This is a genomic window from Isoptericola cucumis (assembly GCF_014635665.1).
GTDB lineage: Bacteria > Actinomycetota > Actinomycetes > Actinomycetales > Cellulomonadaceae > Isoptericola > Isoptericola cucumis.
Genome location: NZ_BMDG01000001.1, coordinates 341,055 through 397,667, shown reverse-complemented (window position 1 = coordinate 397,667; position 56,613 = coordinate 341,055). Strand labels below are relative to the sequence as shown.

The window sequence follows — 56,613 nt, the reverse complement described above, 5'->3', positions numbered from 1 at the left end:
GTGCCGCCGGTGCCGGCCGGGGCCTCGCCCGCGGCGACGGCGGGCTTCTGCTCGACGTACGCCGCGACGCCGTCGAGCAGCCGCTCCAGGCCCCACTCGACGTCGTCGATCTGGTTGAGGCCCTCGTCGGTCGGCACGTAGGAGCCCCGTTCCACCAGCGGGCGCAGGTACGGGAACCGCACCTCGTCCACGAGGTGGCGCAGCGTGTCGCCGAACTCCGGTCCGAGGACGCCGTCGTCGCCCCCCGCGTCGGCGACCGCCTTGTCCAGGTCGCGGCCGAGGTGGGCGGCGTTCCGTGAGTACCCGCTGGTGAGGAGGATCGTGGCGATCTTCTCGTCGTCGGCCAGGGGCGTGGAGCGCAGCGCGCGCAGGCCCTTGTCCAGCGCCAGCAGGTTGCTGGGCGTCATCGGTGCACCGGTCACCGGGACGTCGATGATCCACGAGTGCTGCCGGTAGATCGCGAGGGTGAAGAGCGCCCACTCCCGCAGCTCGGCGCGCCAGTCGGCAGGTTCGTGGGCCGGCGGGAACTCGACGTCGAGCGCGAGCTCCTGCATGAGCAGCAGCAGGTCGTCCTTGCTCGTGACGTACCGGTAGAGCGACATGGTCGTGAAGCCGAGACTCTTCGCGACCCGGGCCATCGACACCCCGGCGAGGCCCTCGGCGTCGGCGATCTCGACCGCGGCCTCGACGATCCGCTCGATGCTGAGCTCGCGCCGGGGGACGCGCTCGGGGCGTTCGGCGACGCCCCAGGCGAGCGCGAGCTGGGGCGGGAGCTCCGGCAGGTCCGTCTCCGGGGTGTCCGTCATGGGCTCATCATCCCCGAAACCGCGCGCGAACCCGCCCGACGGGTCGAGCCGGTCGGGACCCGGCTGCGGTCCCGACCGGCTCGACCGGCGGCAGCGGGCTCAGCGTGCGGTCCGCCGGCGGTAGAGGATGCCGCCGACGACGACGCTCACCACCAGGAAGCCGACGAGCCACGCGCACGCGGTGACGATCGTCGAGGCGTCCGGCGCGCCCATCAGCAGCCCGCGCACGGACTCGATGATCGGGGTGAAGGGCTGGTGCTGGGCGAAGCCGTGCAGCCACTCGGGCATGGTGTCCACGGGCACGAAGCCGGAGCTCAGGTAGGGCACGAAGAGGAAGATCATGCTCACCGACATCGAGGCCTCGACGCTGAGGACGAGGCCGAACACCACGCAGATCCAGGTGAAGGTCACCACGGCGAGCACCGCGAAGCCGGCGAAGCCCAGCCAGTCGCCGAGGTCGGCGCCGGGCCGGAACCCGTACGCGAGCGCTACGAGGACCACCACGGCCGCAGACGCGAGGTTGCGCACGACGCTCGCGATGACGTGACCCCACAGGGCCGACAGGGAGAAGATCGGCAACGTCTTGAACCGGTCGATCGTGCCGGTGGTCATGTCCTGCGCGACCCCGATAGCGGCCGTCGCCGAGTTCATGCCCAGGCACATGATGAGGACCCCGGGCACGACGTAGTCGATGTACTCGCCCCCGGTGCCGCCGGAGATGGCGCCGCCGAAGACGACGACGAACGCCGACATGATGAGCACGGGAAGCGCGAACGCGGTGATGAGGCCGTCGACCGAGCGCAGGGAGCGGCGTGCCTCGCGGCGGGTCATGGTGGCCACGTCGCGCAGCGGGGCGCGCACGGCCCGCGTGCGGGTGGTGGCGGGAGCGGTGCGGGCTCCCGGGGCGAGGGTGGTGGTCATCGCAGGGCCTCCTCGGCGGAACGGTCGGCGGTCGTGGTGTCGGCGGTCGTGGTGTCGGTGCTCGTGGTGGACGGCGCGGGACGTCCGCCGGTGAGCGCGAGGAAGACGTCGTCGAGCGTCGGCTTGACGACACTCACGCCCGCGACGGCGAGGCCGCGGGACTCCGCCCGGTCGAGCACGTCGCGGATCGCGCGCACGGGTGCGGCGCTGGGGAACGTCAGGGCGAGCGCCTTCTCGTCCAGCTCTGCGTCCTCGATCCCGGCGACGCCGAGTCCGCGCGCGGCCGCGACGCTGGCCGCGTCGTCGAAGGAGACCCGGACGTGGTCGCCGGCGACGAGCGACTTGAGCTCGGCCGCGGTGCCGCGGGCGGCGATCTGCCCGTCGGCGAGCACGGCGATCGTGTCGGCGAGGCGGTCGGCCTCCTCGAGGTACTGGGTGGTGAGGAGGATCGTGGTGCCGTCGGCCGCCAGCGAGCGCACCACGTCCCACAGCTGGGAGCGCGACGCCGGGTCGAGGCCGGTGGTCGGCTCGTCGAGCATGAGCACCTGCGGGTCGGCGACGAGGCTGATGGCGAGGTCGAGCCGCCGCCGCATCCCGCCGGAGTAGGTACCGACGCGGCGGCGGGCGGCGCCCGTGAGGTCGAAGCGCTCGAGCAGCTCGTGCGCGCGGCGCCGCACGGTGCGCTTCGGCAGGTGCGCGAGGTCGGCCATCATGACGAGGTTCTCCTCGCCGGTCTGGAACTCGTCGACCGAGGCGTACTGGCCGGTGAGCGCGATGCTGCGCCGGACGGCCGCGGGCTGCCGGACGACGTCGGCCCCGGCGATGGTGGCGGTGCCCCCGTCCGGGTGGATCAGCGTGGTCAGGATGTTGACGGTGGTGGTCTTGCCGGCGCCGTTCGGGCCGAGCAGCGCGAAGATCTCGCCGCGGCGGACGGTGAGGTCGACGCCGCGCAGCACGGCGGTGCGCCCGTAGGACTTGCGCAGCCCTTGCACGGCGATCATCGGGTCGTTCATGGCCGGTCCCCTCGACGGTGGAGTGTGTATGGCGTACACGAGTGTATGGCATACACCGCGTGTTGGCTATACACATGACGTGCGGCGTACGCGGACGGTGCGCCGTGGCTCTCCGGGCAGCGCCGCCGTGGTGCGGTGTTTGCGTACCCTGGTGCCCGTGACGACCACCGACCCCGCCTTCGGCCCCACGCCCCGCGAGCAGCTGCGGGACCTCATCACCGAGCTCGCCGTCGTGCACGGCAAGGTGACGCTCTCCTCCGGCAAGGAGGCCGACTACTACGTCGACCTGCGCCGCATCACGCTGCACCACCGCGCCGCGCCGCTCGTCGGCCACGTGCTGCTCGACCACCTCGAGGAGGTCGGCCTCGGCACCGCGGAGGTCGACGCCGTGGGCGGCCTCACGCTCGGGGCGGACCCCATCGCGGACGCCTTGCTGCACGCCGCGGCGTCGCGCGGGCAGGACCTCGACGCGTTCGTCGTCCGCAAGGCCGCGAAGATGCACGGCATGCAGCGCCAGATCGAGGGCCCGGACGTCGCGGGCCGCAAGGTCGTCGTCCTCGAGGACACCACGACCACCGGCGGCTCCCCGATCACGGCCATCGAGGCCCTGCGGGACGCGGGCGCCGAGGTGCTCGGCTGCGCCACCATCGTCGACCGTGCCACCGGCGCCGGCGCGAAGATCGAGGCGCTCGGCGTGCCGTACCACTACCTGTACGACCTGGCGGACCTGGGCCTCGCGTGAGCCGCCAGGCCGCGAGGCGGCCCGGCCTCGGGATCCTGGCGGTCCCGACGGCGGTGGTCGTCGTCGTGGCGCTGCTCGCCGGGCTCGGCGTCGTCGACGTGTGGGTGGCCCTGGCGCTGGTGCCCGTGGCCGCCGTCGTCGCGGGGCTGGGGTACGTGCGGGGGCTGCGCCGCTTCCACCAGCAGCGCGCCGAGGACGTGGAACGGCTCGTCGCCACGGGCCGGTGGACGTCGTTCGGGGGCCAGGGCGAGCCCGACGTGCCGGGCGGCGTGCTGTCGTTCCCGAAGGGGGAGCCGCTGGCGAGCACGGTCGGCCACACGTTCGGCGGGCCCGTGCTGCGCACGCGGGTCGACGGGCGCGAGGTCTGGACGCTCGAGCTGGGGGTGCAGTACCGCTCCGGCGGCACGTACTCCGAGACGGGCGCCCAGGTGTCAGGCCCGACCACCCCCGCGGAGCCGTACCACCTGGTCCTCACGCACCTCGACGGGGACCTCGGCCGGGTCGAGGTCAAGGCGTCCGGGGTGGGCGACGCCGTGCGGTCCGACGTCGAGGTCGGGGTCCCCGAGTTCGACAGGGCGTTCACCGTGCGCACCCAGAGCGAGCGCACCGCGAAGGAGTGGCTCGCCGACGGGGGCGGCGCCGACCTCGCCCGGCAGGGCGCCGACGCCCTGCACGGCGGCCGCCTGCGGCTCGACGGCAGCACGCTGATCTGGTGGCGCAAGGGCCACCAGGACCTCGATCTCCTGGACGACGTCGCCCGCCTCGTCGCCCGCGCCGGCGCCTTCCTGCCGCGCTGACCCGCAGCCGGGGCCTGTCGTCAGCCGCGCCGGCGGCCCGGTGCGGGCGCGGTGGCCTGCGGCCGCTGATCGTCAGACACGGTCGATGAGGTCGGCGACGGAGTCGACGACGTGCGTCGGGCGGAACGGATACGTGTCGACCTCGTGGGCCGACGTCGAGCCGGTCATCACGAGGAACGTCTCCAGGCCCGCCTCGATGCCCGCCACGACGTCGGTGTCCATCCGGTCGCCGATCATGGCGGTGGTCTCGGAGTGGGCCTCGATCCGGTTGAGCGCGGACCGGAACATCATCGGGTTCGGCTTGCCCACGTAGTAGGGCGAGCGGCCGGTCGCCGCCTGGATCATCGCCGCGACGGCGCCCGTGGCCGGCAGCGGGCCCTCGGCGGACGGCCCGGTGGTGTCGGGGTTGGTGGCGATGAACCGCGCCCCGCCGCGCACCAGGCGCACCGCCTTGGTGATGGCCTCGAAGGAGTAGGTGCGGGTCTCGCCGAGCACCACGTAGTCCGGGTCGGACTCGGTGAGGGTGTACCCCGCCTCGTAGAGGGCGGTGGTCAGCCCGGCCTCGCCGATCGCGTACGCGGAGCCGTTGGGGATCTGGTCGGTGAGGAACTGCGCCGTGGCGAGCGCCGACGTCCAGATGGCCGACTCCGGCACCTCGATGCCCGACGTCGCGAGCCGGGCGCGCAGGTCGCGCGGCGTGAAGATCGAGTTGTTGGTGAGGACGAGGAAGGGGCGGTCCGCCTCGCGCAGCGCGCGCACGAACTCCGGCGCCCCGGGGATGGCCTGCCCCTCGTGCACCAGCACGCCGTCCATGTCGGTCAGCCAGGAATCGATCCGTCGTTCGGTCACGCGGCCACCCTAGTGTGCCGAACGGCGCCGCGCGTGGGTGAGGATGGGCGGATGAGGTCGACGGTCGTGGCGGCGCGGTGAGCCCGCAGGAGGTGGCCCAGGAGCCCGCCCGAGAGGTGGGCGTCGGGCCGTGGCCGGGCGGTCCCGACGCCTGGCCGCGCACGCCCGGCGGCGACGTCGACCCCCGGTACGACCCCGAGCTCCTGGAGCACGGCGACCGGCGCAACGTCGTCGACCGGTACCGCTACTGGACGGTGGCGGCGGTCGTCGCCGACCTCGACGCACGGCGTCCCGCCGACCGGCGGCTGCACGTCGCCATCGAGAACTGGGCGCACGACCTCAACATCGGGTCGGTCGTGCGCACCGCGAACGCGTTCAACGCCGCCGGCGTGCACGTCGTCGGCCGGCGCCGCTGGAACCGGCGCGGAGCCATGGTCACCGACCGGTACCTGCACACCCACCACCACCCCGACGCTTCCGCGCTGGTGGCGTGGGCGGCGGCCGAGGGCCTGCCGGTCGTGGGCGTCGACAACGTCCCCGGCTCGGTCCCGCTCGAGGGCTACGCGCTGCCCGCGCGCTGCGTCCTGCTCTTCGGGCAGGAGTCCGCCGGGCTGACGGCCGAGGCGCAGGCCGTGTGCGCCGACGTCGTGCACATCGCCCAGCACGGCTCGACGCGCTCCCTCAACGCGGGCGCGGCCGCGGCGATCGCCATGCACTCCTGGGCCTCGTCGTGGCTCGTTCCGTCTCACCGTACCGACGGCATGTGACGTCCATGACCCGTACGTGAGAAAATCCGGATGCATGCGGGTCGCACGGCGCCCGTCGCGACGAAGCATCCCGCTGCATCCTCGTACGCCCCTTCCTTTGGAGTACCGCAGATGCCTATCGCAACCCCCGAGGTCTACGCCGAGATGATCGACCGGGCGAAGGCCGGCAAGTTCGCCTACCCCGCCGTCAACATCACGTCGTCGCAGACCGTGACCGCCGCGCTCCAGGGCTTCGCCGAGGCCGAGTCGGACGGCATCATCCAGGTCTCCGTGGGCGGTGGCGAGTACGCCTCGGGCTCCACGATCAAGGACCGCGTCGCCGGCTCGCTGGCCCTGGCCGCCTACGCCACCGAGGTCGCCAGGAACTACTCGGTGAACATCGCGATCCACACCGACCACTGCGTCAAGAAGAACCTCGACTCCTGGGTCCGCCCGCTGCTGGCCCTCGAGGCCGAGCAGGTCAAGGCCGGCAAGAACCCGACGTTCCAGTCGCACATGTTCGACGGCTCGGACATCCCGCTGGACGAGAACCTCGTCATCGCCGAGGAGCTCCTGGGGCTCTCGCAGGCCGCGCGCACCATCCTCGAGGTCGAGATCGGCGTCGTGGGCGGCGAGGAGGACGGCCACGAGGCCGCCATCAACGACAAGCTCTACACCACGGCCGAGGACGGCCTCGCCACGGTCAAGGCCCTCGGCGCCGGCGAGAAGGGCCGGTACCTGACCGCCCTCACCTTCGGCAACGTGCACGGCGTGTACAAGCCGGGCGCGGTCAAGCTGCGCCCGTCGATCCTCGCCGACATCCAGAAGGCCGTCGGCGACGAGATCGGCAAGGCGAACCCGTTCGACCTCGTGTTCCACGGCGGCTCGGGCTCCACGGCCGAGGAGATCGCCGAGGCGGTCGACAACGGCGTCATCAAGATGAACATCGACACCGACACGCAGTACGCGTTCACGCGCCCGGTCGTCGAGCACATGTTCAAGAACTACGACGGTGTGCTGAAGATCGACGGCGAGGTCGGCAACAAGAAGGCCTACGACCCGCGCGCCTGGGGCAAGCTGGCCGAGGCCGGCATGGCCACCCGCATCGTCGAGGCCGCTCAGCAGCTGCGCTCGGCCGGCCAGAAGATGTGACACCGCCGCCGGGGTAGCTCCTACCTCGCCGGTGCAGGACGCGAGGGGCGGGCCGCAGTCGATGCGGCCCGCCCCTCGTGCGTCTCGCTCACCGTCTCGGTGAGCTCGTCTATCGGGGCGTGGTGGGGCGCCCGGGGACCGACGAGCCCTCGGCGTCCAGGTCGAAGCCCGGGTCCTCGTCGACGATGTCGAGGAGCTCGCCGATGCGGGTGACCTCCAGCAGGAACCGCACCGTGGGCGGTGCGCGGAGCACCCGGACACGGTGCGGGCTGCGTGACGCGAGCCGGGCGAGGAACGCCACGCCCGACGAGTCCATGAACGTCACGTGGTGCGCGTCGATCTCGACCGGGAGCCCGGAGTCCTCCGCGTCGGCGATGGCCTCGCTCAGCTCCCCACCGATGTCCGCGTCGATCTCCCCGGACAGGACCACCCGCGAGCGGGAGGCGCCGACGAGGACGTGGACGCTCGCCGGGTCGCCGAGCTCGGGTGCGGGATCGTCCGGCGCGTCCGTGGGCAGCAGATCGCGCGGTGTCGTGTTCGATCCGTCGTGCACGGTGCTCCTTCCACGCGCGGGTGGCGCTTGCTCAAGTCTCGGCGGACACCAATCTACGGTTGAATGACCAGCAAGAACACCAACCAGGACGGGAAACTACGACGGCGGAGGCAATATGACCGAAATTCCCGGTCCTGTGCCCCCTGTCTCCGACCATATGCTCGGCGCGGCGCTCTCCGACGCCATCTTGCCCGTGTTCGTCACCGGAACGTGGGACGAGGGCATGCCGGTGCTGTGGGTCAACGCGGAGTTCACCCGGACCACGGGCATCCACGTGGACGAGCTGAAGGCGCGCGGGACCCACCCGCTGCTCTCCCTCGTCGGCGCCGACCCCGACCGCGAGCCCGGCCAGACGGCCCTCCGTGAGGGGCGTCCCACCGAGCGGATGATCCAGGGGCTCCGGCCGGACGGCGCCATCGGCTGGTGGCACGTGACCATGTCGCCGATCCCGGAGGACGACGGGGTCGTGCGGCACTGGCTCGGCGCGGCGACCGACGTGTCGTCCTACGTCGAGCGGCACGCGGCGCAGCTCGCCTCGCTCGAGGTGGAGCGGCGCGAGCGCGCCGACCTCGACCTCGTCGCGCAGACCACCGAGCTGCTCGGCGACCTCGAGTACCCGTACGCCCTGCGCGACATCGCCGACCTGCTGCGCGCCCTCGTGCCCTGGGCCGGCTTCTACCTCAACGACGACGGCCTCGTGTTCGCGGACGGCGTCGACGTCGCGTCGCCGCCGAGCGGCCGCGGGCGCCGGCACGCCCGGTACGTGCCGGAGACGCCGGTGCTCGCGCGCGTCGGCGGGCCGCCGCCCGTCGAGCCCGACGTCCACGGCCAGAACCCCGCGCCGTCGGTCGACCAGGTGCAGGACCTGCTGGACGGGGTGACCGACGGGCCGGTGCTGCTCGAGCTGGACGGTCACTACCCGGCGCACTCCGCGTCCGGCTGGCTGCGTCGTGACCTGGTGCGCCGCGTCGTCGAGGAGACCGGGGCGGTGCCGCGCTCCGTGGTGGTGCACGCGGTGGCCGGGCGTCGCCGCGTGCTCGGCCTGCTGGTGAGCTGGCACGGGGCGGGCCTCCACCTCGACGGCACCCCGGCCAGCGGCGCGGGCGCGACGCCCAGCGAGCCGCAGCACGTGTTCACCGTGGTCGAGGTGGTGGCGCGCCGCGCCGGGACCGCGATCGACAACGCCCGGCTCTACGCCCGCGAGCACCGGCTCGCCGAGGCGCTGCAGCGGGCGATGCTGCCCGAGCAGGCCGAGGTCCCCGGGCTCGACGTGTGGACCTACTACGCGCCCAACGCCGAGCACGCCCAGGTCGGCGGCGACTGGTACGACGTGCTGCAGATCTCCGACGGCACGGTCGGCCTGGTCGTCGGGGACGTGGTCGGGCACGACGTCGAGGCCGCGGCGGCGATGGGGCAGCTGCGCTCGGTGGTGCGCTCCTACGCGTTCGAGCTGGCCACGCCGGGCGTCGTCGTCGACCGGGTGGACCAGCTCGTCACCGGGATGCGCATCCCGCGCTCGGCCTCGATGGTGTACGCCACGCTGCAGCAGGGGCCCGACGGCGAGTCCTGGGACATCCGGTACACCCGGGCGGGCCACCTGCCGCCGCTGCTCCTGCGCGGCGGCCAGGTCACGCAGCTCGCCGGTGCCGGCGGGTCGCTCATCGGCTTCGGCTCCCGCCCGCGCGAGACCGCGCGGGCCGAGCTGCGCCGCGGCGACGTCCTGCTCTTCTACACCGACGGGCTCATCGAACGGCGGGACCGATCGCTGAAGGTGGGGCTCGACGCCCTCGTCGAGACGTCCGGCCGGATCACCGCGCGCGACGCGGCGGGGGTGGGGGAGGAGCTGCTGTCGCGCCTCGCCGACGCGCCGGAGGACGACGTGGCGCTGGTCGTGGTGCGGATGCCCGACCCCGTCGCGGACGGCGAGGTGCAGCCCCTCAGCCCGCGCTCGCGCCGCTGGCTGCTGCCCAGCGAGCCGCCGTCCATCGGGCGGGCCCGGCACGCGGTGCTGCGCACCTGCCAGGCGTGGGGCCTGCCGGAGTCCGCGGCGGCCGAGCTCGTCGTGTCGGAGCTGGTCGCCAACGGCGTCCTGCACGGGTGGGGCAACATCGCGCTGCGGCTGTTCGACACCGGTGACGGGCTGCGCATCGAGGTCGAGGACTCCAACCCGGCACCGCCCGTCACGACCGACGGGCACCCGAACCGGCTCGGCGGGTTCGGCATGCAGATCGTCGAGCGCCTGGCGGACTGGGGCTGGCGGCCCGCCGGGTCGGGCAAGCTCGTGTGGGCCAAGCTGCGCCCGACGGACTGACCTGCCCGGCGCTGCACCCCTTCGAGAACGTCCTCGTGGACGTCTCCCGGCGTCGTTTCGTCCGTCAGGACGTTCTCGAAGGGGTCATTCGACGAGGCGGGCGACCTCGTCGGGCGACGTCCCCGAGTCGCGCAGGAACTGTGCGCAGCGCTCCGCCTCGTCGTCCTCGCCGACGAGGCCGGCGGCGAGGGACAGCGCGAGCAGCGCGCGCAGGAAGCCCTGGTTGGGTCCGTGGTCCGCGGGGATCGGGCCCTTGCCGCGCCAGCCGGCGCGCCGCAGCGCGTCGAGCCCGCGGTGGTACCCGGTCCGGGCGTACGCGTACGCGGTGACGGCGCGGGCCGTGCCGGGGTCGTCGCCGCTGCCGTCCGGGCCGGCGAGCGTCTGCTCCGCGAGCACCGCCCAGGCGAGCGTCGACGCCGGGTGGTCGGCGGCGAGCCGCGCGGGGTCCTCGCCGGTGTCCAGGCCCTCGCGGACCTGCGGGTGGTCGTCGGGCAGTCGGGTGGGCGGCGGTCCGGCGAGCAGGTCGTCGATCGGCTGAGGGCTCATGGCCCCATTGTGGCCCGGGGGCTTCGGCCGCCGCTCGCGGCCGGGCGCGGGTACGCTCGGCACATGATCGAGATCGCGACGTCATCGACGACGACGACGCTCGTGATCGCCGGTGACCTCGACCTCGCCGAGCGGGACCAGTTCCCGGAGATCGCCGCGCGCGTGGTGGGCCTGCGACGGCAGCTGCTCGTCATCGACATGTGCCGGGTCACCTTCATGGACTCGACAGGCGCGGCGTTCCTCATCTCGCTCGCGGACTCCGGGAAACGGCGGGGCGGCGCGACCGTGCTGCGAGGGGCCGACGAACGCGACCTGTTCGTGCTGGAGGTCTGCGGGGCGCTCGACCTGTTCCGCATCGACCGCGACCACCGCTGCGAGTCGGCGGCACCGCCCACGGGCACGACGTCCAGCCCGTTGCCGCAGCGCCCGGTCTGACGTCCCCGCGCGGCCCGCGCCGCCAGCAGGTCACGGGCAGGTAAACTCGGGCGCGGCCCGGCCGCCGGCCCGATCGGGGGCCGCTTCGCGCGCGGCGGGCCTCGTCGACCAAGGAGAGTGGGGATCCCATGCCAGCGGTGGTGCTCGTCGGTGCCCAGTGGGGCGATGAGGGCAAGGGGAAGGCGACCGACCTCCTCGGGTCTCGCGTCGACTACGTCGTGAAGTTCAACGGCGGCAACAACGCGGGGCACACCGTCGTGATCGGCGACGAGAAGTACGCGCTGCACCTGCTGCCGTCGGGCATCCTGTCGCCGGGCGTCGTGCCCGTCATCGGCAACGGCGTCGTCGTCGACATCGACGTCCTCTTCGAGGAGCTCGACGCGCTGAACTCCCGGGGCGTCGACACGTCCCGGCTGCTCGTCTCCTCGCAGGCGCACGTCATCGCCGGCTACCACCGCACGCTCGACAAGGTCACGGAGCGGTTCCTCGGCAAGCGGCGCATCGGCACGACCGGGCGCGGCATCGGCCCCGCCTACGCCGACAAGATCAACCGCGTCGGCCTGCGGGTCGCGGACCTGTTCGACCCGAAGATCCTGGCGGAGAAGGTCGAGGGCTCCCTCGACCAGAAGAACCACCTGCTGGTGAAGGTCTACAACCGCCGCGCCGTCGACGTCGCCGAGACGGTCGACGAGCTGCTCGCGCACGCCGAGCGCCTCAAGCCCATGGTCGCGAACACCCCGCTGGTGCTCGACCAGGCCCTCGACGCCGGCAAGACGGTCCTCTTCGAGGCCGGCCAGGCGACCATGCTCGACGTCGACCACGGCACGTACCCGTTCGTGACGTCGTCGAGCGCGACCGCCGGCGGGGCCGTCACGGGCTCCGGCATCGGGCCCACGCGCATCGACTCCGTCATCGGGGTCATCAAGGCCTACACGACCCGCGTCGGCGAGGGCCCGTTCCCCACCGAGCTGTTCGACGAGTGGGGCGAGTACCTGCTCAAGTCCGGCGGCGAGTACGGCGTCACGACCGGGCGGGCGCGCCGTTGCGGCTGGTACGACTCCGTCATCGCCCGCTACGCGGCGCGCATCAACGGCCTCACGGACATGGTCGTGACCAAGCTCGACGTGCTCACGGGCATGGAGAAGGTGCCGGTGTGCGTCGCCTACGACGTGGACGGCACCCGCTACGACGAGATGCCGGACGACCAGACCGCGTTCCACCACGCCAAGCCCATCTACGAGGAGCTGCCCGGCTGGTGGGAGGACATCTCCGGGGCCCGCACGATCGAGGACCTGCCGAAGAACGCGCAGGCCTACCTCGCGCGGCTGGAGGAGCTGTCCGGGTGCCGGATCTCCGCCGTGGGCGTGGGCCCGCGCCGCGACGAGATCATCCCGGTGCACGACCTCATCCACGGCCGCGCGTGAGCGCCGGGCGCCGGGCGGCGGAGGTCGCCCGCGCGCTGGCGCCCACGGGTGTGCTGCGCGCCGTCGTCAACCTGGGCAACCCGGTGCTCGCGCAGGGCACCCCTGACGCGCCCTCGGGCGTCACCGTGGACCTGGCGCGCGAGCTCGCGGGGCGGCTGGGGGTCGACGTCGGGCTGACCTGCGTCGACGCGGCCCGGCACTCGTTCGCGGCGGTCGCCGACGGGAGCGTCGACCTCGGGTTCCTGGCCGTCGAGCCGGCGCGCGCGACGCAGGTCGCGTTCACGGAGCCGTACGCGCTCATCGAGGGCGTGTTCGCCGTGCCGGCCGGCTCGCCGCTGCGGCGCGCGGACGACGTCGACCGCGCGGGCGTGCGCGTCGGCGTCAAGGAGGGGTCGGCCTACGACCTGTTCCTCACCCGCACGCTGACCCGCGCCGAGGTGGTCCGTGGCGCCGACGGCACGACGGTCTTCGAGTCCGAGGGCCTCGAGGTCGCCGCGGGCATCCGGCAGCCCGTGGCCCGGTGGGCCGCCGGGCGCGGCGACGTGCGCGTGCTGGAACCGCGGTTCACGGAGATCCGGCAGGCGGTCGCGACCGGCCGCGACCGCGACCCGGCCGCCGTCGCCTGGCTGGCGGCCGTCGTCGAGGAGCTCAAGGCCGACGGGTTCGTGGCCGCCGCGCTGGCACGCTCGGGCCAGGACGCCACCGTCCCCTCGTCGCGCTGACCGGCCGCCGCCGGCCCGCGTCCTCGGCGGTTAGCATGGCTGCCCGTGAAGATCCTCGTCGTCGGGACCGGTGCCCGTGAGCACGCCATCGTCCACGCCCTCGCGTCCGAGGAGCCGGCGCCCGAGCTGCACGCCGCGCCCGGGAACCCCGGCATGGCGGTCCAGGCGACGCTGCACCCCGTCGACGCGGAGGACGGCCGCGCCGTGGCCGCGCTCGCCCGGCGGCTCGGCGTGGACCTCGTCGTCGTGGGGCCGGAGGCGCCGCTCGTCGCCGGCGTCGCGGACGCCGTGCGCGAGGCCGGCGTCCCGTGCTTCGGACCGTCGGCCGAGGCCGCGCGGCTCGAGGGGTCCAAGGCGTTCGCCAAGGACGTGATGGCCGCCGCCACGGTGCCGACCGCGATGGCGCACGTGTGCACGACGGTCGACCAGGTGGCCGACGCGCTCGACGCCTTCGGCCCGCCGTACGTCGTCAAGGACGACGGCCTCGCCGCGGGCAAGGGCGTCGTCGTGACGCCGGACCGCGAGGCCGCGCTCGAGCACGCCCGGGGCGCGCTCGAGTTGCGCGGCGACGACGGCCGCGTGGTCGTGGAGGAGTACCTCGACGGCCCGGAGGTGTCGCTGTTCTGCCTGAGCGACGGCGCCACGGTGGTGCCGATGGTGCCGGCGCAGGACTTCAAGCGCGTCGGCGACGACGACGCCGGCCCGAACACCGGAGGCATGGGCGCCTACACGCCGCTGGACTGGGCGCCGTCGGGGCTGGTGACGGAGGTCGTCGACCGCATCGCGCAGCCCACGGTCGCCGAGATGGCCCGCCGCGGCACGCCGTTCTCCGGGGTGCTGTACGTCGGGCTGGCGCTCACCAGCCGCGGCACGCGGGTGGTGGAGTTCAACGCCCGCTTCGGCGACCCGGAGATCCAGGCTGTCCTGGCGCGGCTGCGCACGCCGCTGTCCGGCGTGCTGCTCGCGGCCGCCACGGGCCGGCTCGACGGGATCGAGCCGCTGCACTGGTCGGACGAGTCCGTGGTGAACGTCGTCGTCGCCTCGCAGGGCTACCCCGAGTCGCCGCGCAAGGGCGACGTGATCGCGGGGATCGCCGACGCCGAGGCCACCGACGGCGTGCACGTGCTGCACGCGGGCACGGCGGCGGGAGACGACGGCACGCTGGTGTCCGCCGGCGGGCGCGTGCTGTCCGTCGTCGGGCGGGGGGCGGACCTCGCGGCGGCCCGCGCGGCGTCGTACGCCGGCGTCGCGAAGATCGCGCTTGCCGGGTCGCACCACCGCAGCGACATCGCGCTCAAGGCCGAGCGCGGCGAGGTCACCGTCCCCTGAGGACTTCGGCAACGCCTGTAGCAAAGAGGGACTTGCGCGCCTGTTCAGAACAGGGACTAGCACCTGTGCAGAACAGGGACTAGCACCTGTGCAGAATCGGGATTAGGCTCAGTGTCCGGTGGCAGTCGCCAACGGAGAGGGACGACGATGCCCGGTGCGTACCTGGAGCGCTATATCGATGCCTACCTGGACGAGGTCTTCGACGAGCTCCCGGCGGTGATGCTCACCGGACCCCGTGGCTGCGGAAAGTCGACGAGCGCGCTCCGGCGCGCAAATTCAGTCGTCCGCCTCGACGAACCGGAGCAGGCTGCGGCCTTCGCCGGGCAGCCGGACGCGTTCCTCGAACGGCTGCCGGAACCGATCCTCCTGGACGAGTGGCAGGAGGTCCCGGAGTCGATGGCGGCCGTCAAGCGCTCGGTCGACGCAGGAAAAGGGGACGGGCGTTTCCTCATCACGGGCAGCGTCCGTGCGCGTCGGTCCGGAGAGTCGTGGCCGGGTACGGGCCGGGTGACGCCGATCACTCTGTACGGGCTCGCGATGGGCGAGAAGGAGCGCTCCGACAGCGCGCTCTCGTTCATCGACCGGATCTTCTCCTCGGAGACCGAAGAAGCGGGGGAGATGCCCGGTGCTCCGACGATCTTCGACTACGCAGCCTGGGCCGCGGAGGGGGGATTTCCGGAAGCAGTCCGACGATCACCCCGTGCTCGCGAGGAATGGTTCGACGGATACATCGAACAGCTCGTCGGGCGGGACGTCCTCAGCCTGGCCGAGGTCCGGGCACCGCGCCGCATGATCGACCTCTTGCGTGCCATCGCCTTGAACACCGCAGGTCTGCCGACATTGCAGACGCTGACGTCCGCAGCCGGCGCCGACGCAAAGACCGTTCGGGTGCACCTCGATCTGCTTGAGGACCTAGGGATCGTCGAGCGACTGCCCGCGTGGCACTCGAACCGTCTCAGCAGGCTGGTCAAGGGCCCCAAATATCACGTCGTCGACACCGGACTCGCCATGTGGCTGTCAGGGATCGACGGAGAGGGCGTCGTCCGCAGCGCTGACCTCCTGGGGCGTGTCCTCGATTCGTTCGTGGCGGCTCAGCTGCGCCCGTTGTTCCGGCTGAGCAGGACTCGGACGGTGGCGCACCACCTTCGCGACAGCTCGGGGCGGCACGAGGTCGACCTGCTGTTGGAGTCCCGGCGTGGTGACGTCGTGGGGATCGAGATCAAGGCCGGCGGCGGGCCGAGCGCGCGCGATGCCCGCCATCTGGCCTGGTTGCGCGACGAGCTCGGCGATGCGTTCCGACGGGGGATCGTGTTCCATACGGGAAGGCTCGTCTACCCGCTCGGCGACCGGATCTGGGCGATGCCGATCGCCTCGATCTGGCGGTGAGAGACTGGGCGCCGTGACGGAGACGCGAGAACCCCAGTCCGACGCCTTCGCGGGCGGCCCGCTCGACCTGCCGGGCTGGCGCCACGTCTACTCCGGCAAGGTCCGCGACCTGTACGAGCCCGACCTGCCGGTCCTCGGCGGGGCGCACCCGCTGGGGGACGTCGTGCTCGTGGTGGCGTCCGACCGCATCTCCGCGTTCGACCACGTCCTGGACCCGGGGATCCCCGACAAGGGCGTGGTGCTCACCCAGCTCAGCCTGTGGTGGTTCGACCAGCTCGCCGACGTCGTGGACAACCACGTGGTGTCGACCGAGGCGAGCGCGGAGCCGGGCGACGGCCTGGTGCCCGACGTCGTCGCCGGGCGCGCGATGATCTGCCGCCGGCTGGAGATGTTCCCCGTCGAGTGCGTGGCACGCGGGTACCTCACGGGCTCCGGCCTGGCGGAGTACCGCACGAACGGGCAGGTCACGGGCATCCCGCTGCCCGCGGGCCTGGTGGACGGGTCCCGGCTGCCCGAGCCGATCTTCACCCCCGCCACCAAGGCCGAGGTGGGCGAGCACGACGAGAACGTGACGTTCGCCGAGGTCGCGCGCCAGGTCGGGGGCGAGGCCGCCGCCCGCCTGCGCGACCTGACCCTCGCCGTCTACGCCCGCGCGGAGGAGATCGCCCGCGAGCGCGGCGTGATCCTCGCGGACACGAAGCTGGAGTTCGGGGTGGACCCGGCGACGGGCGCCACGGTGCTCGGCGACGAGGTGCTCACCCCCGACTCGTCGCGCTTCTGGCCGGCCGACCGGTGGGAGCCGGGCCGCTCGCAGCCGAGCTTCGACAAGCAGGACGTGCGCGACTGGCTGACGTCCCCGGGCTCCGGGTGGGACCGGTCGTCGGACACGCCCCCGCCGGCGCTGCCCGACGACGTCGTGCGCCGCACCCAGGACCGCTACCTCGAGGCGTACGAGCGCCTCACCGGTACCGCCCTGACCTGATCCCGCTCTGACCTGAACCCGCTCTGACCTGGGCCCGCCGCGCCTACTCCGGGGTGCCGGTGCCCAGCACCGCGCCGTCGGCGTCGAGCGCCTCGAGGGCGACGTACCCCGCGTCCTCGGGCACCGGGGACACGGCCGTCTCGAACCCGGACCGGGGGACGGTCGCGACCTCCTTCGCCGAGCCCGCGTCGGTGCCGGCGACCAACCGCCAGCTCGCGACGTCGGTCGCGCCGTTCCAGCTCACGTACGCCGTGTCGCCGTCGACCACGACGGCCGGCGGGTCGGACGGCGCCGCGTGCCAGTCGAACCGGTAGGCCCGGTAGGTCTCGCCGCCCAGCAGCGGGAACTCGCGGACGAGCTCGCCGTCGCCGGTGTACTCGCTGGTCCACCGGGCGTCGCCCCAGCCGACGACGACGTTCCCGTTGTCGAGCACCTGCAGGTTCCCCTGGCTCCCGGCGAGCCGGTCAGGGTCGCTGGGCAGCCACTCCTGGACCACCGACGCGGTCATGGCCTCCGTGTCGACGTCCAGGCGCAGGCCGCGCGAGTGCGTGCCGACCGGGGGGTTGCCCTGGTTGTCGAACACCGTGACGGTGCCGTCGTCGTGCCACTGCGCGTCGTGCTGCCAGGCGAACTGGGCTCCGGCCCCGGGCTCGTCGTCGTCCCCCGAGCCCTCCATCGCGAAGTCCGAGGCCTTCCCGCCGAGCGTCCAGCGGACCTCGCCGCTGGAGCGGTCGACGACGTACAGCGCGTGGTGCTGCCGGCTCGAGATCAGCAGGTCGCCGTCGGGGGTGAGGGTCGCGGAGTTCACGTGGAAGAAGTCGAACGGGTTCTCCCTCGTCCCCGCCGGGGCCTCGTCCTGGCCGTCGCCGCTCTCCGCGCTGCCCTCGCCGCCGCCCTCCCCGTCCGCGGGCTCGAGAGTGCCGTACGTGTCGGCGAGGTCGACGTGGTCCAGGGCTGACCAGGTGTGCACCACCCTGCCCGTGGCGATGTCGACCTCCTGCACGACGCCGTCGAACACATAACCGTCCGCGTCGCCGCCGACGGCTGTCAGGTCGTGCTGCACGACCGGGTAGGACAGGAGCAGCATCGTGCCCTCGGGCGTGATCGTGGAGTCGTGCAGGTCGGCCCGGTGCGGCTCGAGGTCCCCGCCCGTCGTGACGGTCGCGATCTCCTCGTACGCGGTGTCGAGGAGGTGGATGTCGCCCGTCCCGTGCCCCACGAAGTCGGAGTCGCCGGCGTAGTAGGTCAGGACCGGCTCGCCCCGGTACTCCTGCACGCGGAAGTCGTACGTCGGCCGCTCGGCCGGGTCGATCCACACCGGCTCGCCCGTGGCGTCCACGATCAGGCCGCCCAGGTGGGGCTCGGCCTCCTTCTTGGGCGCGAGGACGTAGAGGTGGTCCGAGTCGTCGGCCGTGGCAGCAGGACCATCGGTGACGGGCAGCGGCGGCGCCGTCATGTCGACGGTGCGGAACACCCGGGGGGCCGGCTCCGGCGCGTCCTGCTCGGTCGCGTCCTCGGCGCAGGCCGCGAGCGGGAGCAGGAGGGCCCCGGCGGCCGCCGCAGCCGCGGCCCGGCGCCGTCGCGGTGAGCGCGGGCCGCGGGAGCGGTGCAGGGTCATGGCTCGAGCCTGCCGTGCCGGAGCGTGGGTGCGCCACCCGGACGCCCGGACCCGCGCCTCAGGGACGACGAGGCGGCTCGGTCGGGCGGACCCGGGGCGCCGGGTAGACTCGACGCGGAATCCCGCCGCCGTGCTCCCGCTCGTCACGCGCGCCTCGTCCCGTCAGGCGCCGTGTGCCGGGATCCCGGAGCGGCGGCCGCCCCGACCGCCCGGTCAACGATTCGAGGAGCACCTGTGGGACGCGTCGTCGTCGAGGTCATGCCCAAGCCCGAGATCCTGGACCCCCAGGGCAAGGCCGTCGTCGGGGCCCTGCCCCGCCTCGGCTTCACCCAGTTCACGGGGGCGCGTCAGGGCAAGCGGTTCGAGCTGGAGGTCGACGGCGAGGTGACGCCGGAGGTGCTCGCCGCGGCGCAGCAGGCCGCCGAGACGCTGCTGTCGAACCCGATCATCGAGGACGTCGTGCGCGTCGCGGACGCGGCCACCGACGCCGCCGGGACGATCACCGCCGAGGGCGTCGCCTGATGACCGGCGAGACCCTCGCCTCGGCCCGGATCGGCGTCGTCACCTTCCCCGGCACGCTCGACGACCGCGACGCCGCACGGGCCGTGCGCCTCGCCGGCGGTGAGCCGGTGTCGCTGTGGCACGCGGACGCCGACCTGCGCGGCGTGGACGCGGTGGTGCTGCCCGGCGGCTTCTCCTACGGCGACTACCTGCGCGCCGGCGCGATCTCGCGGTTCGCCCCGGCGATGGACTCCGTCGTCGACGCCGCCAAGGGCGGCATGCCGGTGCTCGGCATCTGCAACGGCTTCCAGGTCCTCACGGAGGCCCACCTGCTGCCCGGGTCGATGGTGAAGAACGACCACCTGCGCTTCGTCTGCCGCGAGCAGGTGCTCACGGTGGAGAACACGTCGACCGCGTGGACCAACCAGTACGCGCCCGGCCAGCAGATCACCATCCCGCTGAAGAACCAGGACGGGCAGTTCGTGGCCGACGAGCGCACCCTCGACGAGCTCGAGGGCGACGGGCGTGTCGTGTTCCGCTACACCGGCTGGAACCCGAACGGCTCGCGCCGCGACATCGCCGGCATCACGAACGAGCGCGGCAACGTGGTGGGCCTCATGCCGCACCCCGAGCACGCCGTCGAGCAGGGCTTCGGGCCCGCGGGCGAGACCGGACCCCGCGCGGGGACGGACGGGCTGACGTTCTTCACGTCCGTGCTGGCCTCCCTCGTGCGTGCGTGAGGCGCCGCCGATGAGCACGCTCACGCACGTGCCGCAGGGCACCACCGGTGACGGCCCGGTCGTCACGATCGACGCCGTCGCCTGGGACGACCCCGTGGCCGTCGCGCTGCGGGCGGAGGCGGTCGCCGACCTCGGCCGCCGATACGGCGGGGACGAGGACGCCAAGGAGGTCATCGACCCCGCGAGCGTCGTCGTCACCCTGCTGGTCCGGGTGGACGGCGCCCCGGCCGGCTGCGGCAGCGTGCGCGACGTGTCGGGCACCGACGACCTGCGCGGCCGCGGCACCCTGCACCCTGCCGCCACCGGCGAGGTCAAGCGCGTCTACGTCGACCCGGCGTTCCGCGGCCGCGGGCTCGCGCGACAGCTCATGGCCGAGCTGGAGCGGTCCGTGCGTCGCGTCGGCTTCCGGCGGCTCGTGCTCGAGACCGGGACGGCGCAGCCCGAGGCGATCGGCCTCTACACCGCCCTCGGGTTCGAGCCGATCGAGCCGTACGGCAAGTTCGCCGGGGAGCCCGAGCAGCGCTCCTACGGCAAGCGTCTCTGACGACGGGACGGGGGCTCAGCCGGGCCTTCACCGGCCGAGTCTGCGACTCCGCTGCGGGCGGGTGCCTCGTTCCTCGGCCCCACCCTGCGCTGCGTCTCCGCCTCAGCCGGAGGCGCCCGCGGACCATGCCGGAAGCTGCTGCAGGGTCCACGAGTTGCCGTCGGGGTCGTCGAAGGTGACGAACCGGCCCCACGGCTGGTCGTCCACGCCCCGAGCCTCGACGCCGGCGCCACGCAGCTGGGCCAGCGCCTCGTCCGCGTCGGCCACGACCACCTGGATGGTGTCCTGGGCGCCCGGGGCGAGCTTGCCGCCGATGCCGGTGCCGAAGGCGATGGAGCACGCCGAGCCCGGGGGCGTCATCTGCACGAACCGCACCTCGTCGTCGACCCGGTGGTCGTGGTCGGCGTGGAAGCCCACGCGCTCGTAGAACTCCTTGGCCCGGTCCACGTCGCTCACGGGCACGTGGATCAGCTCGATCTTCCAGTCCATGGTGCACTCCTCGGTCGGTCGGTCGGTCGTTCCGGCCGTCGCGGGTGCGGCGGCCCGGGGGACGGTGTCAGCCGTCGGCGAGCAACGGCCGCACCTCGCGGCCGAGCATGTGGACGAAGCCCTCGAGGTCGGGCTCGTCGGCGAGCGGCTGGATCGTGACGGAGGTCGCGCCCGCGGCGGCGAGCCGCAGCACGCCGTCGGCGATCGCCCTCGCGTCGCCGGCCGCGCCGACGCCCTGCCCGGGGGCGGCGCCCCACTGCGGGAGCTCCGCGTCCAGGCGTGCCTGCGCGTCCGGCCCGGTCGCGGCGATGAGCGTGGCGTACACGGGCGGAGCGGGCCAGCCGGACCGCTGCGCCCCCGCGGCGGCCGTCTCGGCGGCCGCGCGGACGTCGTCGGGCGTGAGCGCGTTCGCGAGGATCAGGGCGTCGCCGAGCTCGCCCGCCAGAGCGAGGGAGCGCGGCCCCACGCCGCCCATCACGATCGGCACGTCGGGCGCCGGCCACTCCAGGCGGACGCCGTCGAGCCGGACGTAGCGGCCCGACGTCGTCACCTCCTCGCCGGCGAGGAGGCTGTGCAGCGCCTCGGTGTGCTCCCGCAGCAGGGTGAGCGGCGAGTCCGCCCGCACGCCGGCCTGGGCCATCCACTCCTGGACCCCGTGGCCGACGGCGGGGACGAAGCGGCCGGGGAACAGCCGCGCGAGCGTCGCGAGCTCCATCGCCGTGATCGCCGTGCTGCGCAGCGGGGCGGGCAGCAGGCCGATCCCCACCCGGATCCGTTCCGTCCACGCCAGCGCGGCGCTCGCCGAGGCCACCCCGCTCTGCTTGAAGCAGTCCTCCCAGACCCACAGCTCGTCGAGACCGGCCGCCTCCGCGGTCGTGGCGAGGGTACGGAGGGTCTCCGGCGGCTGGGTGGGGACGAACGCCACACCGAGGCGGACAGGGGGCTCGTCGGCACGAGGGGCAGCGGTGACCGTCATGCCCCCATCGTGCACGGCGGCACCGACAGCGGCAGCGCGCGCGTGGTCGGCCTCAGCTGGCGCTCGGGTGCCCGCGGTCGCGCTCGGCCGCGAGGGCGAGGTAGGTGAGCTGCGCGGCCACGCTCTGCCGGGCGGCCCCCAGCACCGACGGGTCGACGTCCGCGTACACGAGAGCGGTGACGCGGTCGACCAGGGCTGCCCGGTCTGCCCGGTCGACCGAGGCGCCGTCGTCGGCGCCCGCCGGCACCCCGAGCGCGTCGAGCGCCGCGCGGACCTGGGCGAGCCGCTCGTGCCGGTGCGCCCGGTACGCGCGCACCCGGTCGGCCAGGTCGTCCACGGCCGGGCCGTGCGCCGGCAGCCCCGGCACGGGGGAGCCGGGGGCGGGCGCGAGGGCGACGGCCATGTGCTCCAGCCGGTCCAGCGACGCGAGGTAGTCGCCCAACGACCCGTCGGGCTCGGCGATCACCGTGGTGCCGCGGCCGAGCACGGTGTCGCCGGTGAGCACGACGTGGGGCTCGCCGGGCGCCGCGACGAGGAAGCACACCGAGTCCGCGGTGTGGCCCGGCGTCGCGATGACGTCGACCCGCACCCCGCCCGCGGCGACCCGCTCGCCGCGGCGCAGCGGCTCGCCGCCGTGGCAGTGCTCCGGGTCGACGGCGCGCACGGGCGCGCCCGTCAGCGCGTGCAGCCGCGCCGACCCGGCGGTGTGGTCGGCGTGCCGGTGGGTGATCAGCACCAGCTCCACCGGCCCCGCGGCGGCGAGCGACTCGAGGTGGCCCTCGTCGTCCGGACCCGGGTCCACGACCACGCACGACGACGATCCCGGCGCGCGCAGCACGTACGAGCGCGTGCCGTCCAGCGTCATCGGGCCGGGGTTGTCGGCGCGGACGACGGTCACGTGGTGCATGGGGACTCGCTCTCGTGCGACGGTCGGTCCGGCACGACGCGCTCGGACCGGCACCCATGATCGCCGATCCGCGTGCGGACTGCCGACCCGGGTGCGCCCCCGTCAGGACGCGAGGGCGCCGGCCAGCAGCTCCAGTGTCTGCCCGCGGCCCGGAGTGGCGTCGAGGGGCTCGGCCTCGTAGGTGCCGGCCACGGGCACGACCATCACCTCGTCGGCGCCGTGCCGGGTGGCGAGGTCGCGCACCTGCGCCGCGGCCTGGTGCGGCTCGCCGATGATCCAGCGGGAGCGCATGTCGGCGATCACCTGCTCGCCCATGCCGTCCAGCGGGGCGGCGAGCGCCTCCTCGACCGTCTCGGCGCGCCCCATCGGCTTGCCCGTGCGCAGCCGCGCCATGGAGCGCAGCTGGGGCAGCGCGCGCTGGTGCGCCTCGTCGGCGGTGGGCGCCACGACGGCGTTGACGGTGAGGAAGGTCTCCGGCTCGGGGTGGGCGGCGCTGGGGCGGTAGCCGTCGCGGTACAGGGCCAGCACCTGCTCGATGCCGGCGCCGGAGAAGTGGTTGGCGAAGACGTACGGCAGCCCCAGCTCGGCGGCCAGGCGGGCCGAGTAGTCGCTCGAGCCCAGCAGCCACACGGTGGGGGCGCCGTCCGCCGCGGGGGTGGCGTGCACGTCGTAGATGTTGCCGTCGCCGAGGCGCAGCGCGGCACCCTCGGGGCTCATGAGCGCCAGGATGTCGCGCACGTGCTGCGGGAAGCGCTCGACGTCCGACGTCGGCCCGGACTGGCGCAGCAGCGCGGTGACCACCGGGTCCGAGCCGGGCGCGCGGCCGAGGCCGAGGTCGACCCGCCCCGGCGCGAGCGCCTCAAGCGCGGCGAACTGCTCGGCGACGACGAGCGGCGCATGGTTGGGCAGCATCACGCCCCCGGAGCCCACCCGGATGCGCTCGGTGACGCCCGCGGCCGCGGCGATCATCACCGGCGGGGTCGACGCCGCCACCGCGGCCATGTTGTGGTGCTCGGCGAACCAGTACCGCTCGAAGCCGAGCTCGTCGGCGCGGCGCACCAGCGCGAGCGACGACGCGAGCGCCTGGGCGCTGGTCTGCCCGGTGCGGACCGGGACGAGGTCCAGGACGCTCAGGCGCGGGGTCGTGGGGGCGGGGTGCGGGGAGGCGGGGCCGGCGGTGTTCATCGCCCAGGTCAACCGGGAGCCGGCGGGCGACATTCCGCCGACGTCGTCACAGCTGCTCCGCGGCTGCGTCGCGGGTCGCCGTCACCTGCTGCGCTGCTCGACTGCCGACCCGGGCGCCGTAGAGCACGAGACCGAGCATCACCACGCACCCCACGGACACCCCGGTGACCACGAGTGGCACGGACACTGGGAGGAGAGCGAACACCGCGCTCGCCATCGACGCGAGTCCCGCGAACATCGTCGGTCGCTTTGCACGGACGTGAGCCGCCAGCCAGGCTTCATCGCTCGACATGGTGCTCGGGATGCGGATGCCCGCGACCTGGTTGCGCTTCAGCTTCCCTGACGCTGCGGCACGGGCCATCCACACCAGCAGCACGCCCGAGCCGAGCATGACGACGGACAGCACGATCCTCGCGACCAGGTCCTCGTCCATCGCCGAAGACCTTAGCCATCGGCCGGCGTCGCGACCAGTCACCATCGGCGCGACCGACAGCATCACGGGTGGGTCAGGGGAGGGGGTCGCGCAGGCCGCTCGCGCGCCGTACCGGGTGCCCGACGGCGGCCCGCACGGCGTCGGCGGTCGCCACCACGCGCACGAGCTCCTGGGCGCGGGTCACCGCCGTGTACAGCAGCTCGCGGGTCAGCAGCGGCGACGTGGCGGGCGGCAGGATGAGCGACACGCGGCGGAACTGGCTGCCCTGCGCACGGTGCACCGTCATCGCGTGCACCGTCTCCACCGGCGGCAGCCGGTGCGTGCGCACCCGCAGCGGCGCGCGCGGGTCGCCGAACACCGCCACCACCGCGCCCGCGTCGCCCGCCGGCGCCGCCTCGCCCTCGGCGACGAGCACGCCGGTGTCGCCGTTGTACAGGCCGACCTCGGCGTCGTTGCTGGTCACCAGCAGCGGGCGGCCGACGACCCACGGGGTCGAGGCGTGCGCGGGCGCGGCGACGCCGGCCGTGGCCTCCTCGACCCACGCCTCGACCTGCGCCGCCCAGCGGGCGACGCCCACCGGACCGCGGCGGTGGGCGACCATCACCCGGTGCGCCGCCAGCGCGTCGAGCGCCCCGGCGGCGTCGCCGGCGCGCGCGGCGGACACGAGCCGGCGCCCGGCGTCGATCGCGTCGTCCCGGAGCCCCGCGACGGCGTGCTCGTCGAGGCGCTCGGTGTCGGCCTCCACCAGCTCGACGCCGCCGGTCCCGGCGCGCAGGACGTCCAGCACGGTGTCGGCGTCGCCGTCGCGGATCGCCGCCGCGAGCGGCAGGATCGCGGAGTCGGAGCCCTGGCGGTGCACCGTCACGAGCCGCACGACGCCGTTGCCCACGCCCGCGCGCGCCTCGTCGTCGAGGCCGTCGAGGTCGTCGGCGGGTCGGTCGGACCGGTCGGTCCGCGTCTCGACGGGCGCCGCCACGGGCGGGCGCGCGACCAGATCGCCGAGGACGGCGCCGGCCTCGACGGAGGCGAGCTGGTCCGGGTCGCCGACGAGCACCAGCCGGGCGTCGGGACGCAGCGACTCCAGCAGCCGGGCCATGAGGGACAGCGGCACCATGGAGGTCTCGTCGACCACGACGACGTCGTGGGGCAGGTGGTGGCCCGCGTGGTGCCGGAAGCGGGTCGCGCTGCGGTAGCCGAGCAGCCGGTGCACGGTCGTGGCCTCGGGGCTGCCCGTGCGGTCCCGGTCCTGCGGGTCGAGGTCGGTGACGACGTCGCGCACCGCCTCCTGCAGGCGCGCCGCCGCCTTGCCCGTCGGAGCCGCGAGCGCGACGCGCAGCGGCGGGCCGTCGCCGTCCTGCAGGACGGCGAGGAGCCGCGCCACCGTCGTCGTCTTGCCGGTGCCGGGCCCGCCCGTGAGTACGGTGAGCCGGCGCCCGGCGGCGTGCTCGGCGGCGAGCCGCTGGCGCACGTCGCTCGCGCCGGGGAACAGCCGCGCCAGCGCGGCGTCGAGGCGCGCCTGGTCCACCGTCAGCGGCGGCGCGACCAGGCGCGCGTCGACCAGGCGGCGCACCGTGAGCTCGTCGCGCCAGTACCGGTCGAGGTAGAGACGCCCGCCGACCCAGCGCGCGGGCCGGTCCGCGGGCCCGGCCACGCCGGCGGCGACGAGCGGGCTCGCCTCGATCGCCCGCACCCAGGCCGCGTGCTCGGGCCAGGGCGGCGGGTCGGCGGGCGGGGCGCCGCGGTCGCCCGCCGGGTCGGTGTCCTCGGGGAGGGCGAGGGCGGCCAGCTCGTCCGCGTCGTCGAGGCGCACGCACACCGACCCCCCGCGCAGCGCCCGCACGACGAGGGCCACGGCGAGCAGCACCGTCGGGTCCTGCTCGTCCGTGAGCCGGCCGAGGCGCGTCGCGACGTGCACGTCCGTCGCGGCGACGACCCCGGCCGCGTTGAACGCCGCGAGCAGCTCGGGGGCGGCGACGGCGACGCGCACGTCCCCGGCGAGGGTGTCGGCGGTCATGCGGTCCCTCCGTCGAGCAGGTCGGACAGCGCGGGCACCAGGCCGGACGGCGGCGTCCACGCCACGACGCCGAACGGCGACCCGTCCGGGCCCGTGGGCGTGGCGGGCCCGCACATGCCGCGCACGAACAGGTACAGCCCGCCGCCCAGGTGCACGTCGGGGTCGTAGCCGGGCAGCCGCCAGCGCAGGTAGCGGTGCAGCGCGACGAGGTAGAGCACGAGCTGCAGCGGGTAGTGCGCGTGCCGCATCGCCTCGACGGTGGCCTCGGGCCGGTAGTCGTGCGCGGTGAGCGGGGTGTCGGGCACGCCCAGCCGGTTCGTCTTGTAGTCCACGACGAGGAAGCGGGGCGCGCCGTCGTCGGTCTGGTCGCCGGGCACCCGCAGCACCGCGTCGATCGACCCCGTGAGGTAGCCGCGCAGCCGGCGCTCGGCCGGGTCGGCGGCGGCGAGGGCCGCGAGGTCGGCCGGGTATGCGGCGAAGGGGTCGCCCTCGCCCAGGTGCGCGGCGAGCAGCGCGGCGACGTCGGCGAGGCTCGCGCCGGCCGACGTCGTGCCCGCGTCGCCGTCCCCGCCCGCCAGGGGCAGCTCGAACTCGAGCTCGGCGAGCCGGTCGGCGGGGGCGACGTCGGCGAGCGTGCGCCCCGCGGCGAGCGGCCCCAGCGGGGTGCGGGCGACGACGCCGAGGGCGGCGGCGAGCTCGCCGGGGTCGGTCCCGGGCACGCGCGTGGTCGCCGCGGCCGCGCACCGGGCGAGCAGCTCGGCCTGCAGGTCCGGCGCGGACGTGTCGGCGTACTCCAGCACCTCGTGCACCAGGAGGCCGAACCCGGTGCCCGCGGGCAGCCCCGACATGGGCGACGGGAGGTCGCGACCGGGGGCGTCGTCGGCCGCGGCGGCGCCCGGCCCGACGGGGAGCACCCCCGCGGCGGGGGCGTCGGGCTCGTCCTGGAGCCCGCCGTCCTCCGGCTCGGACTCCACGGCGCCGACCGCGCCGGGGGCGCTCCCGGCGCCCGTCGTCGCGGCCCCGGCCGCCGACCCCGTACCGCCCCGCGCGGGACCGGCGTGCGCCGCCGCGGTCAGCGCGGAGTACGACGCGCGGCGCCACGCCTGGTCCGGCACGCGGTCCAGGTGCGCCACGTCCAGCGCGGGCGCTTCCCGCCCGGCCGGCCGCCAGCGCTCCGTGGCGGGGGAGGCAGGCACCTCCTCGACGGCGACGGTCCAGCCGGACCGCTCGGCGATCCCGCCCAGGGCGCTGCGCACCGCGTCGTCCCGCATCGCCTGCTGCGACGCGTGCGGCGCGGGCTCGGCGCCCAGCGTGCGGTCGGCCAGCACGACGCGGGTCAGCGCGCCCTTGGCCGTGTTCGCCTTCGACGGCGCCCAGTGCGCCACCACCTGGTGGCGGGCGCGCGTGAGCGCCACGTACAGCAGGCGCAGGTCCTCGCCGCGCTCCTCGGTGCGGTGCCGCTCCAGCGCCGCGTCGTACCCGAACGACCCGGGCCCCCCGACGTGCAGGATGCGCCGCCCGTCGTCGGTGTGGAACCGCAGCACCTCCGGGCGCTGCTGCTCGAACCGGTCCCACGCGAACGGCACGTACACGACGCCGAACTCCAGGCCCTTGCTCGCGTGCACCGTCACGACCTGCACCGCCGCCGCGTCCGTCTCGAGGCGGCGGCTGCGCTCCTCGTCGTAGTCGTCGCCGGCCTCGCGGATGCGGCGGCGCAGCCACCCGGTGAGGGCCGAGGCGCCCAGCCCCTCCGTCACCGCCGCGACGTGCAGCACCTCGCCGACGTGGCGCAGGTCGGTGAGCCGGCGCTCGCCCGTGGTCGTCGTGAGCAGCCGCTCGGCGAGCCCGTCGCGTGTCACGGCCTCCTGCAGCGCCGCGACCCCGCGGGTCGCCAGCAGCCGCGACCAGCGCCGCACCGTGTCGGCGAGCGCGTCGTGGGCGGCGTCACCGGCCGTGGCGAGGCGTTCGGCGTCCCAGCCGACGAACGGGGTCAGGGCGAGCGCCGCGGCACGCCCGTGCGCGCCCGGCTGCTCGAGCGCGGCCAGCAGCGTCAGCCAGTCGCGGGCCGACGGCGTGGCGAACACGCTGGACAGCCCCGACACGACCGCGGGCACGCCCCGCACGACCAGCGCCGAGCGCACCGCCTCGGCCTGCGCGTTCGTGCGGGTCAGCACGGCGACGTCGCGCGGCTCCAGCGCCCGCCAGCCGCCTTCGCTCTCGCCGCCGTCGTCGTCCAGCAGCCGGTCGCGCCCGAGGCGTGCGGCGACGTCGGCGGCCACGTCGGCCGCGACCAGCGCGCGCGGCACCCCGACGGCCGGCGTCTCGCCGGGGGAGATGCCGAGCGAGCCGCGGGTCACCTGCCGCAGCCGCAGGGGCGGCCCGCCGTCGAACCTCGACGCCGGGTGCGCCGCGTCCACGGGCCGCACGACGATGCGCTCGTCCCCGAGCGCCGCGCCGCCCAGCACGGTGTCCAGGGCGCGCAGCAGCGGGCCGTCGCTGCGCCAGCTCGTGCCGAGCGTCGCGATCGTCGTCGCCTCCCGCTGCGCGTCGAGGTAGGCGACGACGTCGGCGCCGCGGAAGGCGTAGATCGCCTGCTTGGGGTCACCGATGAGCACCAGGGTGCGGCGGGTGTGGAAGGCGGTGCGCAGGATCTCCCACTGCACGGGGTCGGTGTCCTGGAACTCGTCGACCATGACCACCCGGTACGCCGACCGCACGCGCTCGGCGGCGGTCGGCCCGTGCACGGGGTCGGCGAGGGCGTCGCGCAGCATCACCAGCAGGTCGTCGTAGTCCATGAGGTGCCGGGTGCGCTTGCGTCGCAGCGTCTCGTCGCGGGTCTCGGCGGACACGGCCTGCCGCAGGGCGCCGAGGGTGGACGGCGGCGCGCCGCCGGCCTCGGCGGGCTCGACGTCGGCCTGGTGGTCGCTGACGGCGGCGCGGCCGAGGTCGGCGGCCAGGGACGGCGTGAGCGCAGGCTTCGCCTCGTCGGCGAAGCGCCGCACGTACAGGTCGTCCGCGACCTCGCGGACCAGGTCGGCGACGTCCGGCACGAACGTCGCCGCCGGGTCGACGTCGGCCGCGATGCCGAGGGCGACCAGCATCTGCTGGCAGAAGCCGTGCGTGGTGGTGATCGTGGCCGCGTCGAGCTGCGACAGCGCGGCCGTGAGCCGGCCCCGCCGTCGGGCCAGCTCGGCCGCGTCGACGTCCCCGAGCAGCGCCACCACGGGGTCGTCGCTTGCCGCCGGGTCGGGGCCCCGCAGCGCGCGCTCGGTGCTCACCAGGCGCTCGCGGACGCGATCGCGCAGCTCCGACGTCGCGGCGCGGCCGAACGTCACCAGCATGAGCTCGCGCAGCTCCGCGCGGCCCTCGGCGACGAACCGCGTCGCCAGCGCGGCGATGGTGAACGTCTTGCCGGTGCCGGCGCTCGCCTCCAGCACCGTGGTGCCCTCGGGCAGCGGGCCGCAGACGTCGAAGACGGGGCGGTCCGGGGCGCCGGTCACGGCGTCGGGGGAGGTCACGACGTGCCCTTCTGCTCGTGCGACAACAACGGGTCCCACACACGCCGGGCGAGGGCGCCGAACCGGGTGGGCTCGTCGCCGGACGCGCGCCGGTCGTCGTCGTCCGGCACGCCGGCGAACTCGTCGAGCCGGGCGCCGTCGCCCCAGCAGAGCACGTGGTACGGGTCGGACTTCTCGAACCCGCCGTTCCACGTGTACCGGGCCTCGCCGAGGGCCTGCCCGGGGTCGCCGGTGCCGCCGCCGCGGGAGACGGCGTAGGCGTGCGCGGCCTCCGGCGGCAGGGGCAGCGGGCCGCGGAGGGCCGCGGCGCGCAGGGCGACCAGGTCGTCGAGCAGGCGTGCGGCGTCGTCGGGCGACGGCGCGTCGAGCAGGCTCCACGCCGCCTTGGCGCCGCGGCCGGGCGCCCGGCCGACGGTGACGGCGTGCCACTGCTGGCCGGGCGGGGGCCCGGACGACGCCCGGCCCGACGACGCGGCGAGCGCGAGCACCTGCACCCACGCCCGCAGCCGGTGCTTCGGCGCCAGCCGCGAGTACTCGGCGCGCACCACGCGGCCGCCGTGCACCCCGGGCACGGTGCCGGTGACCTGCGCCCCGGACGGGAGGACGGCGGCCACGTCGACCGGGCGGGGCTCGCCGACGGACGTCGCCTGCTGCGCCGTCGCGCGCACCGGCTGCACCCGCTCGACGACGTCGCGCAGCGCGGCGAAGCCGAGGCGGCGCGGCGGCGCCTGCCCGCGGCGCCACTCCGCCTGGAACGCGCGGTCCGGGTCGGTGCCGGCCAGCAGCGCCGCGAGGATGCGGTCGCCGGCGCCCCACGCGGCCAGCGGCGCCATCGTCAGCGGCAGGCGGTCGTCCACCTCGTCCTCGTCCTGCGCGATGCGCACGTCGAGGGTCGTGCGCAGGAACCACCGCACCGGGTGCTCGAGCAGGGCCACGAGGTCGTCGAGGTCCACCGTGTCGCCCGGGGGCGGCGACGGCACCGTCAGCGGCCGCGGCACGAGCAGCCCGGGCTCGGCACGCTCCGCCCGGCCGGCGAGCGCACCGTCGAGCGCGGCGGCGTCGAAGCTGAACGGCCCGGTGGCGCCGAGCGCGCCCGGGACGAAGTTCCGCTCGCCCACCACCTGCAGCGGGTGGCGCACCACGACCTGGGACCGCACCGCGCCGCCCGGCGCCGCCCCGACGCGGTCGAGCGCGTCGAGGAGCTCGGCGACGGGCACCGCGGGCGGGCGCGGGGCCCCCGTGCGCTCGTCGGCGCCCGTGTGCAGCACCACCAGGTGCTCGCGCGCCGCGGTGATCGCGTCGAGGAAGATCTGCCGGTCCTCGCTGCGCCGGTCGCGCTCGCCGAGGCAGGCGTCGCGGGCGAGCAGGTCGTCGCCGTCCGGGTTCGCCGACCGGGGGAACGCGCCGTCGTCCATGCCGAGCAGCACCACCACCCGGTGCGGCACGGCGCGCATCGGCTCCAGCGAGCACACGGTGAGCGCGCCCGTGCGGAACCCGGCGCGCGTGGGCCGGCCGGCGAGCCGGTCGGCCAGCAGCGCGCGCACGTCCTCCAGGCGCAGCCCCGCGCCGGCGTCGCCGGGACCGCCGGCGGTGCCGGCGGCGCGCACGTCGCCGAGCACGCGGCGGGCCGCCGTGGTCTGCCAGGCGTCGTCGGGGGCGGGGTCGGTCAGCAGCGTCACGGCCCGGTCGAGGACGTCGAGCCAGTGCGCGAGCGGGTGCTCGCCGTCCAGGTCGGCCAGCAGCCCGGTGAGCCGGGCGACCAGCTCGGCGAACCGGCCCGCGACCTCCACGTCGGTGGACCCCACGTCGTCCAGCGGCAGCGCCGGGCCCACGAACCGGGAGTCCTCCTCGGCCATCGCGACGCCCAGCAGCACCCGGTCCAGCGCGGCGTCCCAGGTGCCCTGGCGGACGCGGGCGTCGATGCCGAAGCGGGCCCGCCGCGACCCGTCCTCGCCCCAGCGCACCCCCACCTCGACGGCCCAGTCGCGCCACCGGTCCAGGTCGTCGTCCGACAGCCGGAAGCGGCGGCGCACGGGCTCGCTCGCGGCCAGGTCGAGCACCTCGGACGCGGTGACCCGGCCGTCGGCGAGGCGCAGCAGCGTGGCCACCACGCCGAGCACCGGGTTGACGACGCCCGGGCCCCGGTCGGCCAGCCCGACCCGCAGGCGCTGGCCCGGGTGCACCTGCGTGACGCCGTCGGGGGCGGCCCCGAAGGTGGCGGTGACCAGGGGCGCGAAGGCCTCGACGTCCGGGCACATGACGATCACGTCGCGGGGCTCGAGCGTCGGGTCGGCGGCGAACAGGCCCGTGAGGACCTCGCGCAGCACCTCGACCTGGCGGGAGCGCCCGTGGCACGCGTGCACCTGGACGCTGCGGTCCGCGGGGGCGACGTCGTGCGGCGCCGGGTCGGGGTCGTCGGCGCGCAGCGTCGCCTGCAGCGCGCCGAGCAGCGTCGCGGGCGGCGCCGGCGCCGGGTGCGAGGTCGCCCGGACCTCCGGCGCCTCGCGGGCCGTGCCGTCGTCCCCGCCGCTCACGTCGCTGACGCCGCTGCCGCCGCCGTCCGACAGCCGCAGCTGCAGCTCGACCGAGTCGCGTGCCGTCGACGCGAGCAGCGGGTGCCGCGCCACCGGGGGCAGGTCGTCGCGGCGGGTGCCCGGGCCCGGGGAGCCGGGCAGCGCGGCGACCGCGTCCCACAGCGCGGGCGAGGGGTGCGGCAGCCACAGGTGCACGTCGCGGTGGTGGGCGAGCGCGCGCAGCACGCGCAGCTGGTCCTCGGGCAGGCGGGTGGGACCGAAGACGGACAGCCGCGCGGGCAGGTCGACGGCCCCGGGGTCGGTGTGCAGCGCGGCGACCGCCTGCGCCAGCACCTCGGCCGGCCCCGGCGCGTCCACGCGGTCGTGCACCTGCCGCCACAGGCGCGGCTGCCACCCCAGGTCGTCGGGCACGGGCGCCCCCGCGCCGTCGTCGTCGCGCCCCTCCAGCCACGCGGCGAGCAGGCTCGGGCGCTGCTGCGCGTACGCGGAGAAGAGGCCCGCCACGCGCTGCGCGAGGGCGAGCCGGCGCGAGCGTCGGACGCCGTCGCCGTCCTGGCCGACGTACCGCGCGAGCGGCGCCGCCCACGGCTCGTCCAGCGACGCGTCGACCGTCTCCAGCACGGGCCACACCAGCCGGGAGCGCCGCCACGGGTCGTCGTCGGGCTCGACGCCGGTGACTGCCGTGACCGCGGCCGCGACGAGCCGCGACGGCGACGAGAAGTCCACGTTGGCGCACACCCCCGCGCCGGAGGGCCCCGCGCCCGGTGACCCGGGGACGCCGAGCCGGTGCGACAGCCGCTGCGCCAGCCACCGCTCGATGCCCCGCGTGGGCACCGCGACGACGTCGGGGGTGAACGGGTCCTCGGGGGGTTGCGCCAACACGTCCGCCAGGGGAGCGACCAGCGCGTCGGCGCGCTCGGAGCGGTGGATGTGCAGCACGCGGCCAGGCTACGGGCCCCCGCCGACACGGGCCCCCGGTGGTCCCCAGGCGTCCGGAAGGTGGCTGGAGCGAGACCCGGCTGCTCGCGATGAAGACTGTGGTGGTATTTGGTATTGACCGATGAGTTCGCCTCAGCGAAACTGTCTGTCATGTCGTTGGTTGCGGTTCGCGAGGCTGCCGAGCGTCTAGGGGTCTCTGCCCGGCAGGTGCAGCATCTGGTCGCTCGCGGTGAGCTCAGGGCACCGGCGCGAGGAGTCATCGAGTCGATGTCGATCGACCATTTCCTTGCCGTGCGCGGCGCGACTCGCCGCACTCGCCCGTGGTCACAGTCGACCGCGTGGGGCGCGGTCGCGATCCTCACCGGTGTCGATGCCGTCTGGATGGGGACGACGCAGCGGTCCAGGCTCAAGGCCGCGTTGCGGTCCGTGACGGCGGTCGAATTCCTCGCCCGGGCCCGCGAGCGTGCCCAGGTGAAGCAGTTCGCGGGCCATTCCGCAGCGACCTGGCGTGTACGAGACGTCCTTGTCGACACCGCTGCCGTGGGTATGAGTCTCGGGCTCGCCCAGTCCGCGCGCGTCGATGGCTACATCGATGCTGAGGAACTGGTGGAGCTCGTCCGGCACTACGGACTGGTCCCCGACGACGAGGGCCAGTTCACGATCCGGGCGACGACCTTCCCGATCGGCACCGTCCGCGAGCTTGCGCAGTCCGGCGTCGTCCTCGCCGGGCTCGACCTGGCCGAGTCGCTGGACACGCGCGAACGGCGCGTAGGCCTCGACGCTCTCAGCGAAGCCTTGGGGAGGCACCGTGGCTGACCGTCCCACCATCGCGGTCCCGAACCCGTCCGGCGGCTGGGGTGCACCGTGGCCGAACGTGGCCGAGATCGTCGACGTACTCCCTCATACGGCGTGGACACTCGTCGGCGGATTGATGACCCAGATCCACACCATCCACCGCGGGTTGGACGTCGTGCGTCCGACCAACGACGTGGACGTCGTGCTACACGTGGAGACCACGCGCGGAATGGCCTCCAAGGCCGCTCGCGCCCTCGAGTCCGTCGGCTACGAGATGCTGACGTCGATCGACCGGCGCGAGCGTACTGCTCACCGGTTCGTTCGTGGTGAGGCAACGGTCGACCTGATCACCGGCAGCCCTGATGTGGTCGACGTGCTGGTTGCCGACCACGCAGCGCCGCGGGTCGTGGAGAGGCTGCGTGGTCGAGACATGGTCGCCATCGAGGGCGGCACCCAAGCACTGCGCCGGACCGTGAACGCCAGCCTGTCGATCGTCGAAGGACGCGCAACGACCGTGAGTGTGCCGAACGTGTTCGGCGCGCTCGTGCTCAAGGCCGCCGCCTTCCGCACGGACTCCCGCGACCGGGAGCGTCATCTCCAGGACGCCGCTGCCCTGCTGTGCTGCCTGACCGACCCGTTCGAGGTGCGAGAGCAGTTCGTCGGCTCAGACCGTCAGCGGATCAACACCTTGGTGCGGAACCTTCCCGACGACGCACGGCACTGGAGCGCGCTTCCCGAGGGTGCCCGCAAGGACGGCCGGGCGGCACTCCGCATCCTTGCAGCATGAACGGGAGTGCTCGACGTGGGAAGCAAGGTCGAGTAGTCAGTCCGCGTAGTGCCCGAGCCACGTGGCTCCGGTCCACAGCTCGTACTGCCCGGGGCGGTGCGGCGAGGGGTACATCCCCGGCGGGTCGATGCTGCGGTCGGGAGCCCGGATCACGTGCCCGTCGCGGTGGCCGAGGTGCCAGGTGCCGCGGTAGTCCCAGGCGGCGCGCATGTCGCCGGAGAGGGTCAGCGGGCCCTCGCCGACCCAGAACCCCCCGAAGTCCAGGACCAGCGTGGTGTACCCGCGCTGCAGCTCGGCGGCGGACTGCCGTCCGACGGCTGACAGCCGGCGGAACAGCAGCACGAACCAGGCCAGGCCGAGGACGCCGAACACGGGGGCCCGCCACGCGTCGGGGACGTCGAGCGCGCCCAGCAGCAGGACGACCGCGAGGATCGCGGCCAGGCCGCCGCCGGCGAACGCCACGAAGCGGAGGAACAGGCCGTTGGCCGTCGGTCGGACGTCCAGTGTCGGCGGCTGGTCGGGGACGACCGGCAGGCCCCCGGCGCGACGGGCGTCGTCGTAGCCGGGGACCTGCCGGGGATGCGGGCCGCCCTGCGAGCGGCCTCGGCGTTCCTTCTTCACTGTCAGTCGGACCAGATTCCGTTGTCGGGGACGGCGGCCGCGCTGTCGACGTTCCGGTCGCCGACGTCGCCGACCGCGATCACGACGTCGATCGCGACGCCTGGTTCCACGGGCACCGCACAGTCCAGCGGGACCGTGAGGCCGTCGAGCGCCGTGTCGTACCCCGGCGCGCCCGCGGCGTTGTCGACGAAGTACTGCGCGTTGGTGTCGGCATTGACGGTCGCGACGGAGACGGGACTCGCGGTGCCCGGCACGGTAGCGCAGTTCTGCCCGTCCACGAATACCCCCATCGCGTCGTTGAACCTGCTGCCGACGAACTCCGGGTACTCCTCGCTGGCGAAGACGTACCGGACGCGGAGCGTGTCGCCCGTCGGGACGAGGCGCACGCGGTAGGCGGCCGCGTCGAAGGTGTCGACGCCGGTCAGGCCGTCCAGCGCGTCGTGGCCCGGCCCGTCGAGGTCGGTGCTCGCGAGGTGGCTCGGGTCGCCCTTGGCGTCCTCGACAGAGCCGGTGCTGAGCACCCAGGTCTTCGTGCCGGGCGCGTAGCCCTCGACGTGGCCCCACTGACCGGCGTCGCCGACGACCTCGTCGTCGACCATGGTCACGCCGTCACCGAGCAGGTCGCCGGTGGGGTCAGGCGCCTCGTTGCAGCCGCTCGGGAAGTGCCACGGGCTGCCCGCGTACTGGAAGTCCTCGCTGAGCAGCTCCGTCTCGGCCTTGACCTCGAAGACGCCGAGCCAGGCCCGGGCGGTCAGGATCATCGCGATCTTGCCGCCCAGCCCGAGCTCGACGCACGGGTCGCCGCCGGGGAAGGAGATCGCCGCCTTCGCGCTCACGAGGGTGAGGGTGCCGCCGATCCCGGCGATCACGCCGGCATCGGTGGTGCCGGCCCCCGGCCCGAAGACCAGGTCCCCGGCGACGTCGGCCTGGATGGTCGCGGCAGCGCCCTCGACCTTCGGGGTGAGGGGCTCCACCTCGGCGATCAGGTCCGTGTCGAAGTGGTTGTCGCCCTCGAGCCCCACGTACCCCTCGGCCGCGAAGCCCAGCGTCGCTGCGGCACCGACGTTCGAGATCTTCAGCTCGCCCGAGACCCCGATCTTCACCGCCGGCTTGATGAGGAGCGCCAGGGGCACGGGGCCCGCGGCGAACGTCTTCATCAGCGAGGGGAGGACGATGTTGCACTCGTAGGCGGCCTTCGCCGTCGCGCTCAGGGCGCCGGAGACCGTGACCGCGACCTCGGTGTCCATGGCGAGGCCGGACGGGATGTCCACGCCGAGCACGTTGTACTTGTCGACGGTGACGTCGATGTGGCCGTCCATCTCGAAACCGGGGTCGAACCCGATGCTGCCGAGCTCGGCGCCGAGGTTGTTGCACTCGCCGACCGCCTGGGTGCCGGGCTGCTCCTGCGCCGGGGAGACGCCCCGTGCACGGGCGTCCGTGGCCAGGGGCTGGGGTGCGGGGCCTTCGCCCGCGCCCTCGGCCTCGACCTGTTGCAGCGGCGCGGAACCGAGGTCGGCCACGGACAGGTCCAGGTAGTCGAGGCTGTCGCCGACGCCGCCGGCAGCGAGCCCCAGCGTGCGGCCGTCGAGCGACACGTCGTCGACCACACCGACGTACCCGGCGGCGAGGGCGTCCGAGACCGGGAGCACGACGGCCGTGCCCGGTGCCGGGGCGTCGACGCCCTCGGCGAGCGCGACGCGCACGCCGTCTCCCGTCGGCTGCGCGGACAGGACCTCGTCGTGGGTCGCCAGCATCGTCATCTGCCTGACGGTGTAGCTGGCGATCTCGGGGCGCTCGGGATCGGGCGTGCCCACGGTCAGTGCCACCGGGTCGGCCCGGTGGGCCACGCCGTGCGCGGCGTCGCCGGGCCTCGCCCACAGGGCGTAGGTGTAGCGCGTCCCGGGTTCGAGCCCGGTGTCGACCAGGCCGTCGGCGTCGGCCTCGACGCGGACGCCCTCGGACGGGCTGGTCGCCGGCTCGCTGCCGCGCGTGCGCCGCACCTGCACCGACGTGTGCTCCGGCGCGTCCCAGGCGAGGGTCACGCGGTCGGGCTCCGCGCCCACCTGGTGCACCTTCTGGACGCCCTGGGAGCGGAAGTACGTGACGGTGACCTCGGTGGTCGCCCCCGGCTTGACCTGGATGTTGCGCAGCTTCTCCGCCACCCCGACGTAGCGCAGGTTGCCCGCCATGACCGGGTCGACGTCGACGGAGTAGCGACCCGACGGCGCGTCCCACTCGACGACGCTCTGGGAGCCCTCGAGGGACTTCGAGGCGACGAACTGCTGTTCCTTGCTCGTCAGGTTGAGCTGGCCGGGCACGCCGTCGGGCGTGCTGAAGGTGACCTCGATGGTCCCGGTGCCTTTCGGCGCGGCGTGCGCCCCGACGGCTCCGCCGACGACCAGAGCTGCGCTCGTGAGCGCCGCAGTTCCGTACCGCAACAGGTGACGCATGAGTTCCTCCGACGGCCGCGGGACGCGGCCCGTTGTCCGGCCCGCACGGTGCGGGCCGTCCCGGACTTCATGGCTGTGGGGAGCGCGCGGCGCCGAGTTCGGGACACCGGGGCGACAGTTCCCTCGGGAGACGCAACGCAGGTTCCGTCCTGCGGCGCAAGACGCCAGAGGTGCCCCGCCGGAAGGCTGGTCACTACCGGCGCGGGCCTCGCGAGGAGCTGGCGGGGCCGGCCGGGAACAGGAGGGGAGGACGGATGACCGCCATCCGGATCGACGGGCTGCACAAGTCCTACGGGGCCTTCGAGGCCGTGCACGACGTCGGGTTCACGGCCCGGCCGGGGAGCGTCGTGGGCCTGCTGGGGCCCAACGGCGCGGGCAAGAGCACGACGCTGCACGTGCTGCTCGGGCTCGCCTCCGCCGACGCGGGGACCGCGACGTTCGACGACCGCCGGTACGCCGACCTCGAGCACCCGGCCCGCGTGGTCGGGGCGCTGCTCGACGCCGGCGGCCTGCACCCGGGCCGCACCGGCCGGGACCACCTGCGGGTGCTCGCCACGGCGGTGCGGCTGCCGGCGCGGCGCGTCGGCGAGGTGCTCGACCTCGTGGGGATGACGCCCGCCGCGGACCGCCGCGTGCGCACGTACTCGCTGGGCATGAAGCAGCGGCTCGGGATCGCGGCCGCCCTGCTGGGCCGCCCGGAGGTGCTCGTCCTCGACGAGCCCGCCAACGGCCTCGACCCCGCCGGGATGCGCTGGCTGCGCGAGCTGCTGCGGTCCTTCGCCGCCGACGGCGGCACCGTGCTCCTCGCGAGCCACGTGCTCGCCGAGGTGGCCCAGGTGGCCGACGCCCTGGTCGTCATCGGCCAGGGCCGGGTCGTCGCCGACGGCCCGCTGGACGACCTCGTCACCGACCGGTCCCTCGAGGACGTGTACCTCGACCTCACCGCCACCACCGAAGGAGTGCGCTGATGTCTCTCGCCGTGTTCAGGGCCGAGCTGCTCAAGCTGCGGACCACCCGCACGCCCTGGATCATCGCCGCCGTCGCGCTCGCGGGGATGGCCCTCACCCAGGTGCTGCACCTGGTGCTGCCGCGCACCCTCAGCGCCCTGGCGTCCATGGAGGGCTCCGGGCTCTCCGTCGGGGTGCAGGCTCCCCCGGAGATGTCGGCCGACCTGGTCCCGGAGCTCACCGCGCTCACCGACCTCGGCTCCGCCGACGCGCAGCGCGGCATGCTCGACCTGTTGGGCAACGGTGCCGGGGGAGCGGGCTCGTCCGGCGTCACCGCCCTGTGCATGCTGCTGCTCGGCGTGCTCGCGGTGACGACCGACTTCCGCACCGGCGGCATCGTCCCCACCGCGCTCGTCGTCCCCGACCGGCTGCGGGTCCTGGCCGGCAAGGCCGGGGCGACGGCCGTCGTCGCGCTCCTCACCGGCGCCGCGCTGGCGCTGCTCACCGTGGTGGGCCTGGTCCTCGCCGTCGCGACGACGCCCGGCGCCACCCTGGCGCTCGGCCCCGGCGAGGCGCTCGCCGTCTGGGGCCGGGGGCTGGTGGTGCTCGTGCTGCTCACCTGGCTCGGGCTCGCGGTCGGCACGCTCGTGCGCGGGCAGGTCGCGGCGATCGTCGTGGTGGCGTCGCTGGCGCTGGTGGAGCCGCTCGTGCAGGCGGCGGCGCTCATCCTGTCCGGCGGGACGTCCGCGGTGACGTCGTGGCTGCCGCTCACCCTCGGGTCGCTCGCGTCCACGGGTCAGGGGGCCGCGGACCTGCTCGGCGGCTCGTCGCCCGTGGGCGCCCTGCCCGCCCTCGCGGGCCTGGCGGCCTGGGCGGCGGCAGGCCTCGCGGTCGCCGCGGTCGTCTTCCGCCGCCGCGACCTGGCCTGAGCCGCCCGTACCGCGCGGCGCCCGCCCCGTACCCTGGGGCCGGGCGCCGCGCGCCGACCCACACCACCCCGGAGGACGCCGTGCTCGACGTGCTGCACCGCCGGCTCGACGCCGTCGGCATCCGGACGGCGACGGGCCGCGACGCCCTGCTCGCAGCCGTCGTCGCGGCGGGGAGCGTCACGCTCTTCCTCATGATCCTGCGGCTCGTCTCGTCCGACCTCGGCACGGCGTTCGGCGCCGGTCCGGTGCTGGCGGGCATGACCGCGGGGCGGACCGTGGCGGTGTGCGCCGTGCTCGTCGCGCAGGCGGCGGCGCTGACGCTGCGCCGCCGGGCGCCGCTGGCCTGCCTGGCGCTGACGCTGGCCGGCCAGCTCGCGCTGGTCCTCCTGCTGCCGCCGTACGTGTCGTTCCAGGCGCCCGCGGGCATCGTCGCCGCCTACTCCCTCGGCGCGTACGGGCCGCGGAGGACGGCCGTGTGGGGCGCGGGGGCGGTCGCCGTCGTGCAGGTGCTGGTCGGCTTCGTGCTCGGCGGCGCGGAGGCCGCGGCCGAGCTCGGCGCTCCGGTGGGGACCCAGCTGTGGGGCGGGCTCGTGTCCGCCCTCATCACCTACCTCGGCGCGGCGCTCGTCGGCGGCTACGTCGCCACGCGGCGCGAGCTCCTCGCCGGGCTGCGCGCCCAGGTGCTGCAGGCGCAGCGGGAGCGGGAGGCGCTCGCGGCCCAGGCGGTGCTCGAGGAGCGCGGCCGGATGGCGCGCGAGCTGCACGACGTCGCCGCGCACCACCTGTCGGGCATCGTCGTCCAGGCGTCGGCGGCCGAGCGGCTGGTCGAGCGCGACCCGGACCGGGCCAAGGAGTCGCTGCGCTGGATCCGGGCCCAGGGGCGCGAGACCCTCGACAACCTGCGGCTCGTCGTCGGCATCCTGCGCGCGGACGCCGAGCAGGGCGAGCCGGGGCCGGCGGCTCCCCAGCCGACCCTCGCCGACGTCCCCGAGCTCGTCGAGCTGGCGCGCAGCACCGGCGCGAGCGTGCGCGAGGTCGGCCGCGGCGAGCCCTTCGACCTGCCGCCGACGGTGCAGCTCACGGTCTACCGGGTGCTGCAGGAGGCGCTGTCGAACGCCCGGAGGCACGCCCCCGGCCACCCGGTCGAGGTCACGACCGAGTACGCGGAGCACGGCCTGGTGGTGACGGTGCGCAACGACGGGCCGCTCGCCGCGCCCGAGGCCCCCGGGCACGGCCTCATCGGCATGCGCGAGCGGGCCGAGTTCGTCGCCGGGACGCTCGACGCCGGTCCCGTGCCGGGCGGCGGCTGGCGCGTGCGGCTCACCGTCCCGCGACCGTCGGCCTCGCCGGCGGCCGTGCCCGAGACCCAGGAGGAGGCCCGATGACCCGCGTCGTGCTCGTGGACGACCAGGCGATGGTGCGTGCCGGGATCGCCGTGATCCTCGAGAGCGAGGGGATGCAGGTGGTCGGCGAGGCGTCCAGCGGCGCCGACGCGGTGCGCGTCGTGCGGCGCGTGCGCCCCGACGTCGTCTGCATGGACGTGCGCATGCCCGGCGGCGACGGCATCACGGCGACGCGCGAGCTCGCCGGCCCCGGCGTCGCGGACCCGGTGCCGGTGCTCGTGGTGAGCACCTTCGACCTCGACGACTACGTCTTCGGCGCCCTGGAGGCGGGCGCGTCCGGCTTCCTGCTCAAGGACGCCGAGCCCGAGGTGCTGGCCGACGCCGTACGGCGCGTGGCCGACGGCGACGGGCTCGTCGACCAGTCCCTCACCCGCCGGGTGATCGACGAGTTCGCCCGTCGCCGCGGGCCGGTCGCCCCCGACGCCGCCGCCGTCGGCCTGCTCACGGCCCGCGAGAGCGAGATCGTCACGCTGCTGTGCCGCGGGTCGTCCAACGCGGAGATCGCCGCCGCGCTGTTCCTCGAGCCGAGCACGGTGAAGTCGCACCTGAGCCGCATCATGACGAAGACCGGTGCCCGGGACCGCGTGCAGCTCGTCGTGTGGGCGTACGACGCGGGCCTGGTCGTGCCCGGCGCCTGACCCGTCGGCCCTCACGGCCGACCCAGCGGGCCCCACGGGGGTCCGCGGACGCTTCTCATCCGCGTCTCATCAACGCCCCCTAGCGTACGGCGCGACGCGTCGAGAGGAGACCGGGTCGATGTCGGTCCTGCGCAGCACGGTGACCCTGCTGGGTCTGCACCGTGGCCCCGCCGCGGCGCTCGCGGTCATGCTCCTGGCGACCACCGCCGGGCTCGTCGCCGCCCACGTGGGCCGCCGCACGGTCGGCTGGCCCAGTGAGCAGAACTTCGGCCTCGGGCAGGAGTGGGGCTACGGTGAGGTCTTCTTCGCCGTCCAGAACGTCTGGGCGGTCGGCCTCCTCGCCTGGGCCGCCGTCCGCGCGCGGATGCCGGTCCTGGCCGGCTGGGCCGGCGCCTTCGCGGTGCTCCTCGTCGACGAACGGCTGATGCTGCACGAGCAGGCGGGCGGCCTGATCAGCGACCGGCTGCCCGCCGTCCCCCACTCGCACGTGGGCGAGCTCGTGTGGCTCGTCGCCGTCGCGGCCGTCGTGGGCGGCGTCCTGGTCGTGCTCCACCTGCGTTCCGACGCCGAGGGGCGCGCGGTCTCCGGGGTGCTCGTCCTGCTCGGGGCGGCGTTGTTCGCGGCGGGGGTCGTCGTGGACTTCGTCCACGGGATCGCCGACGTCGGCGCGCTGAACCTCGCCCTCATGACGGCGGAGGACGGCGGGGAGGTCGCGGTGATGAACCTCGTGGTCGCCTTCGCCTTCGCGGTGGCGCTCCTGGGCCACCGGCCGGTCTTCCGCAGCCGGCTGGGCCGGGCGCTCGGCGTGCGACCCGCGGGCGACCCGCCGCCGGGTCCGGGCACCGCCCGCCCGGCCGGCCGGGAGGCCGCGCTCGCCGACCGCTGAGCCGGGGTCGGGCAGAGGTCAGCCCTGGGCGTGCCCGTGCATCGAGAAGTCGAGCCGCGCGGGGAGCGGCGCGCCGTCGGACGCGTCGTGCCACAGCGCCGCGAGGCGCGTCTCGCCCTCGCGGAGGTTCGCCGGGACGACGTCGTCCGACTCGAGGATCCGCCGCGCTGCCGGCCTGTCGCCCAGCCCCAGCAGCGCCTCCACCTCGGCCAGCCGGAACCGCGCGTGCTGCGACCGCGTCGCCCGCGCCGGCGGGCCCTGGCGGGTGGCGCGCGCGAGGTCGCGCGCCGCCTCGAAGGACCCGGCGTCGAGCAGGCACCGCAGCAGCTCCAGGAGGAGCACCGGCCGCTCGGCGGAACCCGGTCCGGCGAGCGCGAGCGCGTCGCCGAACGCCCGGACGGCGGCGCCGGCGTCGGACGCGCGGAGCTCGACGTGCGCCAGCGCGCGGTGGGCCGCGGCGCTCGGGGCCGCGGCCAGCGAGGCGCGCAGGTGCCGGCGCGCCTCGTCGGTGGCGCCCGGGCCGCCCCCGTCGACGAGCTCCAGGACGCCGAGGTGGTAGCGGGCGAACGCGCCGCCCTCGCCGGCCGCCGCGGTGAGCAGGTCGTGCCAGAGCGGGCCCCGCACGTGCGCGGCCGTGTCCACGGTCGCAGGTGCCCGGCCAGTCGTCACGAGCTCCTGCCAGACGCGGTGCGGCCCGGCGGGCACGTCGGGGAACGGCGTCGCCGTCTCGTCGACCCACCCCGCCGGGCCACGCAGCAGCGCCTCCACGTGCCCCCAGCCCGACCCGGTGGCGAGGATCTCGTCGGGGGCACGACGCGCCGCGCTCGCCAGGGCGTCGTCGAGCGACGCCAGCCGCCCGGCGCTGACCCGGGCTTCCGCGGCGGCCTCGGCCCGGGCGTACCCGTCCTCCGGGGAGGTCGCCGCCGGCACGGGCCCGACGTCGACGCGCCCGAGCGCCTCCGTCCACGACCACTCCTGGCGCCCGGGCAGCTCGAGGTACTCGTACTGGGTGGTCGCGAGCCCGGCCTGGATCTCGGCGTAGCGCCCGCCGGCCGGCGAGAGCCACTCCTGCCAGCGGCGGGCGCCGCGGCCGGACCCCCAGCAGAACAGCTTGCGTCCGGCCAGCCGCGGGGTGCTCGCGTGCAGCAGGCCCACGCCCGACGGGTCCACCGCCATGACCCACGGGACGTCGGCGCCCCGGCAGTCGGCGAAGTAGTCGGCCGCCTCCGGGTGCCGCCCCGGCCGGGTGATGTCGACGTCGCCGCGCCACGGCGCGGTCATCCCCGTCAGGCCGCCGGTGTAGTCCGAGACGTAGGTGGCGCGCGAGGCCGCGAACACGCGGGTGTCGTCCTCCTCGGGCACCGCGACGTTGGTCCACCAGTACATCGGCGCCGCGGCCTCGCCGGGGTTGGTCACCCGCACGTGCACCGCGAGCAGCGACGCGTCGTGGCCGAGGTGGAGGTCGACCTGGAAGACGACGCCGCGCACCCGCTCGTACTCCCACAGGCGCAGGCCGGGCGCGCCGTCCGGGCCGGTCACGACGGCCGCGTGCAGCGGCGCGCAGGTGGTGGTCGAGTGGCCGCGCGTGCCGAGGTTGAGCTCGACGCCCCCGGCGAACCACGCGTCGCGCAGGGCGAGGTTCGCCGGCTGGAGCACGCGGTTGGCATAGACGAGGTCCCTGCCGGTGGGGACGTCGACGAGCGACCAGACGCGGCCGCCGAGCCCGGGCACGACCGTCGCCCGCAGGTGCGCGTTCTCCAGCACGACGGCGTCCAGGCGCCCGGGTGCGCGCCGCCGGTCGTAGGCCGACTGCGGGTGGTAGGGGAACACCGACGGCGCGGGCGCTGCCTCGACCCGGTCGGCGATGTCCGCGGGGACGGTGCCGCGGTCCGGGGTCGGGCGGGCCACGGGCTCTGGCCCGAGCGGCGGGAAGGGCCCCTCCGCCCCGGGCGTCGCGACGGGCAGCCCCAGCACCTCGGACCGCAGCACCGTGGTCATCAGTCGGCGTCCTCCCACCCGTAGTCGGGGAGCTCGAAGAAGGCGTCGCCGTCGAGCGTGTCGACCTCGCCGGTGGCCATGGCGTCGATCAGCGACTCGACGCCGGTGCGCACGGTCTGCACGAGCATGCCGTGCAGCTTCTGGCCGAGGTCGTCCTGCTGACCGCGCACCTCGAACAGCACGGTGGCCGAGCCGTTGAGCGCGAACGCCGACCGGCCCTGGCCCGCGTACTCGCGCTCGTCGGGGTGGAAGTAGCGTCCGACGGCGGCGAGCGGCGACTGCGTGCCGTACTGCTCCTGGATGCCGTTCGCCACGGCGAGCGCGTACCGGCGGGAGGAGTCCTGGTCGAGCAGCGGCCAGTCCTCGAGGTACGCCGCGCCGTCGTCCACGCCCAGCGGCGGGTAGTCGAGCGAGACGGAGATGTGCTTGCCGTCCTGCGGGCCGCCGGTCAGCTCGTCGCACGGGCCCATGTGGTGCAGGTCGACGACCGCGTCGACCTCGCCGAACTCCTCGGCCAGCCCGACGTAGACGTCGCGGATCGTGCGGGACTCGGCCGAGAGGTAGAACCCGGCGTCCTTCGGGTCGCCGGGCAGGTCCTGCGGCTGCGGCACGTAGTCGAGGTCGGCGTTGAAGTCCCGGTTGAGGTCGAAGCCGGGCTGGTCGATGCCGTCGCCGGTCAGCGAGTGGTACCAGGCGCGCGGGGCGCCGTCGAGCTGCGGGTACTGCGTCACGACGTCGTCCCACGCCACGACGTTGGCCCGCCGGTTGAGCTCGCCGCCGTCGGGGTTGACCATCGGCATCGCGACGAGCGTGACGTTCTCCAGCGCCCGCCGGGTCGCGGGGTCGCTCCCGCTGCCGAGCTTCTTGAGGATGCCGAGCAGCGCCTCGGTGCCGGTGCGCTCGTTGCCGTGGATGGCGCTCTGGACCATGAGGACGCGGTCGCCGGTGCCGACGCGCGCGGTGTACAGCTCGCGGCCCTGCTGGGTGTGCCCGGCGACGTCGACCTGCACGCGGCCGCCGCTGGTGCGCTCGAGCTGCGTGAGGTCGCGCTTCAGCTCGGCGTGGGTGGTCCAGCCGTTGAACTGCGGGTCGTCGAAGGTCTTGCAGGTGCCGTTCTCGTCGGGCGGGGCGGCCGTCGCGGGGGCGGCCGCCGCCGTGGCGGTCAGCCCGGCGACGGTGGCCCCGGCTGCGAGCGCGGCGACGAGCCGTCGGGAACGGGGAGAGGACTGATGACGCACGTGAACCTCCGGGTGGGTGGTGGTCGTCCGTGGTGCTGCCCGGCACCTCCTCGTGCCGGTGGGCAGCATCCTTGCGTCGACCGGCGCGTTCGGCGCGCCGGGAGTCGCCCGGGTAGACAGTTGCTCCGATTTCTGCAAGGTTGCTGAAACGGCGACATCCCCACATCCGGGTGGATCGCCGCCGCGGCCACGCGCCGTGCACGACGTCCCGGCAGCGACGCCGGGTCGGTGTCAGCGGTCCCCCGAGGGGGTCGGACGACCCGAGAAGGAGAAGCAATGACGCTCGCACCCACCACCACCACGACTCGTCGCCGGAGAGGCAGGCGCGCCGTCGGCGCGACCTTGGCCGCCGGCGTCGTGACGGCCGGCCTGGTCACGACGGCGACGTCCGCGACGTCGGCCCCGACCGTGCCGGAGCCTGCCGCGCAGGAGCCGGCGCAGGCCGACCCGGCCGCGGTCGGTCACGGTGACGTGATCCTCAACATGTTCCAGTGGACGTGGACGTCCGTGGCGCAGGAGTGCACCAGCACGGTCGGTCCGGCCGGCATCGACGCGGTCCAGGTGTCCCCGCCGCAGGAGCACATCCAGGGCACCGAGTGGTGGACGTCCTACCAGCCGGTGAGCTACAAGATCGAGTCCAAGCTCGGCACCCGCGAGGAGTTCGAGGCCATGGTCGACGCCTGCGGCGAGGCCGGCGTCGGCGTCGTGGCGGACGCCGTCATCAACCACACCACCGGCGCGGACCAGGGCGCCGGGACGGGCGTCGCGGGCACCTCGTTCGCGATCGACGACTTCCCCGGCGTGCCTTACGGCCCGGGCGACTTCAACGACTGCCGTGAGAACATCGCGAACTACGGCGACCGGCAGGAGGTGCAGAACTGCCGCCTGGTGTCGCTGCAGGACCTGCGTACGGCCTCCCCGGACGTGCAGGACAAGATCGCGGGCTACCTGAACGACCTGATCGACCTGGGCGTGCAGGGCTTCCGCATCGACGCCGCCAAGCACATGCCGGCCGAGGATCTCGCCGCCATCAAGTCCAAGCTGAGCAACCCGGACATCTACTGGGTGCAGGAGGTCATCGGCGCCGCCGGCGAGCCGATCCAGCCGTCCGAGTACGTCGGCAGCGGCGACTCGCACGAGTTCGACTACGGCCGCCAGCTCAAGTCCGCGTTCGGCGGGAACCTGGCCAGCCTGCAGGGCATCGCCGAGGGCAAGCTGCCCTCGGACCAGGCGGGCGTGTTCGTCACGAACCACGACACCGAGCGCAACGGCGAGACCCTCACCTACAAGGACGGCGACGCCTACCGGCTCGCCAGCATCTTCATGCTCGCGCACCCCTATGGCTCGCCCTCGCTGTACACGGGGTACACGTTCGACGACAAGGACGCCGGCGCGCCCGGGGCCACCGCCACCGGCGTGGACGACGCCGACTGCGACAGCGACGCCTGGAGCTGCATCCAGCGCGACCCCGCCATCGCCGGGATGGTGACGTTCCACCACGCGGTCGCCGGCACCGAGCTCACCGACTGGTGGGACGACGGCGGCGACCAGATCGCCTTCGGCCGCGGCGACGCCGGCTTCGTCGCCCTCAACAACGGCGACGGCGAGGCCGAGCACACCTACACGACGTCGCTGCCCGCCGGCGAGTACACGAACGTCGCCGCCGGCGACGGCGCCGAGACGTACACCGTCGCCGCCGACGGCACGTTCACCGCGACCGTGCCCGCGAGGGGTGCGGTCGCGCTGCTCCCGGCCGGCGCGTAGGGCGTCCGGAGCCGACGGCTGCAGGCCGGGCCGGCGGGCACGTGCCCGCCGGCCCGGCCTGCGGTCTTGCGCTAGCGGCGCGCGTCGTCGAGCAGGGCGACGGCGGTGTCCAGGCAGTGCAGGGCGCTGGGCGGGTCCACCCGCACGAGGGTGAACGCGCTGATCACGAGGGCGGTGCAGACGTCGGCGAGCCGGTCCAACTCGTCCGCCGCTGCGTCGGGGAGGTGCGCCGCGACCCCGCGGCGCAAGGCGCCCCGCAGCTCGGCGCGATAGGCGGCCACGGTCTGGCGGACGGCGTCGTCGCGCGCGATGGGGGCGCTGGAGGTGTTGACGAGCAGGCAGCCGGAGGTGCCCTGGATCTCGTCCGCCCGGGCGAGCGCGGCGCGCAGGCCGGCGAGGTAGTCGACGACGGCGCCGGGGTCGACGTGGTCGGCGACCAGCGGCCGCAGCCGCGGGCGCACCACCTCGTCGAGGTAGCTCTGCACGGCCGCGTCGAAGAGCCCGCGCTTGGACCCGAAGGCGTGGTAGATGCTCGACCGGTTCAGCCCCGTGGCGCGCTCGAGCGCCGGGACCGAGGCGGACTCGTAGCCCGAGCGCCAGAAAACCTCGCGCGCGGCCCGCACCGCGTGGCCCGTCTCGTACGACTGTGACCGACCCACCAGCGCCTCCGGTTGTGTGCAACGACCGGTACAGAATAGATTGTGGAACGACCGTTGCACAACAGGCCCCGTGCCGGACCAGGAGCAGACCATGATCGTCGCCGGACTCGTCCTGGCGGGCGCCGCCGCCGCGCTCCACGTCTACATCTTCTGGCTCGAGTCGCTCGCGTGGACCACGAGCCGGGCGCGAGCCACGTTCGGCACCACCGAGCAGGAGGCCGCCGCCACCCGCGAGCTGGCGTTCAACCAGGGCTTCTACAACCTGTTCCTCGCCGTGGTGACGGGCGTCGGCATCGTGCTCCTCGCACTCGGGAGCGCCGCCGGCGTCACGGGCGCCGGGGCTGCGCTCGCCCTCGCCGGCACGGGCAGCATGCTCGCCGCCGCGCTCGTGCTGTTCCTGTCCTCACCCGCCAAGCGCGGCGCGGCCGTCAAGCAGGGCACGCTGCCGCTGCTCGCCGTCGTCGCGCTCGCCGTCGGCCTCGCGCTCTGACCGCACCCCCCACCCGAAAGGCATCCTCGACGCATGTCCACGATCGTCAGCACCCAGGTCCAGCTCGCCGCCCGCCCCACCGGGTGGCCCACCGCGGACGACTTCCGCACCGTCCAGGTCATGTACGGCGACCCGGAGCCCGGGCAGGTCCGCGTGGTCAACGAGTTCGTCTCCGTCGACCCCTACATGCGGGGCCGGATGAACGACGTGAAGAGCTACGTCCCGCCGTACGCGCTCGGGGAGACGATGACGGGCGCCGCCGTCGGCCGCGTCGTCGCGTCCGCGTCCGACGACGTCCCCGTGGGCGCGGTGGTGCTGCACCAGCTCGGCTGGCGCGACGTCGCCCAGGCGGAGGCGAAGTACTTCCAGGTCGTCCCGGAGATCCCCGGCGCCCCGCTGTCGCTGCGCCTCGGCATCCTCGGCATGACGGGGATGACCGCGTACGTCGGGCTCACCGCGATCGCCGGCCTGCAGCCCGGCGAGACCGTGTTCGTCTCCGGGGCCGCCGGGGCCGTGGGCACCGCCGTCGGGCAGATCGCGCGGCTGCTGGGCGCGGAGCGGGTCGTCGGGTCGGCCGGGTCGGCCGAGAAGGTGGAGCTGCTCACCTCGAAGTACGGCTACGACGCGGCCTTCAACTACAAGGACGGGCCCGTGCGCCGCCAGCTGCGCGACGTCACCCCCGGCGGCGTGGACGTGTTCTTCGACAACGTCGGCGGCGACCACCTCGAGGCGGCTCTCGACCGGATGAACGACGGCGGGCGCCTCGCCCTCTGCGGCGCCATCTCCGCCTACAACGCCACCGAGCGCCCGGCCGGCCCGGACAACATGGCGAACGCCGTGACCCGCGGCCTGATGCTCAAGGGCTTCACGCTCCCCAGCTACCTGCACCACGGGCCGGAGTTCCAGGAGCGGATGACCGAGTGGTTCGCCGCCGGGAAGATCGCCTACGACGAGACCGTCGTCGACGGGATCGAGAACGCCCCGCAGGCGTTCCTCGACATGATGCGCGGCGGCAACATCGGGAAGATGGTCGTCCGCACCGCGGGCTGACCGCTCACGCGCGGCCCCGGCCGGCCCGGGCGACGAACACCCACTCCAGCCCGGGCCGGTCGGGGGCGTCGCGCACCTGCTCGACGACGTAGCCCGCCTCTGCCAGCGACGCCTCGACCTCCTCGTGCTCGCGGAAGCGCAGCGTCGAGTCGGAGCGCAGCTCCCGCCCGTCGGGCAGGACGAAGGTGCCGCGGAACGTGACGAAGGGCGCGGAGACGTCGACCAGGTCGGTCCACCTCTCGACGACGCCGAACCCGGGCACCTCGGTGCGCGCGTACGTCTGCTCCCGGGTCCAGCGCTCCCAGTAGCGGCGTGCCGGGTCGCGGGTCTCGAGCACGAGGTGGCCGCCGGGGACGAGCGCCGCACGGACGCCGCGCAGCGTCGCCGCCCAGTCGTCGTCGGTGCGGAAGACCTGCGCGACGTTGCCCGTCATCGTCGCGAGGTCCACCTGCAGCGGCGGCAGCGTGGTGGCGTCGCCGTGCAGCCAGCGCACCCGGCCGGCCCCCGGCTTGGCCCGGGCGACGTCGAGCGACGCGCCCGCCGGGTCCACGCCGACGACGTCGAACCCCTCGGCCGCGAGCAGCACCCCGAACGTCCCCGTGCCGCACCCGACGTCGAGCACGCTCCGCGCCCCGAGCTCGTGGGCGATCGCGAGGTAGGCGTCGAGGTCGCGGCGGTCCGGGTCCAGCGGGTCGTACAGCCGGGCGAGCGTGGGGTCGGCGAAGATCGCGTCGGGCATGGGGAGACCGTAGGCCCGGGCGGGCGCGCCCCTCCAGGGAATTCGCCCGGGCCCGCGGCGTCAGGGCCGCGCGGCCGCCTCCTCGTAGGTCGACTCGTCGAGCCCGCTCATCGTGGGGTCGTAGGAGACCTCGCCCACCTCGTACATGGACGTCATCCAGTGGAAGAACTTGTCGCCCCGCTCCTGCAGCAGCAGGTAGAGGCGGCGCAGCATCGCGGCCCGGGTCCCGGCCTGCTCGGGGTGGTCGTAGACGTTGATGAGCTCGTCGGGGTCGAGCTCGAGGTCGTACAGCTCGTTGGTCGAGTCGGGGTTGACGACGAGCTTGTACCGGTCGGTGCGCAGCATGCGCTGCGGGTACGGGAAGTGGTGCCCGTGGAACTCGCAGACGATGTCCTCGGCCCACTCGGGGCTCTCGCCGGCCGCCAGCGGGACGAGCGACCGGGAGTCCACGGCGGGCGCGGGGTCGATGCCCGCGAGCTCGAGGATCGTCGCGGTGCAGTCGAGCAGGCTGACGAACTCGGTGCGCACCTGCCCCGCCGGCCCGCCGGGGATCTTGAGGATTCCCGGGGTGCGGTAGATGTCCTCGTACATCGCCGGGCCCTTGTCGTGCAGGCGGTGGGAGCCGGTGAACTCGCCGTGGTCGCAGGAGAAGAAGACCGCGGTCTCGTCCGTGAGGCCGAGCCGGTCGAGGGCCTCGAGGACCCTGCCGATCTCGCGGTCGATCATCGCGACGTAGCCCCAGTAGACGGCGATGAGCTTGCGCGTCGTCTCCAGCGGCATCGTGTCGAACGTCCAGTGCGCGCTGTAGTTCGCCTGCACCGGCGGCTTGCCGGCGAAGGTCTCCGCGATGGAGCGCGGCAGCGGGACCGTCTCGGGGTCGACCAGGTCGAAGTACTCGTCCGGCACGACGTACGGCAGGTGCGGCCCGAAGAAGTTCAGCTCGAGGAAGAACGGCCTGGCGCCGCTGCGGAAGTCGTCGGCGTAGCGCTCGAGCATCTCGATCGTGCGGGTGGCGAGGTAGTGCTCGAACGTCGCCTCGAGCGGCTGGTGCAGGCGCGCCGCGAGCAGGTTGCCCGGCCCGCCGTTGGGCAGCGTGCCGCGGATGCGGTCGCTGATCTCGTACGGTGGCAGGTCGTGCTCGGCGAGGTAGTCCAGGTAGTCGGGGTGGTCGACGGGGTTGTGCCACCCGGGCAGGTGGACCCCGTCGAGGCCGAAGTCCGCCGGCTCCTTGTGGGTGCCCGCGTGCCACTTGCCGATCAGGCCGGCGTTGTAGCCCGCCTCGCGCAGGGCCTGCGGGAACGTGAAGACGCCGTCGGCGAGGTCCTCCAGGTACCCGACGTTGCGCTCGTGGTTGGCCAGCAGCTTGTGCCGGAACGGCGCCTGCCCGGTCAGCAGGCTGGCCCGGGCGGGCGTGCAGATGGCGGTCGGCGTGTACCAGCGGTCGAACCGGGTGCCGCTCGCGGCGAGCGCGTCGAGCACCGGGGTGTGCGCCATCGGGTTGCCGTAGCCGCCGAGGGTGTCCACCCGGTGCTGGTCGGTCATGAGGAACAGCACGTTCGTGCGCCTCGCGTCGCTCGGTCCGGTCGCAGCGGTCATGAGGTGCTCCTTCGGGTGGGGGACGAGACGGTGGGAGCGCCGGGGCTCCCGGGATAGTCGACGAGCAGGGACGTGCGGTGCTGCAGGGCGACGACCGCCCCGACGGCTCCGCCCGAGTCCCCGAGGTCGGAGGCCCGCACCCGGGGGCGCGCGCCGTCGATCGGGTGGACCTGGAACGTGACGGTCGAGGCGACCTGCTGCACGAACGGCGGGGCGACCGCGGCCAGGGCGCCGCCCACGACCACGTCGGTGGGGTTCAGCGCGAGCACGGTCGACGCGAGGACCTGGCCGGTGGCGGTCCCCGCCTCGCGCAGGACGGCCTCGAGCGTCGGGTCGGCGCGGTCGACCGCCCGTTCGAGCTCGCGCAGCGAGCCGAGGTCGAGTCCGCGCTCGGCGCAGGTGGCGAGGATCGCCGGGACGGAGGCCACGGTCTCCAGGCAGCCCTGCTTGCCGCACCGGCAGCGCCGGCCGTCCTGGCGGACCGTGACGTGCCCCAGCTCGCCGGACAGCCCCCGGCCACCGTGCACGAGCCGCCCGCCGACGACGATGCCGCCGCCGATGCCGGTGGCCACGCGCAGGTAGACGAGGTCGCGGTCGGTGCCCGGCGTCCGCACCGCCTCGGCGAGCGCGGCGAGCCGGGTGTTGGTGTCCAGCAGGGGCGAGAGCCCGAACCGGTCGTGCACGGCGTCCTCGACCTGCCGGCGGGCGGCGGCCGACGACTCCGTCGCCCCGGCGTGGCCCGCCGACCAGGCAGGGGAGTAGGGGCCGGGCAGCCCGACGCCGACGCCCTGGAGGGCGTCGAGGCGGGTGCCGCCGGCGGCGATCTCGTCGACCACCTCGAGCGCCGCGCCCACGCGCGCGTCCCACGCGGCGTCGGGGCTCACCTCGCGGTGCTCCGACGCGATGACGTCGTGGCTCGCGTCCACGACCGCGACGTGCACCGCCGCGTGCGCGAGGTCGATGCCGAGGTACTGGCCGGAGGTCGGGTCGAGCGCGAGCATCTCCGCGGGCCGCCCGGAGCCGCGCCGGCCGGCGGCGTCGGTCGCCACGACGCGGACCGCCCCGCGCCCGACGAGGTCGCCGACGATCTCCGAGAGCGTGGTGCGCGACAGCCCCGTGGCCGCCGCGAGCTCGGCACGGCGCAGCGCGCCGTGCTCACGGAGCGCGGCGAGCACGTGCGCCTCGTGCCGCCAGCGGACGAGGGCGGGGCCCCCGGTGGTCGTCGTCACGTCGTCAGGGTAGGAACGGCCCCGTTTTTCCGACAAGGTCCCGACAGAAAACTGCCCGGCAACCTTCGTGACCGCGACAGAACTGCACGCCACCGCCTGTCGGCACCGGGGGTTTCGGGCCGCTTCCCGGCGCGACGGACGCCGGGTCGCCGAGCCGTCGGGCGTGCGGGCGAGGAGTTTTCTGTCGAGTTGTTGACGGAAAAAAGCGTGCTCCTTAGCGTCCTGGGGATCGCGGGCGACGAGCGTCGCCGCGACGTGTCGCCCCTGACCGGGGTGACGCCCGAGACGAAGGAAGGCCGACGATGACGTCTCCCCGCTCCCGCCCGGAGTCGGCGCCCCCTGCTCCGGTGACCTCCCGGCGTGCCACGATCGCGGCGTTCTCCGGCGCGTTCCTCGAGTGGTACGACTTCTGGATCTTCGGCACCGCCGCCGCGCTGGTGTTCCCCCGGGTCTTCTTCCCCGAGGCCTCGCCGACGGTCGCGCTGCTCCAGTCCTTCGGGACGTTCGCCGTCGCGTTCGTCACCCGCCCCCTCGGCGCCATCATCTTCGGGCACTTCGGCGACAAGGTCGGCCGCAAGCCGGTCCTGCTCGTCACCGTGTTCCTCATCGGGGGCGGCACCTTCCTCATGGGGGTGCTGCCCTCCTACGCCGTCGCGGGCTCGCTCGGGGCAGTGCTGCTCATCCTGCTCCGGCTTGTCCAAGGGATCGGCATCGGCGGGGAGTACGGCGGCGGGTCGCTGCTCGCGCTGGAGAACGCGCCGAAGGGCAAGCGCGGCCTGGCCGGGAGCTTCCACCAGCTCGGCACCCCGGCGGCGCTCCTCGCGTCCACGGGCATCTTCGCGCTCGTGGAGCAGCTGCCCGAGGACCAGCTCCTGAGCTGGGGCTGGCGCATCCCGTTCCTCCTGAGCGGCCCGTTCCTGGCCCTCGGCTTCTACATCCGCAAGAACCTGCCCGAGACCTCGGCGTTCCGCGCCGACGCCCAGTCCGAGCGCAAGTCGCCCTTCCTGGCCCTGCTGCGCGAGCAGCCCAAGGCCGTGCTGCTCGGCATCGGGGCCCGGATGGCCGACGCCGTCACCTTCAACATCATCAACGTGTTCGCGGTCTCCTGGGTCACGACCTACCTCGGCATGAGCAGCGACCTCATCCTCGCGGGCTTCGTGATCTCCTCCGCGGTCCAGCTCGCCGTGCTCCCGCTGGCGGGGCGGATCTCCGACCGGATCGGGCGGCGGCCCGTCTACCTGACCGGGATCGCGATCTGCGCGGTCGGCGGCGGGCTGCTCTACTTCCCGATCATCGCGATGGGCAACGCTTTCTCCACGTGGGCGATCATCGTCGTCGTGCACGCGATCGGGACGGGCCTCATGTTCAGCATCCAGAGCGCCCTGTTCGCCGAGCTCTTCGGCACGCGCGTGCGCTACACCGGCCTCGGGGTCGTGTACCAGGGCTCGGCCCTCATCGGCGGCGGGCCCACGCCCGCGATCGCCGTGGGGCTCACCGCCCTCGCCGGGTCGTGGTGGCCGGCGGGCGCCTACCTCGTGCTCGCCTGCGTGATCAGCGCCCTGTGCATCTGGCGTGCGGGCGAGACGTTCCGCAACGACCTCGCCGACACGACCGGCGGCGAGCCGGTGGCGGCCGACGGGAGCGGCTCCGGGCGGACGGTGACCGCGTGAGCGCCGCCGTCGCCCCCGCGCTCTCCGGGCCCGGGGCGACCTGGTCCGGGTGCTACCGGTTCGGCGCCCAGGGCCTGGCCGCCCCGCGCTCGGTCGCCGAGCTCCAGGAGCTCGTGGCCGCGGCGCCGCGCGTGCGCGCCCTGGGGTCGCGGCACTCGTTCAACGACGTGGCCGACACCGAGGGCGTGCTGGTCAGCGTGCGGGACCTGCCGCCGCGGTTCGACCTCGACGCCGCGGCCGGGACGGTGACCGTGTCCGCGGGCAGCACGTACGGCGAGGTCGCGGCCGGCCTCGCCGACACCGGGCGGGCGCTGCACAACATGGGCTCCCTGCCGCACATCTCCGTGGCCGGGGCGTGCGCCACCGGCACGCACGGCTCCGGCGACGGCAACCGCAACCTCTCCACCGCCGTGTCGGCCGTCGAGACGGTCGGCGCCGACGGCGAGCTGCGTCGCCACACCCGCGGCGACGACCCCGGCTTCGGCGGGCGCGTGCTCGCGCTCGGCGCCCACGGCGTCGTCACGGCCGTCACCCTCGACCTGGTGCCCGCGTTCGACGTGCGGCAGGACGTGTGGTTCGACCTGTCGTGGCCGGCGCTGCTCGAGAACCTCGACGCGATCGTGGGCGCGGCGTTCAGCGTCTCGGTCATGCCGCGCTGGGGCGACCCCCAGGTCGCGGGGAAGGTCTGGCTCAAGTCGCGCACCGACGCGTGGGACCCCGCCCTCGACCCGGCGGCGTTCGGCGCGCGCTGGGCCCGGACCGACGCGGGCGAGCTCGCCGAGGGCCAGAACCCCAACCAGACCGTCCAGGGCGGCGTGCCCGGCCCGTGGTGGCAGCGCCTGCCGCACTTCCGGCCGGACGCCAGCCCGAGCCGCGGCGACGAGATCCAGACGGAGTACTTCGTGGACCGCGCGGACGCAGCCGACGCGCTCCGGGCGCTGCGGGCGGTCGCCGAGCGGTTCGCGCCCCTGGTGCTGGTCTCGGAGCTGCGCAGCGTCGCCGCCGACACCCTGTGGCTGAGCCCGTCGCACGGCCGGGAGTCGCTGGGCATCCACCTGACGTGGCGCAACAGCCCGGCGGAGGTGCTCGAGGTGCTCCCCGTCGTCGAGGCGGCGCTCGAGCCGTTCGCGCCGCGCCCGCACTGGGGGAAGTGGTTCACCCTCGACGGGGACGCCGTGCGGTCGTCGTACCCGCGGGCGGCGGACTTCCGCGCGCTCGCGGAGGAGTCCGACCCGGGCCGCACGTTCCGCAACCGGTACCTGGAGCGGGTGCTCGGCCTGCCGCAGGCCTGAGCGCCCGCCTTCAGACGGCTTCAGGCGGGCTCAGGCGCGCAGGGCCTGCTCGACGTCCTCGAGGATGTCGAGCGGGTCCTCCAGCCCGATCGACAGGCGCACCGTCGTCTCGGCGATGCCGACCTTCGCGCGGCCCTCGGGGCCGAGCTTGCGGTGCGTGGTCGTGGCGGGGTGGGTGATGATCGACTTCGCGTCGCCGAGGTTGTTGGAGATGTCCACGACCTGCAGGGCGTCGAGGAACGCGAACGTCCGCTTCTTCGCCTCCTGGGGCTCGGTGCCGTCGGGCACGTCGAGGTCGAACGTCACGACCGTGCCGCCGC

Annotated in this window: 50 protein-coding genes (2 of these 50 running past the window's edge); 26 read left to right on the top strand and 24 right to left on the bottom strand. The window is 74.7% G+C overall.

Translation table 11 applies throughout. The features are described 5' to 3' along the window. From IEW03_RS01765 to IEW03_RS01755, 3 genes are all read right to left on the bottom strand, one after another. Positions 1-806, bottom strand: the 5' portion of a protein-coding gene (locus IEW03_RS01765; RefSeq protein ID WP_188521914.1) for a TetR/AcrR family transcriptional regulator. The gene continues 226 nt to the left of window position 1, outside the view; the window shows 806 of its 1,032 coding nt (coding positions 1-806); it begins with the start codon at positions 804-806; its stop codon lies beyond the left edge, outside the window. 99 nt (positions 807-905) lie between these two features. Next, positions 906-1,727, bottom strand: a complete 822-nt coding sequence (locus IEW03_RS01760; RefSeq protein WP_188521913.1) for an ABC transporter permease — start codon at positions 1,725-1,727, stop codon at positions 906-908. Further along, positions 1,724-2,740 carry an ATP-binding cassette domain-containing protein gene (locus IEW03_RS01755; RefSeq protein WP_188521912.1) on the bottom strand — a complete coding sequence of 339 codons (1,017 nt, stop codon included), beginning with the start codon at positions 2,738-2,740 and terminating at the stop codon, positions 1,724-1,726. Before IEW03_RS01755 ends, IEW03_RS01760 begins: the two co-directional genes overlap by 4 nt. 157 nt (positions 2,741-2,897) lie before the next feature. Between IEW03_RS01755 and pyrE the strand changes: the two genes are divergently transcribed. Further along, complete coding sequence (gene pyrE / locus IEW03_RS01750) at positions 2,898-3,482, top strand: orotate phosphoribosyltransferase (RefSeq protein ID WP_229737310.1); 585 nt, start codon at positions 2,898-2,900, stop codon at positions 3,480-3,482. Beyond that, the gene (locus IEW03_RS01745; RefSeq protein ID WP_188521911.1) at positions 3,479-4,279 is read left to right on the top strand and encodes a hypothetical protein; all 801 of its coding nucleotides are present in this window, start codon (positions 3,479-3,481) and stop codon (positions 4,277-4,279) included. Before pyrE ends, IEW03_RS01745 begins: the two co-directional genes overlap by 4 nt. A gap of 72 nt (positions 4,280-4,351) precedes the next feature. On the opposite strand, the gene IEW03_RS01740 is transcribed toward IEW03_RS01745, so the two are convergent. Next, on the bottom strand, positions 4,352-5,092 hold the full coding sequence (locus tag IEW03_RS01740; protein WP_188522018.1) for an HAD-IIA family hydrolase: 741 nt from the start codon (positions 5,090-5,092) through the stop codon (positions 4,352-4,354). Positions 5,093-5,205: 113 nt separating this feature from the next. On the opposite strand from IEW03_RS01740, the gene IEW03_RS01735 reads away from it, so the two are divergent. Beyond that, positions 5,206-5,895 carry a TrmH family RNA methyltransferase gene (locus tag IEW03_RS01735; protein ID WP_188521910.1) on the top strand — a complete coding sequence of 230 codons (690 nt, stop codon included), beginning with the start codon at positions 5,206-5,208 and terminating at the stop codon, positions 5,893-5,895. Between the two features lie 111 nt (positions 5,896-6,006). Continuing rightward, complete coding sequence (gene fbaA / locus IEW03_RS01730; protein ID WP_188521909.1) at positions 6,007-7,026, top strand: class II fructose-bisphosphate aldolase; 1,020 nt, start codon at positions 6,007-6,009, stop codon at positions 7,024-7,026. Between the two features lie 109 nt (positions 7,027-7,135). Here fbaA and IEW03_RS01725 read toward each other — a convergent pair whose 3' ends face one another. After that, entirely contained in the window at positions 7,136-7,579 is a 444-nt protein-coding gene (locus tag IEW03_RS01725; RefSeq protein WP_371870583.1) for an STAS domain-containing protein, read from the bottom strand. A gap of 115 nt (positions 7,580-7,694) precedes the next feature. On the opposite strand from IEW03_RS01725, the gene IEW03_RS01720 reads away from it, so the two are divergent. Continuing rightward, positions 7,695-9,890: an ATP-binding SpoIIE family protein phosphatase gene (locus IEW03_RS01720; protein ID WP_188521908.1), complete on the top strand. Its 2,196-nt coding sequence runs from the start codon at positions 7,695-7,697 to the stop codon at positions 9,888-9,890. 84 nt (positions 9,891-9,974) lie between these two features. Here the strand turns inward: IEW03_RS01720 and IEW03_RS01715 are convergent, their stop codons facing one another. Further along, positions 9,975-10,436 carry a DUF3151 domain-containing protein gene (locus IEW03_RS01715; protein ID WP_188521907.1) on the bottom strand — a complete coding sequence of 154 codons (462 nt, stop codon included), beginning with the start codon at positions 10,434-10,436 and terminating at the stop codon, positions 9,975-9,977. A gap of 63 nt (positions 10,437-10,499) precedes the next feature. On the opposite strand from IEW03_RS01715, the gene IEW03_RS01710 reads away from it, so the two are divergent. From IEW03_RS01710 to IEW03_RS01685, 6 genes are all read left to right on the top strand, one after another. Beyond that, positions 10,500-10,871: an STAS domain-containing protein gene (locus IEW03_RS01710; RefSeq protein ID WP_188521906.1), complete on the top strand. Its 372-nt coding sequence runs from the start codon at positions 10,500-10,502 to the stop codon at positions 10,869-10,871. Between the two features lie 128 nt (positions 10,872-10,999). Further along, on the top strand, positions 11,000-12,295 hold the full coding sequence (locus tag IEW03_RS01705) for an adenylosuccinate synthase (protein WP_188521905.1): 1,296 nt from the start codon (positions 11,000-11,002) through the stop codon (positions 12,293-12,295). After that, positions 12,292-13,017 (top strand): transporter substrate-binding domain-containing protein, encoded by a 726-nt coding sequence (locus IEW03_RS01700; protein ID WP_188521904.1) that lies wholly within the window; start codon positions 12,292-12,294, stop codon positions 13,015-13,017. Before IEW03_RS01705 ends, IEW03_RS01700 begins: the two co-directional genes overlap by 4 nt. Before the next feature lie 45 nt (positions 13,018-13,062). Then, positions 13,063-14,346, top strand: a complete 1,284-nt coding sequence (gene purD / locus IEW03_RS01695; protein WP_188521903.1) for a phosphoribosylamine--glycine ligase — start codon at positions 13,063-13,065, stop codon at positions 14,344-14,346. 147 nt (positions 14,347-14,493) lie between these two features. Next, entirely contained in the window at positions 14,494-15,732 is a 1,239-nt protein-coding gene (locus IEW03_RS01690) for an ATP-binding protein (protein ID WP_188521902.1), read from the top strand. 13 nt (positions 15,733-15,745) lie between these two features. Then, the gene (locus IEW03_RS01685; protein ID WP_229737308.1) at positions 15,746-16,714 is read left to right on the top strand and encodes a phosphoribosylaminoimidazolesuccinocarboxamide synthase; all 969 of its coding nucleotides are present in this window, start codon (positions 15,746-15,748) and stop codon (positions 16,712-16,714) included. Positions 16,715-16,757: 43 nt separating this feature from the next. Here IEW03_RS01685 and IEW03_RS01680 read toward each other — a convergent pair whose 3' ends face one another. Further along, positions 16,758-18,332 (bottom strand): arylsulfotransferase family protein, encoded by a 1,575-nt coding sequence (locus IEW03_RS01680; RefSeq protein WP_188521900.1) that lies wholly within the window; start codon positions 18,330-18,332, stop codon positions 16,758-16,760. 234 nt (positions 18,333-18,566) lie between these two features. On the opposite strand from IEW03_RS01680, the gene purS reads away from it, so the two are divergent. Genes purS through IEW03_RS01665 form a run of 3 tightly spaced genes read left to right on the top strand, consistent with a single transcriptional unit; the run spans position 18,567 to position 20,117 of the window. Continuing rightward, positions 18,567-18,854, top strand: coding sequence for a phosphoribosylformylglycinamidine synthase subunit PurS (gene purS, locus IEW03_RS01675; RefSeq protein WP_188521899.1), 288 nt, complete (start codon positions 18,567-18,569; stop codon positions 18,852-18,854). Beyond that, complete coding sequence (gene purQ / locus IEW03_RS01670; protein ID WP_188521898.1) at positions 18,854-19,573, top strand: phosphoribosylformylglycinamidine synthase subunit PurQ; 720 nt, start codon at positions 18,854-18,856, stop codon at positions 19,571-19,573. Before purS ends, purQ begins: the two co-directional genes overlap by 1 nt. 10 nt (positions 19,574-19,583) lie before the next feature. Further along, positions 19,584-20,117, top strand: coding sequence for a GNAT family N-acetyltransferase (locus IEW03_RS01665; RefSeq protein ID WP_188521897.1), 534 nt, complete (start codon positions 19,584-19,586; stop codon positions 20,115-20,117). Between the two features lie 102 nt (positions 20,118-20,219). Here the strand turns inward: IEW03_RS01665 and IEW03_RS01660 are convergent, their stop codons facing one another. From IEW03_RS01660 to recC, 8 genes are all read right to left on the bottom strand, one after another. Beyond that, a complete protein-coding gene (locus IEW03_RS01660) occupies positions 20,220-20,606 on the bottom strand; it encodes a VOC family protein (RefSeq protein WP_188521896.1) in 387 nt (128 codons plus the stop codon). Between the two features lie 67 nt (positions 20,607-20,673). Then, on the bottom strand, positions 20,674-21,582 hold the full coding sequence (locus IEW03_RS01655) for an LLM class flavin-dependent oxidoreductase (RefSeq protein ID WP_188521895.1): 909 nt from the start codon (positions 21,580-21,582) through the stop codon (positions 20,674-20,676). A gap of 52 nt (positions 21,583-21,634) precedes the next feature. Continuing rightward, entirely contained in the window at positions 21,635-22,489 is an 855-nt protein-coding gene (locus IEW03_RS01650) for an MBL fold metallo-hydrolase (RefSeq protein WP_188521894.1), read from the bottom strand. 102 nt (positions 22,490-22,591) lie between these two features. Further along, the gene (locus IEW03_RS01645; RefSeq protein WP_188521893.1) at positions 22,592-23,674 is read right to left on the bottom strand and encodes an LLM class flavin-dependent oxidoreductase; all 1,083 of its coding nucleotides are present in this window, start codon (positions 23,672-23,674) and stop codon (positions 22,592-22,594) included. A 46-nt stretch (positions 23,675-23,720) separates the two neighbouring features. Then, entirely contained in the window at positions 23,721-24,170 is a 450-nt protein-coding gene (locus IEW03_RS01640) for an SdpI family protein (RefSeq protein WP_229737324.1), read from the bottom strand. A gap of 10 nt (positions 24,171-24,180) precedes the next feature. After that, entirely contained in the window at positions 24,181-26,121 is a 1,941-nt protein-coding gene (gene recD / locus IEW03_RS01635) for an exodeoxyribonuclease V subunit alpha (protein ID WP_188521891.1), read from the bottom strand. Further along, complete coding sequence (locus IEW03_RS01630; RefSeq protein WP_229737307.1) at positions 26,118-29,639, bottom strand: UvrD-helicase domain-containing protein; 3,522 nt, start codon at positions 29,637-29,639, stop codon at positions 26,118-26,120. Before IEW03_RS01630 ends, recD begins: the two co-directional genes overlap by 4 nt. Continuing rightward, positions 29,636-33,112: an exodeoxyribonuclease V subunit gamma gene (gene recC, locus IEW03_RS01625; RefSeq protein ID WP_188521890.1), complete on the bottom strand. Its 3,477-nt coding sequence runs from the start codon at positions 33,110-33,112 to the stop codon at positions 29,636-29,638. The genes IEW03_RS01630 and recC overlap by 4 nt, the downstream gene beginning before the upstream one ends. Before the next feature lie 267 nt (positions 33,113-33,379). On the opposite strand from recC, the gene IEW03_RS01620 reads away from it, so the two are divergent. Beyond that, positions 33,380-33,928, top strand: coding sequence for a hypothetical protein (locus IEW03_RS01620; protein WP_188521889.1), 549 nt, complete (start codon positions 33,380-33,382; stop codon positions 33,926-33,928). A 58-nt stretch (positions 33,929-33,986) separates the two neighbouring features. Then, positions 33,987-34,694: a hypothetical protein gene (locus IEW03_RS01615; protein WP_229737306.1), complete on the top strand. Its 708-nt coding sequence runs from the start codon at positions 33,987-33,989 to the stop codon at positions 34,692-34,694. Between the two features lie 36 nt (positions 34,695-34,730). On the opposite strand, the gene IEW03_RS01610 is transcribed toward IEW03_RS01615, so the two are convergent. Both IEW03_RS01610 and IEW03_RS01605 read right to left on the bottom strand, forming a co-directional pair. Continuing rightward, on the bottom strand, positions 34,731-35,315 hold the full coding sequence (locus IEW03_RS01610) for a hypothetical protein (RefSeq protein ID WP_188521887.1): 585 nt from the start codon (positions 35,313-35,315) through the stop codon (positions 34,731-34,733). 2 nt (positions 35,316-35,317) lie between these two features. Continuing rightward, entirely contained in the window at positions 35,318-37,765 is a 2,448-nt protein-coding gene (locus IEW03_RS01605; RefSeq protein ID WP_188521886.1) for a choice-of-anchor L domain-containing protein, read from the bottom strand. Positions 37,766-38,019: 254 nt separating this feature from the next. Between IEW03_RS01605 and IEW03_RS01600 the strand changes: the two genes are divergently transcribed. The 5 genes from IEW03_RS01600 to IEW03_RS01580 all read left to right on the top strand — a co-directional run bounded on the left by IEW03_RS01600 (position 38,020) and on the right by IEW03_RS01580 (position 42,568). Next, complete coding sequence (locus tag IEW03_RS01600; RefSeq protein WP_188521885.1) at positions 38,020-38,733, top strand: ABC transporter ATP-binding protein; 714 nt, start codon at positions 38,020-38,022, stop codon at positions 38,731-38,733. Next, positions 38,733-39,641, top strand: coding sequence for a hypothetical protein (locus IEW03_RS01595; protein ID WP_188521884.1), 909 nt, complete (start codon positions 38,733-38,735; stop codon positions 39,639-39,641). The genes IEW03_RS01600 and IEW03_RS01595 overlap by 1 nt, the downstream gene beginning before the upstream one ends. 80 nt (positions 39,642-39,721) lie before the next feature. Next, the gene (locus tag IEW03_RS01590) at positions 39,722-41,026 is read left to right on the top strand and encodes a sensor histidine kinase (RefSeq protein ID WP_188521883.1); all 1,305 of its coding nucleotides are present in this window, start codon (positions 39,722-39,724) and stop codon (positions 41,024-41,026) included. Further along, the gene (locus tag IEW03_RS01585) at positions 41,023-41,682 is read left to right on the top strand and encodes a response regulator (RefSeq protein WP_188521882.1); all 660 of its coding nucleotides are present in this window, start codon (positions 41,023-41,025) and stop codon (positions 41,680-41,682) included. The genes IEW03_RS01590 and IEW03_RS01585 overlap by 4 nt, the downstream gene beginning before the upstream one ends. Positions 41,683-41,800: 118 nt before the next feature. Beyond that, complete coding sequence (locus IEW03_RS01580; RefSeq protein ID WP_188521881.1) at positions 41,801-42,568, top strand: DUF8692 domain-containing protein; 768 nt, start codon at positions 41,801-41,803, stop codon at positions 42,566-42,568. 18 nt (positions 42,569-42,586) lie between these two features. Here IEW03_RS01580 and IEW03_RS01575 read toward each other — a convergent pair whose 3' ends face one another. Both IEW03_RS01575 and IEW03_RS01570 read right to left on the bottom strand, forming a co-directional pair. After that, positions 42,587-44,566, bottom strand: coding sequence for a DUF5107 domain-containing protein (locus IEW03_RS01575; protein ID WP_188521880.1), 1,980 nt, complete (start codon positions 44,564-44,566; stop codon positions 42,587-42,589). Continuing rightward, positions 44,566-45,804: a M14 family zinc carboxypeptidase gene (locus tag IEW03_RS01570; RefSeq protein ID WP_229737305.1), complete on the bottom strand. Its 1,239-nt coding sequence runs from the start codon at positions 45,802-45,804 to the stop codon at positions 44,566-44,568. The genes IEW03_RS01575 and IEW03_RS01570 overlap by 1 nt, the downstream gene beginning before the upstream one ends. Before the next feature lie 276 nt (positions 45,805-46,080). Here IEW03_RS01570 and IEW03_RS01565 point away from each other — a divergent pair, with 276 nt between their 5' ends. Then, a complete protein-coding gene (locus IEW03_RS01565; protein WP_188521878.1) occupies positions 46,081-47,568 on the top strand; it encodes an alpha-amylase in 1,488 nt (495 codons plus the stop codon). Positions 47,569-47,639: 71 nt separating this feature from the next. Here IEW03_RS01565 and IEW03_RS01560 read toward each other — a convergent pair whose 3' ends face one another. After that, positions 47,640-48,227, bottom strand: coding sequence for a TetR/AcrR family transcriptional regulator (locus tag IEW03_RS01560; protein ID WP_188521877.1), 588 nt, complete (start codon positions 48,225-48,227; stop codon positions 47,640-47,642). A gap of 91 nt (positions 48,228-48,318) precedes the next feature. Between IEW03_RS01560 and IEW03_RS01555 the strand changes: the two genes are divergently transcribed. Together IEW03_RS01555 and IEW03_RS01550 are read left to right on the top strand one after the other, a co-directional pair. Then, the gene (locus tag IEW03_RS01555) at positions 48,319-48,717 is read left to right on the top strand and encodes a DUF1304 domain-containing protein (protein ID WP_188521876.1); all 399 of its coding nucleotides are present in this window, start codon (positions 48,319-48,321) and stop codon (positions 48,715-48,717) included. 33 nt (positions 48,718-48,750) lie between these two features. Then, positions 48,751-49,767 carry an NADP-dependent oxidoreductase gene (locus IEW03_RS01550; RefSeq protein ID WP_188521875.1) on the top strand — a complete coding sequence of 339 codons (1,017 nt, stop codon included), beginning with the start codon at positions 48,751-48,753 and terminating at the stop codon, positions 49,765-49,767. Between the two features lie 4 nt (positions 49,768-49,771). Here the strand turns inward: IEW03_RS01550 and IEW03_RS01545 are convergent, their stop codons facing one another. Genes IEW03_RS01545 through IEW03_RS01535 form a run of 3 tightly spaced genes read right to left on the bottom strand, consistent with a single transcriptional unit; the run spans position 49,772 to position 53,331 of the window. Then, entirely contained in the window at positions 49,772-50,506 is a 735-nt protein-coding gene (locus IEW03_RS01545; protein WP_188521874.1) for a class I SAM-dependent methyltransferase, read from the bottom strand. Positions 50,507-50,566: 60 nt separating this feature from the next. Then, positions 50,567-52,102 (bottom strand): sulfatase family protein, encoded by a 1,536-nt coding sequence (locus tag IEW03_RS01540; RefSeq protein WP_188521873.1) that lies wholly within the window; start codon positions 52,100-52,102, stop codon positions 50,567-50,569. Continuing rightward, positions 52,099-53,331: an ROK family protein gene (locus IEW03_RS01535; RefSeq protein WP_229737304.1), complete on the bottom strand. Its 1,233-nt coding sequence runs from the start codon at positions 53,329-53,331 to the stop codon at positions 52,099-52,101. The genes IEW03_RS01540 and IEW03_RS01535 overlap by 4 nt, the downstream gene beginning before the upstream one ends. Before the next feature lie 302 nt (positions 53,332-53,633). Between IEW03_RS01535 and IEW03_RS01530 the strand changes: the two genes are divergently transcribed. Both IEW03_RS01530 and IEW03_RS01525 read left to right on the top strand, forming a co-directional pair. After that, entirely contained in the window at positions 53,634-55,001 is a 1,368-nt protein-coding gene (locus IEW03_RS01530; RefSeq protein WP_188521872.1) for an MFS transporter, read from the top strand. Next, complete coding sequence (locus IEW03_RS01525; RefSeq protein WP_188521871.1) at positions 54,998-56,293, top strand: FAD-binding protein; 1,296 nt, start codon at positions 54,998-55,000, stop codon at positions 56,291-56,293. Before IEW03_RS01530 ends, IEW03_RS01525 begins: the two co-directional genes overlap by 4 nt. A 30-nt stretch (positions 56,294-56,323) precedes the next feature. On the opposite strand, the gene IEW03_RS01520 is transcribed toward IEW03_RS01525, so the two are convergent. Beyond that, positions 56,324-56,613, bottom strand: the 3' portion of a protein-coding gene (locus IEW03_RS01520; RefSeq protein ID WP_229737323.1) for an O-succinylhomoserine sulfhydrylase. It continues 910 nt past the right edge of the window; the window shows 290 of its 1,200 coding nt (coding positions 911-1,200); the start codon falls outside the window, past its right edge — the gene reads right to left on this strand; it ends in the stop codon at positions 56,324-56,326.

Bases quoted from the DNA above. Each gene is read 5' to 3' on its own strand.
- IEW03_RS01760 (WP_188521913.1), bottom strand. From the start codon at position 1,727: ATGACCACCACCCTCGCCCCGGGAGCCCGCACCGCTCCCGCCACCACC.
- IEW03_RS01755 (WP_188521912.1), bottom strand. From the start codon at position 2,740: ATGAACGACCCGATGATCGCCGTGCAAGGGCTGCGCAAGTCCTACGGG.
- IEW03_RS01740 (WP_188522018.1), bottom strand. From the start codon at position 5,092: ATGGACGGCGTGCTGGTGCACGAGGGGCAGGCCATCCCCGGGGCGCCG.
- fbaA (WP_188521909.1), top strand. From the start codon at position 6,007: ATGCCTATCGCAACCCCCGAGGTCTACGCCGAGATGATCGACCGGGCG.
- IEW03_RS01720 (WP_188521908.1), top strand. From the start codon at position 7,695: ATGACCGAAATTCCCGGTCCTGTGCCCCCTGTCTCCGACCATATGCTC.
- IEW03_RS01715 (WP_188521907.1), bottom strand. From the start codon at position 10,436: ATGAGCCCTCAGCCGATCGACGACCTGCTCGCCGGACCGCCGCCCACC.
- IEW03_RS01710 (WP_188521906.1), top strand. From the start codon at position 10,500: ATGATCGAGATCGCGACGTCATCGACGACGACGACGCTCGTGATCGCC.
- IEW03_RS01705 (WP_188521905.1), top strand. From the start codon at position 11,000: ATGCCAGCGGTGGTGCTCGTCGGTGCCCAGTGGGGCGATGAGGGCAAG.
- IEW03_RS01690 (WP_188521902.1), top strand. From the start codon at position 14,494: ATGCCCGGTGCGTACCTGGAGCGCTATATCGATGCCTACCTGGACGAG.
- IEW03_RS01680 (WP_188521900.1), bottom strand. From the start codon at position 18,332: ATGACCCTGCACCGCTCCCGCGGCCCGCGCTCACCGCGACGGCGCCGG.
- purQ (WP_188521898.1), top strand. From the start codon at position 18,854: ATGACCGGCGAGACCCTCGCCTCGGCCCGGATCGGCGTCGTCACCTTC.
- IEW03_RS01665 (WP_188521897.1), top strand. From the start codon at position 19,584: ATGAGCACGCTCACGCACGTGCCGCAGGGCACCACCGGTGACGGCCCG.
- IEW03_RS01660 (WP_188521896.1), bottom strand. From the start codon at position 20,606: ATGGACTGGAAGATCGAGCTGATCCACGTGCCCGTGAGCGACGTGGAC.
- IEW03_RS01655 (WP_188521895.1), bottom strand. From the start codon at position 21,582: ATGACGGTCACCGCTGCCCCTCGTGCCGACGAGCCCCCTGTCCGCCTC.
- IEW03_RS01650 (WP_188521894.1), bottom strand. From the start codon at position 22,489: ATGCACCACGTGACCGTCGTCCGCGCCGACAACCCCGGCCCGATGACG.
- IEW03_RS01645 (WP_188521893.1), bottom strand. From the start codon at position 23,674: ATGAACACCGCCGGCCCCGCCTCCCCGCACCCCGCCCCCACGACCCCG.
- IEW03_RS01640 (WP_229737324.1), bottom strand. From the start codon at position 24,170: ATGCTGTCGGTCGCGCCGATGGTGACTGGTCGCGACGCCGGCCGATGG.
- recD (WP_188521891.1), bottom strand. From the start codon at position 26,121: ATGACCGCCGACACCCTCGCCGGGGACGTGCGCGTCGCCGTCGCCGCC.
- IEW03_RS01620 (WP_188521889.1), top strand. From the start codon at position 33,380: ATGTCGATCGACCATTTCCTTGCCGTGCGCGGCGCGACTCGCCGCACT.
- IEW03_RS01605 (WP_188521886.1), bottom strand. From the start codon at position 37,765: ATGCGTCACCTGTTGCGGTACGGAACTGCGGCGCTCACGAGCGCAGCT.
- IEW03_RS01600 (WP_188521885.1), top strand. From the start codon at position 38,020: ATGACCGCCATCCGGATCGACGGGCTGCACAAGTCCTACGGGGCCTTC.
- IEW03_RS01595 (WP_188521884.1), top strand. From the start codon at position 38,733: ATGTCTCTCGCCGTGTTCAGGGCCGAGCTGCTCAAGCTGCGGACCACC.
- IEW03_RS01585 (WP_188521882.1), top strand. From the start codon at position 41,023: ATGACCCGCGTCGTGCTCGTGGACGACCAGGCGATGGTGCGTGCCGGG.
- IEW03_RS01580 (WP_188521881.1), top strand. From the start codon at position 41,801: ATGTCGGTCCTGCGCAGCACGGTGACCCTGCTGGGTCTGCACCGTGGC.
- IEW03_RS01575 (WP_188521880.1), bottom strand. From the start codon at position 44,566: ATGACCACGGTGCTGCGGTCCGAGGTGCTGGGGCTGCCCGTCGCGACG.
- IEW03_RS01565 (WP_188521878.1), top strand. From the start codon at position 46,081: ATGACGCTCGCACCCACCACCACCACGACTCGTCGCCGGAGAGGCAGG.
- IEW03_RS01555 (WP_188521876.1), top strand. From the start codon at position 48,319: ATGATCGTCGCCGGACTCGTCCTGGCGGGCGCCGCCGCCGCGCTCCAC.
- IEW03_RS01550 (WP_188521875.1), top strand. From the start codon at position 48,751: ATGTCCACGATCGTCAGCACCCAGGTCCAGCTCGCCGCCCGCCCCACC.
- IEW03_RS01545 (WP_188521874.1), bottom strand. From the start codon at position 50,506: ATGCCCGACGCGATCTTCGCCGACCCCACGCTCGCCCGGCTGTACGAC.
- IEW03_RS01540 (WP_188521873.1), bottom strand. From the start codon at position 52,102: ATGACCGCTGCGACCGGACCGAGCGACGCGAGGCGCACGAACGTGCTG.
- IEW03_RS01530 (WP_188521872.1), top strand. From the start codon at position 53,634: ATGACGTCTCCCCGCTCCCGCCCGGAGTCGGCGCCCCCTGCTCCGGTG.